Origin of the sequence: Geopseudomonas aromaticivorans (assembly GCF_019097855.1) — a bacterium.
Lineage (GTDB): Bacteria > Pseudomonadota > Gammaproteobacteria > Pseudomonadales > Pseudomonadaceae > Geopseudomonas > Geopseudomonas aromaticivorans.
Genome location: NZ_JAHRGL010000030.1, coordinates 226,261 through 283,931, shown reverse-complemented (window position 1 = coordinate 283,931; position 57,671 = coordinate 226,261). Strand labels below are relative to the sequence as shown.

Genomic DNA, 57,671 nt, shown 5'->3' with positions numbered 1-57,671 from the left:
AGCTCGGCCCGATCGAGCACGGCCGCATCTTCCAGGCCAAGGGCCACAGCTTCAGCGTGCTGGAGCTGCTCGGCGGCGACGCCGAGATGGCCGCGCCGTTCATGGGCGGCCAGTTCGCCACCGTCTACCTGTCGCCGAAGGACTACCACCGCGTGCACATGCCGCTGGCCGGCACCCTGCGCGAGATGGTCTACGTCCCCGGGCGGCTGTTCTCGGTCAACGGCTTCACCGCCGAGAATGTGCCCGAGCTGTTCGCCCGCAACGAGCGCGTGGTCTGCCTGTTCGACACCGAACGCGGGCCGATGGCAGTGGTGCTGGTCGGCGCGATGATCGTCGCCAGCGTCGAGACGGTGTGGGCCGGCCTCGTCACTCCACCCAAGCGCGCGCTCAGGCACTTCCGCTACGGCGAGGCGACCCGCGCGCCGATCCAGCTGGACAAGGGCGCCGAGCTCGGTCGCTTCAAGCTCGGCTCCACCGCCATCGTGCTGTTCGGCCCCGAGCAGGTGCGCTGGGCCGAAGGCCTGGCCGCCGGTAGCGCCGTGCGCATGGGCCAGCAACTGGCCCTGCCGCAGGCCTGACCGCGTCGGCAACGGCGGGGCGCGCGCGACGGGCAGCGCTGCACGGTCGAGGAATCGCGACAGCACGCGCTGCGCCCGGAGCGCGGCAGCCATTGTGATCCGCCTCCAGCAGGCGGATCGGCATTCAGGTAGAATTTTTGGCGCCGCGGTTCTGCAGGCTGACCACGCCCACGGCGCCCGAGACCAACGCTCCACCTGCCTTCGGACCAGCCATCATGGATCTGCACTCCTCCTACGCCCTGCTGCGTGTCACGCTTCCGGATGTGCCCGTGCTGAGCTTTGCCGACGCGCAGCCGGCTGCCGTCAGCGCCTGGCTGGCCGAGCTGCCCAAGGCCAATCTCGGCGAAACCGCCCGCCGCCTGTACACCGCTCTGCAGGAGCTCAACCGCCTGCAGACCCCGCCGGCCAATCGCCTGCAACTGCTCGAGCTGCTGCAACCGGAAGTGCAATTCGCCTGCACGCAACTGGAACGCCACCTGCGCAACCAGGTGGTGATCCTCGATGCCCGCCGCCAGCAGATCGCCACCCTCTGTCAGACCCTGCAGCAGCAGCTGGCGCGCGCCGCCAAGCTGACCGCCAGCGAGGCCCTGCAGCTGCCCGCCAGCGAAGACCGGCAGTTGGCGGGCCGGGCACTGCTGCTCGCCCTGCGAGGGTTGTACCGCATGCTGTGCCAGTTCTGCCTGCTCTATATTCCGCCCCCTCAGGGCTTCTGGCTGGAGCTCCACCTGCTCTACCGCAGCGCCTGCGAGCAGCAGCTGGAGCGCCTGCCGCTTGCCGTCGGCAACGGCAGCGCGCAGACCATCGAACAATGCTATCTGAGCAGCCTGCTGCTCGGTTGCGCGCGCTGCAACCAGCTGCGCCAGCAGGCCATCCAGCTGCTGGCCGAAGCCCTGCCGGCCTGGAGCAGCCGCGTGCGCCTGCAGGATGCCCGCCGGCGCGACAGCCTGTTCGCCTTCGCCCCGAGCATCGACAGCCCGCCGCGCTACACCAGCCTGCTGCAGGACGAAGACCACGCCCACCTGCGCGGCCTGGTCACCCAGGGCCTGGTCGCCGACCTGCGCGAATACCTGCAGCTCGGCCGCGGCCAGCGCGTCCATGCCAATCTGCCGATGCCCTACGGCATCACCGACGAGCTGCTGCAGCAGCTGTGCACGGCCTGGAGTGCCCCCGCCGAACGGGCCTACAACCGCACACCCGCCAACGGTAGCCTGAGCGCCTGTCTCGGCATCAGCGCCCTGCACTACTTCGTCGCCGGCCGACGCAGCTTCGCCGAGGTGCTGCAGTTGCCGGACGAGGAAGTCAGCGTCGACTTCCAGCGCCGCCAGCGCGAGCAGGACACCTGGGCGCGCGCCTTCGACGCCAGCCACGACGAGGCCCTACTGCACAAGGAACGCGAACGGATCGACTTCACCCCGGTCAGCAAGCAGGCGACAAGCCCAGTCCCCGAACGCGAGGACTACCCGCGCCACCAGTTGCAGATCGTCAACCAGAGCCCCGGCGGCTACTGCCTGGCCTGGGACGACACCACCCCCAGCCAGCTGCAGAGCGGCGATCTGGTCGGCCTGCAACACCCCGGCGAGCGCGGCTGGAACATCGCCCTGATCCGCTGGATCCGCCAGCCGCACGGTGCTGGCCTGCAGCTGGGCATCGAGCTGCTCGCCCCGCGCGCGCACCCCTGCGGCCTGCGCCCGCAACCCCGCAGCGGGCAACCCGGCCAGTACCTGCGCGGCCTGCTGCTCAACGCGATTCCGGCGCTGGGCCGGCCGGCCACGCTGATCGCGCCGCACCTGCCGTTCCAGCAGGGCCAGAAGATCCTGCTCAACCTCGATGGCGAAGTACAGCGCATCCTGCTCACCCACCGGCATGCCCTGAGCGACAGCTTCAACCAGTTCGAATATCGCCGTCTGGACACCCCCGTCGACCTCGAGCGGAAACCGGTCACAGGATTGAGCATCGCCAGCGAGGGGCCGGAGGAAGGCTTTGACTCGCTCTGGGAGTCCTTGTAGATTTTCGCCCAATTCCCTTCCCGTTTTGCGCCTGTTCGGTGCTGCTTTCTGGCGATCAATGTCCAACGAAAAGAAATCCATCCGCTTGCTGATCCTCGAGGACTCGCAGAACGAGGCCGAGCGACTGATCAGCCTGTTTCGCAATGCGGGGCACGCCACCCGTGTGCATCGTCTGACCTCCGCCGACGATCTCGCCGACACGCTGCAACAGAGCTGGGACCTGCTGATCGCCGCCCCGCACAGCGAAAACCTCGATCCCGGCGAAGCGCTGAGTGCCATCCGCCGGCTGGGCAAGGACATCCCCTTCCTGCAACGGGTCGCCGACAACGACGGCGAGGCGATCACCGACGCCATGCTGCTCGGCGCCCAGGACGGCGTGCCACAGGGTGACGACGAGCGCCTGCTGCTGGTCGCCGGACGCGAGCTGAAGAACCTCGAGGAGCGCCGTGCCCGACGTGCCGCCGAAGTGGCGCTGCGCGAGGCGGAAAAGCGCTGCCAGCTGCTGCTCGACAGCTCGGTGGACGCCATCACCTATGTGCACGAAGGCATGCACATCTATGCGAACCGCGCCTATGTCGAGCTGTTCGGCTATCCCGATGCCGACGAGCTGGCCGGCATGCCGATGATCGACCTGATCCACAGCAGCGACCAGGCGGCGTTCAAGGACTTCCTCAAGACCTACCAGAGCAGCGAGGGCCACGCCGACCTGCAATGCACCGGCGTCCGCGACGACGGCAGCCAGTTCCGCGCGCGCATGACCTTCTCGCCGGCCAGCTACGATGGCGAGCCATGCACCCAGGTGGTGATCCGCGCGGAAACCGGCAACGCCGAGCTGGAGGAAAAGCTGCGCGAGATCAGCAGCCAGGATCTGGTCACCGGCCTGTTCAACCGCGTGCACTTCCTCGAACTGCTCGACCAGGCCTGCGAGCGGGCGGTCAAGGATGGCACCGCGGCCACCCTCGCGCTGCTGCGCATCGACCGCTACGCCAGCCTGCTCAGCGAGATCGGTCTGGCCGACGGTGACCTGCTGCTGGCCGACTGCGCCAATCTGCTGCGCCAGCATTTCGGCGATCGCGCCCAGCTGGCGCGCCTCGCCGACGACAGCTTTGCCGCCCTGCTGCCGGCACTCAGCCCGCAGCAGAGCGAAGAAGCCTTGCACGGCCTGCTGAAGAAAATCGAAGCCCATATGTTCGACATCGGCGGGCGCACCACTCAAATCACCCTGAGCATCGGCGTCGCCGGCATCAGCGAGCAGAGCGCCAAGTCCCAGCAGGTGATCGAGCGCGTCCATCGCTGCGTCGAAGAACTGAGCAACGGCAACGCCCTCAAACTCTACGACCCCGCCGAGGAACTGGCCGCCGCCGCCAGCCGCGGCAGCCTGGTGGCCATGGTCCAGCAGGCGCTGGATAACAACAGCTTCCAGCTGCTGTTCCAGCCGATCATCAGCCTGCACGGCGACGAGCGCGAGAACTACGAGGTCCTGCTGCGCCTGAACAACCCGCAGGGCGAGCCGGTGGCACCAGCGGAGTTCCTCGCCGCGGCCCTGCAGGCCGGCCTGGCCGAAAAGGTCGACCGCTGGGTGCTGCTCAACAGCATCCGCCAGCTCGGCGAACAGCGCGCCAAGGGCCACAACACCCGCCTGTTCATCCCCCTCGGCGCCGCCAGCCTGCAGGATCCGGTGCTGCTGCCCTGGCTCAGCGCCGCGCTCAAGGCCGCCCGCCTGCCGGCCGACGCCCTGGTCCTGCAGTTCTGCGAGCCGGATGCGGTGGCCTACCTCAAGCAGGCCAAGGCCCTGAGCCAGGGCCTGGCCGAGCTGCACTGCAAGGTCGCCCTCAGCCAGTTCGGCGGCGCGCTCAACCCGTTCAACACCCTGCGCCACCTGCATGTCGACTTCGCCAAGATCGACGGTTCGCTCATCGACAACCTGGCGGAGGCCGAGCGCCAGGAGCAGCTCAAGAGCCTGATTGGCGGCCTGCATGCGCAGGCCAAGCTGACCATCGTGCCGGGCGTGGACAACCCCAGCGTGCTGACCACCCTGTGGCAGACCGGGGTCAACTACGTGCAGGGCCTGTACCTGCAGGGACCGAGCCCGCGCATGGACTACGAGTTCTCCTCCGGCGAGGAGTGAATTCTCCAACCCCAGGAATGCAAAAACCGCCTTGATGGCGGTTTTTGCATTCCTGGGCAGCGGTCAATCACGCCCCTCGCGGTCGCGATAGCCCAGCAGATAGAGGATGCCGTCGAGGCCGAGGGTGGAAATCGCCTGCTTGGCCGACTGCTTGACCAGAGGCTTGGCGCGGAACGCCACGCCGAGGCCGGCGATGGCCAGCATCGGCAGGTCGTTGGCGCCGTCGCCGACAGCGATGGTCTGCTCCAGGCGCAGCCCTTCCTGCTCGGTCAGCTGGCGCAGCAAATCGGCCTTGCGCTGGGCATCGACAATTGGCTCCACCGCCACCCCGGTGACCTTGCCGTCGACAATTTCCAGCTCGTTGGCGAACACGTAATCGATGCCGAGCTTGTCCTGCAACTGGCGGGCGAAGTAGGTGAAGCCGCCGGAGAGGATGGCAGTCTTGTAGCCTAGGCGCTTGAGCTCGGCGAACAGGAATTCGGCGCCTTCGGTCATGCGCAGGCCGGCCCCGATGTCGGCCAGCACCTCCTCGGACAGCCCCTTGAGCAGCGCCAGGCGCTCCTTGAAGCTGGCGCGAAAATCCAGCTCGCCGCGCATCGCGCGCTCGGTGATCTCGGCGACCTGCTCGCCGACCCCGGCGGCCTTGGCCAGTTCGTCGATCACCTCCGCCTCGATCAGCGTCGAGTCCATGTCGAACACCGCCAGGCGACGGTTGCGGCGGAAAATCGTGTCCTGCTGGAAGGCGATGTCGACGTTGAGCTCCTGGGCCACGCTGAGGAACTCGGCGCGCAGCGCCGCCGGGTCGGCCGGCTCGCCGCGCACGGAAAACTCGATGCAGCCCTTGCCGCGTTCGTCCGGGGTGTCCAGCGGCATGCGCCCGGACAGGCGGTCAATGTGGTCGATGTTCAAGCCGTACTGCGCGGTGATCGAGCTGACCCGCTGCAGCTGCTCGGCCGTGACCTTGCGCGTCAGCAGGGTGACGATGTGCCGTGGCTTGCCCTGGCCGCCGACCCACTGCTGATAGTCGGCCTCGGACACCGGGGTGAAGCGCACCTGCTGATCCAGCTCGTAGCCGGTGAACAGCAGGTCCTTGAGCACCGACGACGCCTTGGCGCTGTGCGGGATCTCGACCAGGATACCGAACGACAGGGTGTTGTGGATCACCGCCTGGCCGATGTCGAGAATATTCACCCCGCCACGCGCGAGGACGCCCGTGATGGCGGCGGTCAAGCCCGGGCGATCTTCCCCGGTAATGTTGATCAGGACGATTTCGCGCACGGCGCACCTCCCCGGAACTGAAAAGTTCGGCATTCTACCCGCAAAGTGCACCATCTGGCAGCGGCGCTTTGCCGGATGCCTGACGCCCCCGCTATACTTCGACTCCCCTATTCCCAGAGCCGAGCCCCACTCGTGAACCGGCCCGCGCCCGTCAAGCCCGACAACTTCTTCGTCCTCCTGCTCAACGCCCTGCGCCGGCGCCGGGTGCCCATTGCCCTGCGCATTGTCAGCCACAGCCTGCTGCTGGTCAGCCTGGTGGTGCTGGTGTGCGCCTGGGTCCTCAACATGCAGCTGCGCCAGGCCACCCAGGAGCAGATCGAAGCCGTCGGCCAGAGCCTCAAGCAGCAGACCGTCGCCTCGGCCACCGAGCTGCTGGTGGCCAAGGACCTGCTCAGCCTCAACGTGATGCTCGACAACCTGGCACAGAACCCTCTGGTCGCCCATGTGGTGATCCACAGCGTCGACAACCGGATCATCGCCGAGGCTGGCGTCCGCCCGAAACAGTCCACCCTGGACCGCAGCGAAGGGGTGTTCAGTGCGCCGATCGCCTTCCAGGAAATCGCCGCTGGCCAGCTGCAACTGACCCTCGACCTCGAGGCATTTCGCAAGCCGCTGACCGTCAGCCAGCAGAACCTCGGTCTGCTCGGACTGATCATCGCTATCGTCACCCTGTTCTCCAGCCTGCGGCTGGGCAGCCAGCTGACCACCCCGCTGCTGCAGCTGCGCCTGTGGCTGCGGGCCCCGGATGATCCGGCGCCGGCCAACGAGCGCCTGGACGAGATCGGCGACCTGGCGCGCCAGCTGCAAAACCGCCTGGTACCGGTAAAGCCCGAGCCTGCGGAAGCTGAACTCGAGGCACGGGAAGAGGACGACGAGGTGCTGTTCGAGGGACTGGACAACCTGCTCGACGAACGCCGCCCCGCCCGCGTCAACCCAGCGGCAGCGGCCGCCGGCGCGCGCCATGCCGAGCCCGACTTTGCGGCGGATCTCGCCGTCGACCTCGACGCGCTCGACGGCGCCGCAGCGCAGCCGCAGCGCAGGTCGCCGACCGCCCCGCTGGACAGCGACGACTTCGAGCTGGATGCCGACGAGCTCGGCCTCGAGATCGACGACCTGGAGTCTGTCGCCCCTCGCCCGACGCCGGCAACGGCACGACCACCGGCCACGCCACGCCTGCCGGCGGTGCATACGGCGGTGCTGGCGATCCAGCTGGGCGGCCAGGAGGAGCTGCAACGCCTACCCCAGCAGCGCCTGCGCGAGCTGCTGCAGCGCTATCGCGACTGCCTGGAGCAGGCCGCGCGCCTGTACCACGGCAACCTGCAGCGCCTCGATGACGGCGGCAGCCTGATCCTGTTCCACAGCAACCAGTCCGGCGAGGACTACCTGACCCGGGCACTGTGCTGCGGCGAGCTGCTGCGCGCCCTCGGCCATGCCCTGCAGATCGAGATCGCCGACCGCGGCCTGACCCTGCGCCTGCAGCTCGGCCTGAGCCAGGGCGAAGGGCTCTACGGCCTGTCGCCAAGCGAGCTGCTGCTGCGCGAATGCAGCCAGAGTGCGCTGCAGCTGAACCGCCACAGCCGCAACCTGCTGCTGCTCGACCAGTCGCTCAGCGCCGACCTCGGCGTACGGGCGCGGGCGCGCATCCGCGCCATCGCCTCGCCGGCCAACGCCAGCTGCGTCGAGCGCCTGCTCGACCCGCTGCCGGCGCGCCTGGAACAGCAACTGGGCCAGATGCTGCAACAGGCCTGAGTTCGCCGCCGACTGCTGCCCCCGCTAGCCCACGCCCCTGACAGCACAACGCCGCCCCGGATTGCCCGGCGCGGCGTTGCGTCAACCCAGCCTGTGCGGCTGCGCTCAGAAGCGATAGACCTCGGCTGCCGGCGATGCTCCGGGGGTGACCACCGGAATCCGCGGGGCTTCGCTCTTGCCCGGCTTGGCGGCCTTCGCGCCACTGCGGCTCGACGGCGCCTCGGGACGTGACTCGTCCGCTGCCGCCCGGGCCATGCCGCTCACCGCGTTCGCCATCTGCCCCGCCAGGGTCTGCAGCAGCGCGCTCTGCGCCCGCACCTGATCGCCCAGCTCGCCGCTATGCTTCTCCTGCAGGCGAACCACGCGGCTGTCGCGCATCGTCCCCTGGCCATCCAGCAGACGCCACTGCGCCTCCAGCACGGCCGGCTGGTAGGGGCCGGAGTCGAGGCGGCTGATGCTCAGCAGCAACTGCGCCTCGGGCTTGAAGCCAACCCGGTCCGGGTACAGCGCCAGACGGCTGCTGTCGAGACGGCCAGCCAACTGACGCAACAGCAGCTGGGCCACGTCGTCCTGCAGGCTGCCCGCCCAGCGGGCCTGCTGGCTGATCACCAGACTGTCATCGGACTGGCGCTGCACCAGGGTTTCGCGCTGCAGGTAGTCGGCCAGCTTCAGCGGGCCGAGCAGCACCGCCACCCCGCTGCCGGTCTTCGGCAGTGCCTGACTGCCCTGCTGCAGCTGGTAGAAGTGTGCCGGCGGCGTGGCGGCGCACCCCGCCAGGGCCAGCAGTCCGGCCAGGCCCATGATTCGAATCAGGCGTGGAACACCCATTAAAAATTCACCGTTGCTTGCCAAAAATAAGCGATTCGGGCCGCTGCTCGAGGCTTTCCGCCGTGCGCTGCAGCGCCTTGCTGGCGCGCCCCAGCTCTTCCAGGGTCTGCAGCAACTGGAACTGCGCCTCGGACTCGGAACCCAAACTGCGCTGGGTATCGCCGGCCAGTCCCTGCACCTGCTGCAGGGCGACGGTTGCGGCCTGCGCTGCCTGCCGGAGATCGCCAATGGCCGTGCGCAACTCGCCGCTGCCCTGGCGGGCATTATCCAGAATTGGCGGTATTTGTCGCTGCAATTGTTGAGTCAGGCCCTCAAGATTGTGCAGGGTCTGCCCCAGGCTGAGCAGGCCGCCCTGCAGTTCGGGCGAGTTGCTCAGCCGCTCCAGCGCCTGCAGGGTGTTGTTGGCCGACACCACCATCTCGCGCAGCGGCATCTCGCGCAGGCTGCCGGCCAGCTCGCGCAGCAGGCTGGCCACCTGGTCGACCCGCGACGGCACGCTGGGAATGGTCGGCAGCTCGATTTCGTGGGGTACGCGGACATAGCCGGCCTGCCCGGGGAACAGGTCCAGCGCGACTATGGCCTTGCCGGTCAGCAGGCTCTGGGTCTGCAGCTGGGCGCGCAGCCCGCGTTCGACCAGACGACCGACCACCCGATCGAAACGTTGCCCCTCGCGGCCGGCATCCGGATCGATGCGCAGCACCACCGGAATCACCACATCCTTCAGTTCGCTGTCGTAGGACAGGCGGATCGCATGCACGGTGCCGACCTTGACCCCGCGGTAGGTGACATCGGCACCGACATCGAGGCCGTCCAGCGCGCCGGTGAAGTACACCACGTAGTCGCTCGGCTGGCTGAACCAGTTGTCGCGGCCGAGCAGCAGCAAGCCGCCGGCCAGCAGGACGATGCCGCTCAGCAAGAAGGCGCCGATCCAGAACGGCTTGCGCGATTCGCTCATCAGGTTTTCTCCAGTGACAGGGGGCTCTCGCCGCGGCGCAGGAAGCGCTGCACCGTCGGCGGGCCCGCGTCCAGCAATTGCTGCAACGGCCCCAGGGCGATCTGGGTATGGGTCTGACTGTCGAGGAACAGGCAGGTGTCGGCCACCCGGTAGATGCTCGGCAACTCATGGGTAACCAGCACGATGCTGGCGCCCAGACTGTCGCGCAACTGCAGGATCAGCTCGTCGAGCGCCATCGAGCTGAGCGGGTCGAGGCCGGCGGAAGGCTCGTCGAAGAACAGCACTTCCGGGTCCAGCGCCAGCGCCCGCGCCAGGCCGGCACGCTTGCGCATGCCGCCGGACAGCTCGGCCGGATACAGCCCGTCGCAGCCGGCCAGACCGACCAGGGCCAGCTTCAGCGCGGCCAGCTCGTCCAGTTCAGCCGGCCCCAGCCCGGGATGGTAGGCCGCCAGCGGCAGGGTGATGTTCTCGCCCAGGGTCATGCCGCTCCACAGCGCGCCACTCTGGTAGAGCACGCCGAAGTGCTGCTGCAGCGCGGCGCGCGCATCCTCGTCGTGGGCCCAGAAGTCCTCGCCGTGCAGCAGCACGCGCCCGGCCAGCGGCGCCTGCAGGCCGATCAGGTGGCGCAGCAGGGTGCTCTTGCCGCAGCCGCTGCCGCCCATCACCACGAACACCTCGCCGCGGCGGATGGCGAAATTGAGGTCGCGCTGGATCACCTTGCGGCCATAGCCGGCGCTGAGGTTCTCCACCGCGAGGACCACGTCGCCCATGCTCAGATCCCCAGCTGGGTGCAGATCAGGGTGATCAGCGCGTCGCTGACCACCAGCGCAACGATGATGCTGACCACCGCCCGGGTGGTCGCCTGGCCCACCGCCTGGGCGTTGCGCCCGCAGGCCAGGCCGTAGTGGCAGCCGATCAGGCCGATCAGCACGGCGAACACCAGGCTCTTGAACACGCCGAGCAGGAAGTCGGTGAGGCCGAGCATCGCCAGGCTCTGGTTGAGGTACAGCGGCGCGGAGATGTCGAACAGCCCGGCGCCGATGACGAAGCCGCCGAGGATGCCCAGCGCGTCGGCGAACACGCAGAGCAGCGGCATGCTCACCAGCAGCGCCAGCAGGCGCGGCAGGACGAGGAACTCCAGCGGCGCGAAGCCGAACGTCTTCAGCGCGTCGATTTCCTCGTTGGCCTGCATGCTGCCCAGCTCCGCGGCGTAGGCCGCGCCGGTGCGCCCGGCCATGATCACCGCGGTCATCAGCGCGCCCATCTCGCGGGTCATGCCGATGGCCACCATGTTGGCGATGTACAGCTGGGCGCCGAAGGCCTGCAGCTGGGCGGCACCGACGAAGGCGAGGATCAGGCCGACCAGGCTGGCGATCAGCGCCACGATCGGCAGCGCGCCGGGGCCGCACTGCTGCAACGCCGCCCAGAAATCGCCGGAGCGCATGCGCGCACGGCCCTGCAGCAGGCGGCCGAGGGCAAGGATGACCTCGCCGCAGAAGCGGCTGGCCTGCCCCAGCGCGCCCTGCACCCGCAGGACCAGCAGGCCCACCCGGGTGACCGGATCGGGGCGCGGCGTCGCTGGCTCGGCCACCTGGCCGGGCGGCGCTGCGGCCATCTGCAGCAGCCGCTCGACACCCTCCGGCAGGCCCCGATACGCCAGCCCCGCGCCCTGCTCGTCGGCGAGGCGCTGCAGGCGGCGCAGCAGCGCCAGCAGGCTGCTGTCCCAGGCGTCCAGCGCCTCGACCTGCAACACCAGCTGCGCCGGCTTGTCCGCCAGGCTGCGCCAGACGGCGAGCAGATCGGGTTTGGCCGCCGCCAGGGTCCAGTGGCCGGACAGGCGCAACAGCGCCGCGCCGCCCTCCTCGCCGGCCCAGGCCAGTTGCGCCTGCACTTGCTCTGCCTTCGCCATTCGCCCTCCCTGATCACCTGCTGCCCTGGTTTGCCACCCTACCCACTCCCCGGCCGCACGCACCACCATTGTCCACCGGTCAGTCCGGCGCACGAGCATCCTCGATGGCGCCCACGCTCTAGCCTAGGAGGCGCCGCCATGGACGCTGCGCGTCCAGCCGCAAAGCGGCTCGGCGCGCGTGCCCACGCCGCAGCGTGGGTACGCTCAGCTTCTGCGCCCCTACTCCACCAGCAACGCATCGACGCGCTGGAAGCCGCGCGGCAGCAGGCTGCCGCGGCGGCCGCGCTCGCCCTTGTAGTGCTCCAGATCGTCGGGGCGCAGCGACAGGGTACGCTTGCCGGCCTGCAGCACCAGCGTGGCGCCCTGCGGCAGCACCGCCAGGTCGCTGAGGTACTCCTCGCGACTGGCGACCCGCTCGCCGGGAATGCCGATGATCTTGTTGCCCTTGCCTTTCGCCAGCTGCGGCAGGTCGGCGACCTTGAACACCAGCAGGCGCCCCTCGGTGGTCACCGCCGCCAGCCAGTCGCTGTCCCGCTCGGCCAGCGGCCGCGGCGCCAGCACCCTGGCCCCCGCCGGCAGGCTCAGCAGGGCCTTGCCGGCCTTGTTCTTGGCCTGCAGATCCTCGCCCTTCACCACGAAACCATAGCCGGCATCCGAGGCCAGCACATACAGCGCGTCGTCGTCCGGCAGCAGCAGGCAGTCGAAGCTGGCGCCCGGCGGCGGGGTCAGGCGGCCGGTCAGCGGCTCGCCCTGGCCGCGCGCCGACGGCAGCGTATGCGCCGCCAGCGAATAGCTGCGCCCGGTGGAGTCGAGGAACACCGCGAACTGGTTGGAACGCCCCTGTGCGGCGGCCTTGAAGCCATCGCCGGCCTTGTAGGACAGCCCGGCGGCGTCGATGTCGTGGCCCTTGGCACAGCGCACCCAGCCCTTCTCGGAGAGCACCACGGTGACCGGCTCGGTGGGCAGCAGCTCGGTTTCCGACAGCGCCTTGGCCTCGGCGCGGGCGACGATCGGCGAGCGCCGGGCGTCGCCGTACTTCTCGGCATCCTCGAGCAGCTCCTTGCGCACCAGCGCCTTGAGCTGGCGCTCGCTGCCGAGCAGGGCCAGCAGCTTGTTGCGCTCCTTGGCCAGCGCGTCCTGCTCGTTGCGGATCTTCATCTCCTCAAGGCGCGCCAGCTGGCGCAGGCGGGTGTCGAGGATGTAGTCGGCCTGCACGTCGTCGAGGCCGAAGCGCGCCATCAGCTGCGCCTTGGGCTCGTCCTCCTCGCGGATGATGCGAATCACCTCGTCGAGGTTGAGGAAGGCGATCAGCAGGCCTTCCAGCAGGTGCAGGCGACTCTCCACCTTGTCCAGACGGAACTGCAGGCGGCGGCGCACGGTGCCGATGCGGTAGGTCAGCCACTCGCCGAGCAGCACGCGCAGGTTCTTCACCTGCGGCCTGCCGTCCAGGCCAATGACGTTGGTGTTGACCCGGTAGCTCGACTCCAGCTCGGTGGTGGCGAACAGGTGCTGCATCAGCTCAGCGGCATCCACACGATTGGAACGCGGGATGATGACGATGCGGCAGGGGTTCTCGTGGTCCGACTCGTCGCGCAGGTCGGCGACCATCGGCAGCTTCTTGGCTTGCATCTGCGCAGCGATCTGCTCCAGCACCTTGGCCCCGGAGACCTGGTGCGGCAGCGCGGTGACCACGATGTCGCCGTCCTCGACGCGGTACACGGCGCGCGTGCGCACCGAGCCGCGGCCGGTCTCGTAGATTTTCAGCAGGTCGGCGCGCGGAGTGATCACCTCGGCCTCGGTGGGGTAGTCCGGCCCCTGGATGTGCTCGCAGAGCTGCTCGACCGTGGCGTTCGGCTCGTCGAGCAGGCGCACGCAGGCCTCGGCGACTTCGCGCAGGTTGTGCGGCGGCACGTCGGTGGCCATGCCCACGGCGATGCCGGTGGTGCCGTTGAGCAGCAGGTTGGGCAGGCGCGCCGGCAGGGTCGCCGGCTCGTCGAGGGTGCCGTCGAAGTTGGGCACCCAGTCCACCGTGCCCTGGCCCAGCTCGGACAGCAGCACCTCGGAATAGCGCGACAGCCGCGCCTCGGTGTAGCGCATGGCGGCGAACGACTTGGGATCGTCCGGGGCGCCCCAGTTGCCCTGGCCGTCGACCAGGGTGTAGCGGTAGCTGAACGGCTGCGCCATCAGCACCATGGCCTCGTAGCAGGCGCTGTCACCGTGGGGGTGGAACTTGCCGAGCACGTCGCCGACGGTACGCGCCGACTTCTTGTGCTTGGAGTCGGCGTTCAGGCCCAGCTCGCTCATGGCATAGACGATGCGCCGCTGCACGGGCTTCAGGCCGTCGCCGATATGCGGCAGCGCACGGTCCATGATCACGTACATGGAATAGTTGAGATAGGCCTGTTCGGTGAACTCGGCTAGGGAACGGCGTTCGACGCCGTCCAGGCTCAGATCGAGGGATTCGCTCATCTGCGTCCTCAGAAACTCGTTTGCTCAAGGCGCGCCCGCCACGGGCCGGCGCGCCGGATAGGGTTGCCGCGTGCCTCAGCCGCGGCCATTCCAGCCGCCGGCCGGGGCCGCGAGCTGCAGGATCACCGGGCGCCGCTCGCCGGCAGCATTGGCCGCGCCGTTGTTGTCCAGGCCGATCCACGCTGCACCATCGTCCAGCCACAGCGCCTCGGCCATACCATAGGGCGTGTCGTAGCGCCGCTCGGGGGCCAGCGCGGCAGCGGCGAACGACCAGCAGCGCTGCGCCGCGCCGCTGTGCGGATCGCGCCGGCAGATGCGGTGCTGCAGGCGCTCCAGGCTGTACAGCCGCCCGGCGTGCCAGCTCAAGGCGGTGAAGTCGAGCGCCTGCGGCGGACTGCCGGGCGAGTCCAGCGGGCGCTGTGCGCGACCGCCCTGCGCCAGCAGCACGCAGCCATTGCCGGCGCAGCGCCAGCTCTCGCCGCTGCGCTGCACAGCGAGCAGGCCGCGGCTCTCGCGCTCGGCGGCCAGCCACAGCCGCTGGCCGTCCGACTGCACCGCCAGGCCTTCGAGCAGGGCGTTGAAGTGCAGCAGCAGGCCGCGGGCGCGCGCCTGGCGCAGCAGTTGCGGCGGCAGCGCGAGCCAGTGCGGCGGCGCAGCCGCCGGCAACGCCAGCACCGCCACCTCGCTCTCGCTGAGCAGGTAGCGGTTGCCGAGCGCATCGCAGCTCAGCCCCTCGAAATCCAGCGCACCGCCGCGCAGCGGCGCCAGCAGGCGCTTGCCCACGCGCAGCCCCCAAGGCAGGGCGCTGGGTGGCGGCGGCGGGGCGACGAACGCCTGTGCCTCGGCCTGCCACTGCTGCGCCGCGGGTTGCAGGCGGTAGAGACGGTCATCCTCGCGGTCCGAAACCGCCCAGAAAGCGCCGTCGCCACAGCGCGCCAGTCCGGAGAGATTGCCGGTCGCCATGCCGTCGACCGGCAGGGCGGCCTGCAACGCCAGTTCCTCCAGCGGCTCGGCGCGCGCCAGCGCGCTGCCGACCAGCAGCAGCGCGGCAAGCAGCCGGGCGAGTGGGTGCCAGCGCTGCCTCAAAGCAGCACCTCGGCCAGGTTGCCCTTGCTCTCCAGCCAGTTCTTGCGGTCGCCAGCGCGCTTCTTCGCCAGCAGCATGTCCATGACCTCCAGGGTGCCCTGGGTGTCCTCCAGGGTCAGCTGCACCAGACGGCGGGTGTTGGGGTCCATGGTGGTTTCGCGCAGCTGCGGCGGATTCATCTCGCCGAGGCCCTTGAAGCGGGTGACCTGCGGCTTGCCGCGGCGCTTCTCGGCGAGCAGGCGCTCAAGGATGCCGTCGCGCTCGGCCTCGTCGAGCGCGTACCAGACCTCCTTGCCCAGGTCGATGCGGTACAGCGGCGGCATGGCGACGTAGACATGGCCGGCTTCCACCAGCGGGCGGAAGTGCTGGACGAACAGCGCGCACAGCAGGGTGGCGATGTGCAGGCCGTCGGAGTCGGCGTCGGCGAGGATGCAGATCTTGCCGTAGCGCAGCTGGGACAGATCGCTGGAGCCCGGATCGAGGCCGACGGCCACGGCGATGTTGTGCACCTCCTGGCTGGCCAGCACCTCGCCGCCGTCCACCTCCCAGGTGTTGAGGATCTTGCCGCGCAGCGGCAGGATCGCCTGGAACTCCTTGTCGCGCGCCTGCTTGGCGCTGCCACCGGCCGAGTCGCCCTCGACCAGGAACAGCTCGGCGCGCAGCGGGTCCTGGCCGGCGCAGTCGGCCAGCTTACCGGGCAGCGCCGGCCCCTGGGTGATCCTCTTGCGCTCGACCTTCTTGCTGGCCTTGAGGCGCCGTCCGGCGTTGCTGATCGCCAGCTCGGCCAGTGCCAGGCCCAGCTCGGGATGCTCGTTGAGCCACAGGCTGAAGGCGTCCTTGACCACCCCGGAGACGAACGCCGCCGCCTCGCGGGAGGACAGGCGCTCCTTGGTCTGCCCGGAGAACTGCGGCTCCTGCATCTTCATCGACAGCACGAAGGCGATGCGCTCCCAGACGTCCTCCGGCGCGAGCTTGACCCCGCGCGGCAGCAGGCTGCGGAACTCGCAGAACTCGCGCATGGCGTCGAGCAGGCCCTGGCGCAGGCCGTTGACGTGGGTGCCGCCCTGGGCGGTGGGAATCAGGTTGACGTAGCTTTCCTGCACGCTCTCGCCGCCTTCCGGCAGCCACAGCAGCGCCCAGTCCACCGCCTCCTTGCTGCCGGACAGCGAGCCGCAGAACGGCTCCTCGGGCAGGCGGGCGAATTCGCTCACCGCATCGCTGAGGTAGGAGCGCAGACCGTCCTCGTAGCACCACTCGACCTTCTCGCCGCTGGCCTTGTCCTCGAAACTCACCGTCAGCCCCGGACAGAGCACCGCCTTGGCCTTGAGCACATGCTTGAGGCGGCTGATGGAGAACTTCGGCGAATCGAAGTACTTGGCGTCCGGCCAGAACTGCACGCTGGTGCCGCTGTTGCGCTTGCCCACCGTGCCCAGCACCTCCAGCTCACTGGCCTTGTAGCCGTCGGCGAAGGTCATGCCGTACTCGCTGCCGTCGCGCCGCACGCGCACCTCGACGCGGTTCGACAGGGCGTTGACCACCGAGATGCCGACGCCGTGCAGGCCGCCGGAGAAGGCATAGTTCTTGTTGGAGAACTTGCCGCCGGCGTGCAGCTTGGTGAGGATCAGCTCGACCCCGCTGACGCCCTCCTCCGGGTGGATGTCCACGGGCATGCCGCGGCCGTCGTCGATCACCTGCAGCGAATTGTCGGCGTGCAGGATCACCTGCACCGACTTGGCGTGACCGGCCAGCGCTTCGTCGACGCTGTTGTCGATGACTTCCTGGGCCAGGTGATTGGGCCGGCTGGTGTCGGTGTACATACCCGGGCGCTTGCGCACCGGATCGAGACCGGAGAGGACTTCGATGGCTTCGGCGGTATAGGAGGTATTGGCCATGGGTGGACTTCTGTCTGGCAAAAAGGGGGCAGCTGAACGGGCGGCAGCGCTCAGGCATGCGGACGGGCGTGAGGCTCGGAGTCACGCCACAGCCCCGCAGGAAAGCCGGCAAAGGCCAGCAGCTCCGGCAGGCGTTCGGCGAACCCTTGGTAACCGTGATCGCCGCCTGCGCGGATATCCAGCGTGCAGTACCGGTAGTAGTCGGCCGCATCACGGTAGTCGAGGGTCTCGTCGCCGGTCTGCAGCCACACGGTAAAGCGTGCCGCATCCTGCGGCGGCGGCACTTCCAGCGCCGCCAGCGCATCGACATGTTCGCGGGTCAGCTCCCAGCGTTCGCCGCTGTGGAAGTTCTGCTGCGGACCGAGGTAGTCGGCAAAGTAACGCCGCACGCGCACCGCCGGGTTGATCAGCAGGGCCTTGAGGCCATGCCGTTCGGCTAGAAAGGTCGCATAGTAGCCGCCGAGGGAACTGCCGACCAGCACCGGGCGCTCGGCCCCGGCAATCTCGGCCTCGAGCTGGGCAATGGCCTGGCGCGGATCATGGTGCAAGGCCGGCAGGCGCAACTGCGCCGCCAGGCCCAGGCGTTCGAAGGCCGCGACCAGCTGGCGCGCCTTCAGCGATTGCGGCGAGCTGTTGAAGCCGTGGAGATAGATGAGGGTCGGCAACGAAGACATCTGCGGCGCCTTGCAACTGGATAGATATACAAGGAAAACATTATCCAGCCGCCGCATTCAAGTCGAATGACACTCGAGTCTTAGGGTGCGCGCGGCGCACCCTACGCGGCGCCCCCACCGCCACGCAGATCGGAGCAGGCCGCATTCACCTCGGACTCAGTAGCCCTTGATGCTGTAGTCGATGACGAAGTCGATCCCGCTGACCCGCGACACGCCGGTATCCAGCGTGCCATCGGCATGCAGGCGCAGCCAGCGGTAGCCGGGGGCCTCGCTGCTGACCTGGAACTCCTCGCTGCCGGGGGCGAACTGCACGCAGGTAGACGGCGAGGCCAGCAGACGCACACCGTTGCGCTGCTGGTCGATTTCCTGATGGACATGACCCCAGAGCATACAGCGCAGGTTCGGGTAGCGGTCGATCACCGCGAACAGTGAGTCGGCATTGCGCAGACCGATGGGGTCCAGCCAGTTGCAACCCACCGATACCGGGTGATGATGGAAGCTCAGCAGCACATGGCGTTCGCCGGCGCTGTCCAGCGCGGCCTCGAGCAGCGCCAGTTGCCCGGCATCGAGCTGGCCGGGGACGGCACCGGGGATGCTCGAGTCGAGGGCGATCAGCCGCCAGTTGCCGAGATCGGTGACCATCTGCAGCCGCTCGGTGCCGGCACAGGCCTCGCGCAGCATCTGCATCTCGTCGTGGTTGCCGGCGAACCAGCGCGCCGGCGCCTCGAGGGGCGCGGTGAGGGCGGCAAAGCGCTGGTAGGACTCGAAGGAGCCGTCCTGCGACAGGTCGCCGCTGGCGAGGATCAGGTCGACCCGCGGCTGCTCCGCGCGCACCAGATCGACCACCCGGCTCAGACTGTCTGCGGTATCCATACCCAGCAGACGGCCGTCCGCTTCGGCGAACAGGTGGCTATCGGTGAGCTGCACCAGCATCAGCGGTGCGGCTGTTGAGGGGGACTTGGCGCTGGGCAAAGGCCGTCTCCTGTCGGCGATTGGACCGCAAATGCGGAAGGATGATGTTGGCATGTGCGGCCAGCGAGGACCGCTATACGGTTCACACTACCGGCGAACGACCGAGTGATCCACTGGGTTTTCCGCCAGATGGCCGCAGTTCAGGTAATGCGCCAACCATTCGCCCAGGAACAGGTTGAGCTGGCTCTTCTCGTCCGGCTGGTGCATGGCCGCATTCGGGTAGCCATAGCGCGGCTGCAGGCGCCGACAGTGTTCGGCGCCGGTGACCTCGGCCATGCGCGCATCGTGATAGACACGCACCTCCAGACTAGGCGCCGGCAGCCAGCTCAGCCCCGGCTCCTCACGCACTTCCACGGTGCTGGTGTAGGGGCCGGCTTCGGTGACCTTGAGCGCCAGCACCGCCAGAGTGGCGTCACCCGCACTCAGCGCCAGGCGGCGCAGCGCCGGCCGCTCGCGCATCCCCGGCAGCAAGCGCATCAGCCGCGCGTAGTTGGCCTCGCAGGTGGCCTGCAACCCGGCCAGATCGACCCGGTAGCGCTCGGCCAGCAGGCTCAGCGCCATGTCTGCCGCACCCGCTCGCGGTTCAGCGCCAGCCACTGCAGGGCGATGATGCTCGCCGCATTGTCGAGACGCCCGGCCGCCAGCGCCGCCAGCGCCTCGTCGAGGCTCATTACCAGCACGCGGATGTCCTCGCCCTCCTCGACCAGGCCGTGGATGCCGCCGGCACCGCGACTGTCGCAACGACCGACGAACAGGTGCACACGCTCGTCGCTGCCGCCCGGCGAAGGGTAGTAGGCGGTCACCGGCCACAGCTCGCCGAGGGTCAGCCCCGCCTCTTCCATCGCCTCACGACGCGCCACCTCCTCCGGCACCTCGTCCTTGTCGATCAGACCGGCCACCAGCTCCAGCAGCCAGGGGTGCGCGCTCTTGTCCAGCGCGCCGACGCGGAACTGCTCGATCAGCACCACGGCATCGTGCAGCGGATCATAGGGCAGCACGCAGACCGCATCGTGGCGCACGAACAGCTCGCGACTGATCACCGGCCCCATGCCGCCGCCGAACAGCTCGTGGCGCAGGTGCACGCGATCCAGCGCATAGAAGCCACGAAAACAGGCCTCGCGCTCAACGATTTCCACTTTCAGATCGGCCGTTTTCGACGACTCGCTCATATACTTCCCCCGCGTAACTGCAGCGCGGTCAAGCCGCCATGCCAATGAATACCTCGAACCTCGGAGGCGAGCGCCGCGCCAGAATAGTCCTGCGCGGACGAACGAACCCGCTGCCAGCACCGAGGTCGAATACTGTCGATGCGCCACCCTACCCAGACGCGCCGATCCACTCAAGGAGCCTCATGCGTTTTTACACCCTTTTCGCCCTGGCCTGCCTGCCACTGCTCGGCGCCTGCCAGTTCCTCGGCGGACAATCCGACCAACTGCGGCCGCAGCGCATCACCTGGGAACAGCGCGCCGACGCCTGCCAGGGCGAACGCTGCAGCCTGGTCAACGTCGACACCCTGCAGTTCGCCGAGTTGGCGCCGCTCAACGAGTTGATCGAGCGTGCCCTGCTGGCGATGACCGTGGAACAGACCGAAGCCCCCCTGCCCGCCTCGCTGCAGGCATACAGCGTCGAGCAACTGCAACGCGCGCCGCAGGGCCAGGAAACCTGGCTGCAGGCCAAGCTGATCGACCAGCATGACGACCTCGTGGTGATCGAGCTGTCCAGCTACCTGTACCGCGGCGGCGCCCATGGCATGCCGGGGCGCGCCTTCATCAACTACTCGACCAGCCGCCAGCGGGCGTTGCAGGCGAGCGACCTGCTGATCCCCGGCGGCGACGAAATGTTCTGGCAGGCCGCCAGCGAAGCCCACCAGCGCTGGCTGCGCGAGCAGAAGCTCGAGCAGGACGCCGACTTCCGCGGCAACTGGCCGTTCCAGCCGACCGCCAACATTGCCCTGCTCAGGGACAAGGTGCTGCTCAAGTACGACGTCTACACCATCGCGCCCTACACCATGGGCCATCCGACGCTGAGCATTCCCTACAGCCGCCTGCGCAATGTGCTCAGGCCGGAGTTTCTGCCGGCGCAGAAATGACAAACGGGCCCGCGGGCCCGTTTGTCGTTCAGCGTGACCGCATCACACCTTGTGGTATAGCTGCGAGCCCTGGGCCTTGAACTCTTCGGCCTTGGCCTGCATCGCCTCTTCCACATCGACGTCCACCGCGTCGATGCGCTCCAGGTTGGCGGCGTAGTCGCGCACTTCCTGGGTGATCTTCATCGAGCAGAACTTCGGCCCGCACATCGAGCAGAAATGCGCGACCTTGGCCGAATCCTTGGGCAGGGTCTCGTCGTGATAGCTGCGCGCGGTGTCCGGATCGAGGCCGAGGTTGAACTGGTCTTCCCAGCGGAACTCGAAGCGCGCCTTGGACAGCGCGTTGTCGCGGATCTGCGCGCCCGGATGGCCCTTGGCCAGGTCGGCGGCGTGCGCGGCGATCTTGTAGGTGATGATGCCGGTCTTCACGTCGTCCTTGTTCGGCAGGCCGAGGTGCTCCTTGGGCGTCACGTAGCAGAGCATCGCGCAGCCGAACCAGCCGATCATCGCCGCACCGATGCCGGAGGTGATGTGGTCGTAGCCCGGCGCGATGTCGGTGGTCAGCGGGCCGAGGGTGTAGAACGGCGCCTCGTCGCAGCACTCCAGCTGCTTGTCCATATTCTCCTTGATCATCTGCATCGGCACGTGACCGGGGCCTTCGATCATCACCTGCACGTCGTGTTTCCAGGCGATCTTGGTCAGCTCACCGAGGGTTTCCAGCTCACCGAACTGTGCCTCGTCGTTGGCGTCGGCGATCGAGCCCGGACGCAGGCCGTCGCCCAGCGAGAAGCTGACGTCGTAGGCCTTCATGATTTCGCAGATTTCCTCGAAGTGGGTGTAGAGGAAATTCTCCTGGTGATGCGCCAGGCACCACTTGGCCATGATCGAGCCGCCGCGACTGACGATGCCGGTGACCCGCTTGGCGGTCAGCGGCACATAGCGCAGCAGCACGCCGGCGTGGATGGTGAAGTAGTCCACGCCCTGCTCGGCCTGCTCGATCAGGGTGTCGCGGAACAGCTCCCAGGTCAGATCCTCGGCGACGCCGTTGACCTTCTCCAGCGCCTGGTAGATCGGCACGGTGCCGATCGGTACCGGCGAGTTGCGAATGATCCACTCACGGGTTTCGTGGATGTGCTTGCCGGTGGACAGGTCCATCACGGTGTCCGAGCCCCAGCGGATACCCCAGGTCAGCTTGGCCACTTCTTCCTCGATCGAGGAGCCGAGCGCCGAGTTGCCGATGTTGCCATTGATCTTCACCAGGAAGTTGCGGCCGATGATCATCGGCTCCAGCTCCACGTGGTTGATGTTGGCCGGGATGATGGCGCGGCCGCGGGCGATTTCCTCGCGGACGAACTCGGCAGTGATTTCCTTGGGAATGTTGGCACCGAAGCTGTGGCCCGGATGCTGCGCAGCGAGCAGACCGGCAGCGCGGGCTTCCTGCAGCTTCATGTTCTCGCGGATGGCGACGTATTCCATCTCGGGGGTGATGATGCCCTGCTTGGCATAGTGCATCTGGCTGACGTTGCGGCCCGGCTTGGCGCGGCGCGGGTTGCGCACGTGGGCGAAACGCATGGCGGTCAGTTCAGGATTGGCCAGGCGCTGCTGGCCGAAGTTCGAGCTGAGGCCGGCGAGCAGTTCGGTATCGTCGCGGTCGGCGATCCACTGCGAGCGCACATCGGCCAGACCCTGGCGCACGTCGATGGTGACGTTCGGATCGGTGTAGGGGCCGGAAGTGTCGTAAACCAGCACCGGCGCATTCGGCTCGCCGCCGAAGTCGGTGGGAGTGTCGGCCAGGGAGATCTCGCGCATCGGCACGCGGATGTCCGGGCGCGAACCCTGCACGTAGATCTTACGCGAATTGGGCAATGGCTGGACGGATTGCTGGTCGACCTGGGCGCTTTCGCTCAGGTTCTTGTGTTCGGTGGCGCTCATCGACGGGACTCTCCACGGCACGCGGCAGGAAATGTCGGAGCGAACCTGAAGCAGGAGAGCCCCCACCGCACAGCGAGGACATCTTGTTCCCTACGCGGGTACTAACCCGATCAGGTTCAACGGGATTCGGCACGCTCCGATCTCAGCCTGCGACTCCAGGCACCCCGACAAGAAACCCGACTAGTCTAATCGGCCTCTGCGGGTGGGGCCAGTGGTTCGGGACGGACGCACTGCCAGCGTAGAAGCCACAGCACGCGCTCGCGGCTACCCTCACGGGCTCGCGCTCAGGCCACCCGTCACTTCAATACTGCCGGGGGCGCCTCGGCCAACTGTCGCTGCTGGTGGATCCAGTCGACGATCTCGCCCTCGGGTACATAGCCATCCACCGTGGAGCGCAGAATCTGGCGCACGCGCTGGAACTCGTCACGCTTGACCGCTGCCACCAGTTCCGCCAGTACCTGACGGAACGGCTCCCAAGGTAGGTGCTCCTCGTTGGCCCGCATGATCATCGGATGCTCGGTAGGCGTCACGTTGTCGCCGATCAGCAGTTCCTCGTAAAGCTTCTCCCCTGGGCGCAGGCCGCTGAACTCGATGGCGATATCACCCCGCGGATTCCTCTCGCTGCGTATCGACAGCCCCGACAGGTGCACCATCTTCTCCGCCAGCTCGGCGATGCGCACCGGCTCGCCCATGTCGAGCACGAACACGTCGCCGCCCTGCCCCATGGAACCGGCCTGGATCACCAGCTGGGCCGCCTCGGGGATGGTCATGAAATAGCGGGTGATGTTCGGATGGGTCACGGTCACCGGACCGCCGCGGCGGATCTGCTCGCGGAACAGCGGAATCACCGAGCCCGACGAACCCAGCACATTGCCGAAACGCACCATGGTGAAGCGGGTCTTGTTGACCTGGCGCACACCGCTGGCATCGTCGTAGAGCAAGGGAGCCGGCTCGCCACTGAGCGCCTGCAGCACCATCTCGGCCAGACGCTTGGTGCTGCCCATCACGTTGGTTGGACGCACAGCCTTGTCGGTGGAGATCAGCACGAAATGCTGCACCCCAGCCTGGATCGCCGCCTGCGCGGTGTTGAGCGTGCCGAGCACATTGTTCAGCACACCCTCGGCCACGTTGTGCTCGACCATCGGCACATGCTTGTAGGCGGCCGCGTGGTAGACCGTATTCACGCGCCAGGTACGCAGCACATCCAGCAGACGCCCAGGATTACGGATCGAACCGAGGATAGGCACCAGTTGCAAATTCAGCGCCTCGCGACGGACCAGCCGCTCCAGCTCCTGGTGAATGCTGTAAAGGTTGTACTCGCTGTGCTCGAACAGGATCAGCGTAGTCGGCGACTGGGTCACGATCTGTCGGCACAGCTCGGAGCCTATCGAGCCCCCCGCCCCGGTCACCATCACCACATTGCCGCTGATGCAGCGCTGGAAGAGTTCTGGTCGCGGGGCCACCGCATCGCGGCCGAGCAGGTCGGCGATATCCACTTCCTGCAGGTCTTCCACCTTCACTCGCCCGCTGGCCAGGTCCATGAAGCCCGGCACCGACCGCACATGCAGCGGATGCGCCTCCAAGTCTGCAAGGATTTCACGGCGGCGCGCACGACTGGCCGATGGAATCGCCAGCAGCACCTCGCTGGCGCCGGTTTCCTCGATCAACTCCGGGATGTGCTTGGGTTTGTAGACCTTCAGGCCGGCGATCACCCGGTTGGCGATGGAGTCATCGTCGTCGATGAACGCCACGGGGCGTATTGATCGCCCCATGCGCAGTGCGGAAAGCAGCTGATTTCCTGCCGCCCCGGCACCGTAAATGACCACCTTGGGCAGACCATCGTCATGGTTGAAGCGCATGGTGAACTCGGAAGAAAACCATCCTCCCAAGAAGAACTGACGCATCAGCAGACGCAGTCCGCCAACCAGAAACAGGCTCAACCACCAGTAGTTGAACACCATCGAGCGCGGCACGAAGGCCGGCACGTCGCGGCGCCAGTAGATTGCCAGCGCCATCAACAACGCGGAAAAGGAAATCGCCTTGAAGATCGCCACCAGGGCATCATTGCCCAAATAGCGCATGACCGCGCGGTACATGCCGATGCGGATGTAAAGTGGAATGGCAATGATCGGCGCCAGGATGAACAACCAGGCATGACCACCGAAGGGGTGTATGTCATCCACCCCCCCCAAGCGCACTGCGAATGCCAGCCATAGCGCCAGCCAGACGAGCAGGATATCGGCGACCACCTGCAGCAGACGCTTGTAACCCCTGGGCAGGGCAACCATCTGCTCACGGAGCTTGTTGGCAATCCTCAACATCCACCAGACTCCCGACCAGCGTTACAGGCAACCTGCAGTGCAATCAACGTCCCAACTCCGCTGCTCCCGCCTGAAACTTGATCGCCACCCCCACCAGAGGAACATAGGCAATCAGTACCCCCAGCATGCCATCCACACCGCCCCAACTCACCCAGAGCGCCATCGGCAACAACCAGCACAGGTTGATCGCCGCCACAACCAAGGTCACCGGCAAATGCCCACCGAGCTGCCTGGCCGCGTGTTGATATGCATGACTGCGGTGAGCCTCATAAACCTTTTCACCTCTCAGCATACGGTGCAGCAGGGTATAGGTGGCATCGACGATAAACACACCAAGCAAAATCACCCAGCTCCACAACAATTGCGGTGCAGTCCAGGCAGCCTGTAGGGACAGAATGCCTAGGGTGATTCCGAGAAAGCCACTACCGGCATCCCCCATGAAAATCTGGGCAGGAGGAAAGTTCCAGAACAGAAAGCCGCAGACCGCTCCGGCTAGCAGCAGCAATACCCACGTTGCGTGCCCAGTCCCCTCCAGTCCTGGCAAGACCAGCAGTAGTGCACCGCCCAGACAAACGCAGACGGCCTCGATACTGGCAATACCGTCGATGCCATCCATGAAGTTGTATAGGTTGAGTACCCAGACCAAGTACACCGCCGCCAGCACATGCCCCAACCAACCGAGGTCGAGCAGGTGGCCGAATAGCTGCAAGGAGGGCAGGCCACCCAACCAGAACAGCGCCCAAACCGCACCGCCAAAATGCCCCAGCAGACGCCAGCGGGCGGCGATGTGCCGGTGATCGTCGAGAAAGCCGATTACAGCAATACCCGCTCCCGCCCCCAGCAATGCCCAGACCAAACTCCAGTCCGCCAGACCCGCGGCTGCCAGCAACGGCAAGGCCAGCAAAAAACTCAGCACAATCGCCACACCGCCACCACGCGGAGTGGGTACGCTGTGCGAGCTGCGCGCATTGGGGATATCCATAAGACTGCGCGCCAGGGCATAGTGGCGCAGACCACCAGTCAGTAACAGTGAAAGACCGGCCACGACTGGCAAAAGGACCCAGGCTGTCATTCAGCGATGCTCCAGAAAGTCGCGGGCAGTCTTGCGCAGAGCTTCGTCGACCGTGACTGGCGGCGTCCAACCGAGCACACGACGGGTCTGTCCGATATCCACCTGCAACGAACCACAGAGCCTCTGTGCAATCGCCTCCTGGCCGAACAGCCGCGCGGTTCCGCAGAGCCAGGCAGCCGGTACTGGAAACAGGCATGCAGGCTTATTCAGAGCAGCCCCCATCCGACGCAGCAGCTCCGTGGTGGACAAATCCTCACCATCGCTGACGAGGAACACCCGATTGGCCGCAGCCGGGTGCTCGAGACAGGTCACGATCAGATCGACCAGATTGTCCACAGCGACCAAACTGCGCTTGTTGTGAATGGCGCCCAGCGGTAACGGAATCCGCTTGCTCAGCCAATCCATCATGCTGCGGAAATTAGCCTTCACTCCAGGCCCGTAAACCAGCACAGGGCGGATGATCACCACCTCCATCCCCGTTTCGGCCGCCAGGGCCAACAGCCCTTGCTCCGCCTCCAGCTTGGAAATGCCATAAGGGTCGACCGGCGCAGGCACATCGCCCACCGAATAAGGCTTGCCCAGGTCGGTACCCTCGCCATTCACCTTGATAGAGCTGATGAACACAAAGCGCCGGACACCAGCCGCTGCTGCCTGTCTGGCCAAGCGCAGGGTACCGTGGACATTCACCCGCCGATACTCCACGAGAGGATCGGCGCTCCGCTCTTGCATGACATGCACGCGCGCAGCGGCATGGATTACCGCCTCGATCCCCTCCAGGGCCGGCAGCCAGTGGCTATCGGCGCCCATATCGGCAATTTGGAAGCACTGCTCCGCGCCCTCCAGATGGGATATTGCACGGCGCGTCGTTGCAATCGCCACATGGCCCCTGCGCGGCAACTCTTTGAGCAGCCCCCGGCCGACAAATCCTGTGGCACCGGTCACCAACACACGCACGGCTCAACTCCCGAAGTCATAACAGACTCCGATAAAGGGTGGCATAGGAGGAAACCATCGTCTCGGCGGTAAATTGCTGCTCAAAGCGCAAGAGCGCGCGACGCCCCATCTCCGCAGCCATTGCCGGCTGGTCCCAGAGAGTACGCATCGCCTGCCCGAGCGCCATTGGATCGGCAGGCGGCACGACCAGCCCGGTTTCACCGGCGATGTTGATATAGGTGGTGCCGGTGCCGATCTCGCAGGAAATCATCGGCTTGCCATACATGGCCCCTTCCAGCAGGGAAATGCCGAAGGCTTCGGAGCGCAAGTGAGAAGGAAACACCAGGCCATAGCAAAGCGACAGCAGGGCCACCTTGTCTTCGTCCGGCAGGCTGCCAAGGAAATGCACGTTGCTCAGCCCATAAGCCATCGCCTGCGCCTTGAGCTCTGCCTCCAGTGGCCCGCTGCCGACAATCAGCACTGGCAACGGCGCACTGCGCAGGGCCTCGAGCAGGAAAGCCAGTCCCTTGTAGTAACGCAGGGCGCCGACAAAGAGGAAAAAGCGCTGACCAAAGCGACCCTGCCAATATGCCAACTTTTCGGGAGTGGGCTGTGGGTAAGTTGCCCGATCCAGACCGATAGGGATGACCTCGACTTTATCCCGGAGGTGCTGCAGGACCGGGCTGCTCGCCACATAATTCGGCGAGGTCGCCACGATCCGATCGACACTCGACAGGAACCGATGCATCAACGGCTGGTAGAACTTGAGCAGGGTCTTCTGCTTGACGATATCCGAGTGATACGTGACCACCGTTGGCTTGCGCAGGCGGGTAGCGAAATGCACCAAGTCCATGTAAGGCCAGGGAAAATGGTAGTGGATCAGATCCGCCTGTTTCGCCAACTCGGCGAAATCCCTGAACGCTGACAGCGAAAACCCGGTGGAAGCCAACTCCAGATCCAACCGCGAACGATGCGCCAGATGATTGGCGACTGGCTCCCCTCGCGCGCTGCCGCCACGGCTCAGATAAAGTACTTCGGCCTGGATGCCGTGAGGGATGCCCCCTTCCGCCAGCTGAAAGATGACCTGCTCGATCCCCCCCATGGTTTGCGGGTAGTAGGTCTTGAAGAAGTGCAGCACCCTGGACATCAGCTGCCCACCACCTTCTTGTACACCTCGATGGTCTGCCGGGCGCAGCGCTCCCACGAAAAGGTGGCGGCGTGTCGCAGGCCCGACGCAATCGCCAGCGTACGCCAGGCATCATCCTCAAGCCCGCGCTGCAGATTGGCCGTAAGCGTCTCGACATCCAGAGGCTCGCTCATCAATGCCGCCTCTCCCGCCACCTCGGGCAGCGATGAACTGTTCGAGCAAACGACCGGCACTCCCGAACTCAGCGCCTCCAGCACCGGCAAGCCAAAGCCTTCGTAAAGGGAGGGAAAGGCGAACAGACGGGCTCCGGCAAACAGCAGGGGCAAGTCCTCACCGGGCACAAAGCCCAGGTAGCGTGCCCAGCCCGCGCGCTGTGCGTCTTCGATGCGCCCATGGATCGCCTCGCTCCGCCAGCCCTTGTAACCCGTGAGGATCAGGGGCCAGCGTCGACGCAACGCCAGCGGCAGTCGCTCGTAGGCGTCGAGCAGCGTCTCGATGTTTTTCCGTGGCTCGATGGTACCGACATACAGGCTGTAGCCGCCGGACTGCAAGCCATGACGGCGCAGGAACTCGCTCAGTTCGCTGGCAACACGGGGGCGAAAATCACTCGAACAGGCCAAAGACACCGCGTGGATGCGATCGAGGGGCCAAGCGAAGTATTCCGCGACTTCACGCCGCGTGTATTCAGAGTCGGTGATCAGTCCGCTCGCCCTGGTCAGGCTCTTGTGCATCTCCTTTTGCATGAAGCGCACCCGTTCGCCGGGATGAGAGTCTGCCCAGGTAAACGGTGAGAGATCGTGAAACGTGGCGACGCTGCGCCCAGGAAAGGGAGGGATAAAAAAGTTGGGGCCGTGATACAGATAGTCGCCACAGCCTTTTAACGCATGCCTTTTCAGCAGCGGCATAAGCAGTCGGTAAGCCTCTGTGGCCAGATGACTTTTCTGTATCGCGCGCTTCAGGCCGTAGCCCCCGCCTGCCGAACTGGAAGGCGTGGGGATGGCGTCGAGAAAACGCCTGCCGGCAAAGAGGCGCAGCTCGGAAATATCCGGGCTCTTCGCCAGGCTACGCCCCAGCTCCTGGGTGTAACGGCCAATGCCGGTCAGCGGAAAGCGAACCGGCTCAACGGACAGGATGACTTTCACTGCTCGCCCGCCAACATCCAGCGCAGTGTGTCCACAAGTGGTGGCGTTTGCCAGTCACCCAATACGGAACGCAGCCGGGAGGCATCCCCGCACAGCGTCTTCACCTCGCTGGCCCGCACGAAGGCGGGATTGACCTCGATCTGCAGCTGATGGCCAGTGATTTCCGTGCACATCTCCAGCACCTCACGCAGCGAATGGGTACGCCCGGAACAGACATTGAACGTCTGCCCGCATGGACGCGCCTCGATCAGGCCACGATAGGCGCGCACCACCGCCCGGACATCGCTGAAGTCGCGCCAGACATCCAGATTACCCAGTTCGATCCTTGCCGCCTTGCGCCGGAAATGCGAAACGATCTTGGGCAACAGGAAATTTTCTGTTTGACCGACACCGGTGTAGTTGAAGGGACGGGCGATCACCAGCGGCAGGCGCTCGAACCACAAGCTGGCCATGTACTCCATGGCCAGCTTGCTTACCGCATAGTCGTTGGCCGGGGCCGGAATGGTCGACTCGCTCAGCACACCAGCCGATGCATTGCCATAGACGTTGGCGCTGCTGGCCAGCAGCACGCAGTCAGGCACCTTGCCGGAGGCGGCGACCGCCTCCAGCAGGTTGCGCGTACCGATCAGGTTGACCTGATAGAACGCATTGGCATCGCCATGGCCGACAAAAGCCAGCGCCGCCAGGTGAATGACCACCTCGGGCTGGATTTCGGCAACCGTACGGCGTACAGCTTCCGCATCGAGCAAATCCACCTGGCGGTAATTGACCGTCGCAGAAGGCTGACTGCCGAGGCCGAACACCTCGTAGCCATGCGCGGTCAGCTCTGCCGCCATGTACTGCCCGGTAAAGCCCTGGATACCGGTAACCAGTACGCGCTTGCCCATCAGAAGGAGAATCCCTGCTCGTTCCGACGCAGGTCCGCCTCGACCATCATGCGGCACAGTTCTTCGAGTGAAGTCTTCGGCTCCCAGCCGAGCTTTTCCCTGGCCTTGGCCGGACTGCCAATCAGCAGCTCCACCTCGGCAGGCCGGTAGAACTTCGGATTGATCCGCACCAGAGTCTTGCCGCTGGCAGCGTCTATACCGACCTCCTGCTCCGCCGTGCCCTCGAAGCGCACCTCGATGCCCGCCGCCTTGAATGCCATGGACACGAAGTCGCGCACTGTTTCGGTACGGTTGGTGGCCAGCACAAAGGTATCCGGCTCATCCACCTGCAGCATGCGCCACATGCCCTCGACGTACTCCTTGGCAAAGCCCCAGTCGCGCTTGGCATCCAGGTTGCCCAGTTCCAGCACATCGAGCTTGCCCTGCTTGATCTTGGCCACGCTGTCGGTGATCTTGCGGGTGACGAACTCGCGGCCGCGCAGCGGCGACTCGTGGTTGAACAGGATGCCACTGCAAGCAAAGATCCCATAGGACTCGCGGTAGTTGATGGTCATCCAGTGCGCATAGAGTTTGGCCACGCCATAGGGGCTGCGCGGATAGAACGGGGTGTCCTCAGTCTGTGGAATGGCCTGCACCTTGCCGAACATTTCGGAAGTGGATGCCTGGTAGAAGCGAATCTTCGGATTGACGATGCGGATGGCCTCGAGCAGGTTCACCGCGCCCAGACCAGTGATTTCGGCTGTAGTGAGCGGTTGCTCGAAGGACACCCCCACAAAGCTCTGCGCCGCCAGGTTGTACACCTCGGTGGCCTCGGTGCTCTGCAGCAGGCGGATACTGGCGGACAGATCGGTCAGGTCGTACTCGACCAGATGCAGGTTCGGGCTCTGGGCAATACCCAGCTCCTCAATACGCCAGAAATTCACCGAACTGGTGCGGCGGTAGGTGCCGTAAACGGTGTATCCCTTCTCCAGAAGCAGTTGCGCCAAGTAGGCACCGTCTTGGCCAGTAACACCAGTAACAATTGCTTTTTTCATTTATCAATCCCACCAATATCAATTCAAACTTTTCGTAAAGGACAGGGACAATTCACTGAGCAAAACTATCCACACCCCAGACCAAATCCGACAAAACACTCAGCCATCAAACATCGCGCCAATTAAAACCTATAAACTCCCCTTGCAAAACCACCACTAAACATCGACTAGCGAAACGTGATAGACCTCAACAAAAGTGCCAATTTTCGCGATTCATCATTCAGCCCGATATCCTTTGGACACTTGGCATCCGGAAATGAAAACCCAGCCGCAGATACCGCCAACCTTGAATCGCTCGACAACCGACGTAGGGATCTGCACGTCCAGCGAGTGCTTTCCATCAGTCTGGAGATCAGCCACAGAGCCAGCCCGCCATTACACGGGTACTACTTGTTAACAAGCCGCAGCTCCTAACAGCAGCGGCGATGCTCAATCAGAAAAGCCCTTGCATCGCCACTGGAATCAATACTCTAGCATCTTCTCCTTCTGACGCTGGGGTAGACCAGCCTCCAGAAAAATAATTCACCTCAAAAGATCCGCCCCCTTCAAATACAAGCCGCTCATCAACCTCTACCGACCTAAACAAATCCGCCGCCAATCAACAAGGTGATTCAAGATAGCCAGCAGATCATTGATCAAGCAACAGTTGATGCCGCTCGCGTTTCTGCTCACAGCCTGCGCGGGGCAACTGCCCCTTGCCAGTCGCCTCGCGGCCAGTGAAGCCAGCGGCAGTTCCTGCACTGCCGCCGCCAGCAAGGCAGCTGCCCGCTCCTCGGCTGTCCTTGCCGACGTGCTCAACCTCGCTGATCAGCGAGCGGGCGACCTGGTTGAAGTTGCAGACCAAGTCCGAGCCAGAGGAATGACGTGCGGGCAGGCCTATTACGGTTTATCAGGGCACGGCACGCAAGGTGAGCGTCTGCACTCCAAGGCCGAGCACCCGAGTATCCGCTGATTGCCCTATCTGTGCTGGCGAAACGGCACCTGGCGCCTTCAGTGTGATTCGCAACGAGCCATTCTGAATTAAATCCTTGGGGATTTCTGCCGCTCGCGTGCCGGTTGGCGCAGTCAGATCAAATGTCCACGTCGCGATCTCGGCGCCGTTCACTTCTACGACAATGGTCTGAGTCGGGTGCTGTTGGCTCACATAGGCCATGCCATTAATAACTAGCTGGTACGCGTTGGGCGGCACAGTTAAGAGGACCGATCCGCCGACATTACCGAGTGACCATGCACCCCATTCCTCCGCAAGGCTCCACCCGTTTGATGCATATTGCCACCCGCCCCCCCCCGGAGCAAAGCTGAGCGTTTCGCCCGGAAAATATTGGTTCACGCACGAAGGATTAACAACAACATAGACTTCCCTTTCCAAATATCTTTCATCGCATATTTTTTCGATATGCGGAGTACGCCGAATCATTGCATACTCCGCCCCTTCCGTGATCGACGCCCCGCCTTGCCACGCTATTGCACGGGCATCAAAAGAGTGTTGAAACGCTGCCAGTGAAATCATCACATTAGCCTGCAGCGGTAGCGCGCTGTCATAAAACACCGTATTACCAGGGGTGAAATCAGCCAACTGATATTCAAAAGCATGGTTCGCATATGCCAATGCATTGACGATCGGTGCGGCCGGAGTAGTGTACCCCTTAAGCACAAAGACCGAAGCAAGTCCCGCGAGAACAGGCGCGACCAAACCAGGGTTTAGGTTTTTTTTGCTTACCGATAAATACGATGCTATTACACGGATGGCATTCATCATGCCGAGTGTCAAGACGATGAACATGTGTTTCTTGATAGCGTAGGGAGAGCCATCACCATGCAGTTTCAGTAAGGCAAATTGAAGAACTACCAGTCCAACTGCCACTACGACGGCTGAACCCAAGATCGCGTCGACGTATTCAGCCTTGCCGCGCCAGTATCGACGCAAGTTCCAAGCACCTACTGCCCCGCATATGAGCGCAACCAGCAAAACCCAGCTGTACCCAAAAACCAGGTGGCCATCGATGGCCGAAATCGATCGCATCACTTTGAATGCTGGATTGGTAAAAACGATCACCGCAGAGCCGACGACTAGCGCCACGAGATTGGCAGCATGCCTCATACGCGGAAACGCTTTTTCGTTCCAGCGATTCCACAACTGGAATGCCGTCAAGGCGCAGCCTGCGGCGAGAAGATGAGTCGCAACTAGCGGTTGAATCCACATTGCGACTTGGCCGACCAGTAGGAATGCGATAGTTTGTTGCCAATTCTCTCGATTCTTTGAGACCCATAGGAGAGTGCCAAAATACACCACATCAGCGACGATTTGAGGATAGAAGAAGTTGCCAACCACTTCCCAGCCTATTAGGGAGTGAGTGGGCATCAGCAGTAGGAAAGCGAGCGCTAACAGCAAAGCACGCACCGGCGAACTGGCCCCAACGAGACAAATGATAAGCACGTAGCAGAGGTAGACTGACACGATAGTGACAATCGTGATCCCCACAAGCTCCGATCCACCGATCCACCCGATAATTGTCGCCATCCAATGAGCTACTGGCGGATAGACCGCCATTGGGCCGATACGTTCTAAGGTCTCAGCTCGAACGCCAGCGTGCTTCGTCAATTCATCAACTAGCAAAAAGTGCTGGACGAGATCGAAGCTGGCGGCCTGAATGTATCGAGCGAACCAAAAAGTCAAAAAAGAAAGAATGAATGCGCCAAGCAGAAAATGGCTCGCCTTGAGCTCTAGATTATTTTTCATTATCCAATCCTACGAAATCAGTCGGCGTGAGCCGATTGTGTGCAATGCACCACCGATGCGAGCCACCTTTGCCATGGCTTTTTAAATATTGCACTATTTAACTTATCGACCACTAACAGTCCACGAATTCAATCAAAATTTACACGTTCCAACTCAACCACCAAAGGCATGTTGCGCATCTGGGTATGCACCGACCCCAGGTATTCCCCCAGCATGCCCAAAAACAATATCTGTATCGAACTGAAGAAGAACAGCGAAATCAGCAAGGGCGCGATGCCCATCTGGAACGAGTTCCAGAACAGAAGCTTGGCCACAAGGAACCCGAACGCGATCAACAGGCTGAGTCCCGCCAGCAGCCCGCCACCCATGACCATGAGGCGCAATGGCACCTTCGAGTGATTGGTGATGCCAAGCATGGCGATGTCGTACAGCGTGTAGAAGTTGTTCTTGGTGATTCCGCGCTGGCGCCGTGGTTGCTTGAACGGCACCGTGGCGATGGGAAAGCCAATTTCGCAGAGTAGGCCCCTGAAGTACGGGTAGGGGTCATCGATTTTCTTCAGGATGTCCAGCACGACTCGATCGAACAGGCCGGCGCCGGTGGCGTTCTGGACCAGCGGAACCTCCGAGATTCGAGTGATGAAGCGGTAGTAGGCGCGGCGCAGCAGGAACATCATGCGAGACTCTTCACTTTCCGGCTTCACGGCCAATACCGTCTTGAAGCCCTGCTCCCACTTCTGCACGAACTCTTCGATCATTTCCGGCGGGTCTTGCAGGTCGGAGGCAATGAGCACGCACGCATCGCCCCTGGCCTGGAGCAGGGCGTGGTAAGGCGAGCGGATATGCCCGAAGTTGCGGGCGTTCAGAATAAGTTTTACCCGTTTATCCTGTGCCGCGAGCTCACGCAACTTGGCGATGCTGCCATCGGTCGAGCAGTTGTCGATAAAAATATGCTCGTAATCATAGTCAAGCCGTGACATGACTCCAACGATGCGCTGATAGAGCTCATCAATATTGGCTTCTTCGTTGTAGCAGGGAGTCACAATGCTGATCAGCTTACGCATAATTGAAAACGAACCTGTTATTAATGAAAAATGAGAGTAAGGCCATGGGCAGGATCAGGGCAATACCGGCTAGGTACGGGTCCAGGCCAAACAGCTTGAGCCCTGCGATACCTGCGACATTGGCGCAATAGACAATGCCATAGCCGGCGACAAACTTGAGAATCAGCTTGTTGTTTCTGGAACCAAACACCAGGGCGCCGGTGCTTTTGAAGTTGAAGGCAATACCCAGCACCGTGGCCAGCAACAGCGCAGCGCTGTAGTGCAGACCAAGGTAGAGGAACGCGGCAAAACAGCCATAGCCGAACGCCGCATTCATCAAACCCACCAGCAGAAATCTGAAAAATTTTACCTTGAAAAAACCGCGGAGCATCGGGGGCGCCTTTTATTGTCTGGCATTCAGGTGCTGCCGGATCTCGCTCAGCAGGCCGCTCAACGAGGAATCGCCGGGAACATAGCCGAACAGGTGTTCCGCTTTGCGATTGCGTGAGTAGTAATTGGCCTTGGGGCCTGTGGCGTTGATCTTTGCCTGATCACCCACGACTGTGTATTGCAGGCCGAACTGCTCTCCCAGAGCCGCCAGCAAGTCGAACTTGCCGATGGGCGCCAAGGTGTAGCAGTCGACTACATCGTTGCAAGACGATGACTGCAGGATCCTGTCGATCAGTTGCAGGAAATCGGCAGGCACCAGGTAGTCTCTGACCATGTCGTCCGGGGCTACTTCAAGCACCGCGCCGGATTGCAAGGCGCGCAAGATGTCGCTCAGGAAAAAACGGGCATCGAGCGCTTGGCGATGGCTGAAATAGCTGAACACCCTGACATCCACGATAGCGAATGCGGGTAGCGCCCGATGGCGGCACTCCGCCTGAAATTTGGCAGTGCCGTACCAGTCTTGGGGTTGCAGTGCGTTGACTGCAAAGACCGCCTTCGAGGTTTCGGTCACAGGCGCTTCGAAGTTGGTGCCATACGCGGCGCCGCTGCTCAGGTAGATGTACCTGCACTGAGGGTGACGTTGCAGATAGGACAGGGCGAGGTTGTCGTACTGTTCGGTGACGGTGAAGATGTCCTTACCCATCTGAATGGCACGAGCTGGATCGCCAACACCTACGAAATTGATGATCGCATCGTAAAGGCGGGAGTCATCGAAACTGGCATAGTCGAGTAACGCAAACGACCTCTGCTCGGAAATGGCTCGAATCTCGGGAGCAAACTGGGCCGGCGCCCGCATAAACAGGTCACACTGATATGTTGTCTGTCTGGCGATGCTGGCAATGAGGTCTTTGGCGATATGGCTGGTTGCCCCAAGTATTGCGATCTTCATTCGTCAAGGTCCAGAAGCGGCGATTGCTCATGGATCGGACGGCCAAACTCCAGCCGAGGCCGGCACTCGCGGGCATCAGGCATCAGCACTTCGATGAGCATTGGTTTGCTGCTATTGAGAAACTCGGTCACTGCCGCCTTGAATTGACTAAGGTCGACAACACTTTGCGAGCGGATGCCATAGGCTGTGCCAATGGCCTGGAACTGCGAGGTGTATCCATTCCAGTAGGTTGAGGAGTTACGGCCCTCGAAGTACATCTCCTGGAAGCCGCGAACCATCCCGAGAGAGTGGTTGTTCATCACAATCGTCAGGATCGGCAGCTGATCCCGCGCAATTATGTCCAGCTCCTGAATGTTGAGCTGCGCGCCACCGTCCCCGGTGATAACGATGACCGGCTTTTCGCCGGCGTAGCATGCTCCGACGGCAGCGGGAATGGCGAAGCCCATGGTCCCCAGGCCCCCGGAGTGGTGCATGGATTGGCCGGCGCCCAAGCGTAGAGTATGCGCCGCCCACATCTGGTTGTTGCCAACATCGGCCACGTAGTCGAGCGCGCGGTTTGCGGTAAGCTCGTTCAGCGTCTGCAACAATTCGAATGGGCTGATGCTCCATGCCGAATATTCGTCGACGAACGACTGCTCGAAGGCCTGCAGCAGGCGTGTACGCCAGGCCGCAGGGGCCGGCTTGAGCTTGTGCGCATGCTCGATGAAATCGCAAAACACCGTGTCCAGCCCGATATTGAACGACTGCTGAGCCTTGACCCGGTTGTCCAACTGAGCCGGATCCAGATCGAACTGTACGATTTGTGCATTCGGGGCGAAAGTTTCCGGTTTGGCGCCGGTTTGCCGTACGTCCATGCGGCTGCCGAATACCACCAGCAGGTCGCAATGCTGTACGGCGTAATTTGCCGCTCGTGTGCCATAGGCACCCAGCATGCCCAGGTAGTTCTTGCCCGCGGTCAGCTTTTCCGCACCTTTCAGGCTGGCGACGTGCGGGATGCCCAGTTGATCGACCAGGCTGAGCCAGTGCTTAAATTCAGGGATATTGACGGCACCACCGCCAACCAGGAATACCGGCCGCTGGGCCTTTTCCAGCAACGTCCAGACGTGGCTGAAGGCATCGCTTTTCTCGGAGGTCGACACCGAGTTACAGGCCCAAGTGTGCAACAGCGCGTCCAGGACCGCGTCATCGATCTCGGCGCGCTGGATGTCCATGGGGATGTCCAGCAACACGGGCCCAGGACGCCCTTCGCGGGCGATGGTGATCGCCTTGAGAAGCGACGGAATCAGATCGTCAACATGGGTGACCAGATGAGCGTACTTGGTGATGCTGCTCACCAGGGCAACGCTGTCGAGCTCCTGGAAGCCCTGTTGCCGTATGGGCCTGTCGCCCTTGAGTTCGTGGGTATTGACCTGGCCGGTCAGGAACAGGCACGGGTGACTGTCCAGCCAGCAGTCTGCAATTCCGGTGATCAGGTTGGTGGCACCTGGTCCACTTGTACCCAGTGCCACGCCCATAATCTTGTGATGGGTCGCACGTGCGACAGCAGATGCAGCAAAGGCAGCGCCTTGCTCATGGTGCATGGATACCAACTTGGTCTTGCCGAGCAAATTAATGCTGTCCACCAGATGGGTAATCATTCCACCGATGAGTTCAAAACCATACAGGACGTTATTGTCTGCAAGTACTTTTGCTACTGCATCTGAAGCCTTCATATGTCAGAAACCGATCCCGAAGAACTCTTCCAGTTTTTCACCGACGTAATCGAAATGTTCTTGGCCCAAGGAAGGCTGGACGCCCAGCCAGAAGGTCTGGTTCATGGTCCGGTCGGTGTTGGTCAGTTCACCCACGACGCGGTACTCGACGTTATGGAAGTACGGCTGACGGGTCAGGTTACCGGCAAACAGCAGGCGGGTACCGATCTTGTTCTGATCCAGGAACTTGAGCAGGTCGACACGCTTGACCCCGGCGCTTTCCTTAAGGGTGACCGGGAAGCCAAACCAGGATGGGTCGCTATTGGGGGTGGGTTCGGCGATTTCAAGGAAATCGCTCAAGCTTGCCAGGCGCTCCTTGAGCAGCTTGAAGTTGCGCTTGCGAGTTTCGATGAACTCGGGTGCGCGGTCGAGCTGTGCCAGCCCACAAGCCGCTTGCATGTCGGTGATCTTCAGGTTGTAGCCTAAGTGGGCATACACGTACTTGTGATCGTAACCTTGTGGCAGGCTGCCGAATTGCTGGCCGAAACGGTTGCCGCAGGTATCATCGCAACCGGGTGCGCAGTAGCAGTCGCGCCCCCAGTCACGGAACGATTCGGCAATCAACTTGAGCTGAGCGTTATTGGTGAACACCGCGCCACCTTCACCCATGGTGATGTGGTGGGCCGGGTAGAAACTCAGGGTCGCGATGTCGCCAAAGGTGCCAACCAGTTTGCCGTCATAGGTCGCACCGAGTGCATCGCAGCAATCCTCGACCAGCCAGAGGTTGTACTTTTCGCACAGGGCTTTGACTTTGCCCAGGTTGAAAGGATTACCAAGGGTGTGGGCGAGCATGATCGCCTTGGTCTTGGGGGTGATGGCCGCTTCGATCAGCTCGGGGTCAATGTTGTGGGTCGCCATGTCGACATCGACGAAGACAGGTATCGCCCCGAACTGGACGATGGGGTTGACGGTGGTGGGGAAGCCTGCGGCCACGCCAATGACTTCGTCACCTTTCTTGATAGCACGGTCCCCCAGCTTGGGGGAGGTCAATGTGCTGAAAGCAACCAGGTTGGCCGAGGAGCCCGAGTTGACGGTAATAAGGTATTTGACGCCGAGAAACTCGGCCAGTTTTTTTTCGAATTCAGCATTGAAGCGACCGGTAGTCAGCCAGCCATCAAGGGATGCTTCGACCATCAGTTGCAGTTCGCGCGCGCCAATCACCTTGCCGGAGGGAGGAATGACGGTTTCACCCCCAACAAAAGGTTTGGCAGCCAAGGCAGTCTGGGCGTAGCGCTCAACGAGCTGACTGATTTCCTGACGGAGCATATCGGGGGTCATAGTATTTCCTGCTTAATACTTTTGATTGATTAGGCACCAGCGGACATGGCTGCCATATAACTGTTGATTTCGTCCACGCAATGGGCATGCATATCCTCGCCTCGCAACCAGGCGCGATGCCAGGTGACGATGCGAGTTAGTGTGGTTTCCAGACTCCAGGTAGGCTGCCACTTCAAGTGGGTTCGGGCTTTGGAAATATCCAACTTCAAGTAGCGCGCCTCATGGGGCTGAGGATCGTTGTCAAGTTGCCAACTCGCGCCGGCACCCCATGCCCCCACCATGTGGTCGAGTATCCACTCGACGGGACGTGCATCTTCATCTCGGGGGCCGAAGTTCCAGCCTTGCGCGAATGCATGGCCATGCTCCCATAGGTGCTGGGCCAGGACAAGGTAACCACTGAGCGGTTCGAGCGCGTGTTGCCACGGACGCGTCGCTTTCGGGTTGCGAACGATCACCGGCTGGCCTTTTTCAACCGCGCGCAGAATGTCGGGAATGAGGCGATCTTCTGCCCAGTCACCGCCACCGATCACGTTGCCGGCACGTGCCGAGGCCAAGGCTGGCGCGTCATCAGCGTTAAAGAATGAATTGCGGTAGGCGGAGGTGAGCAGCTCTACGCAGCCTTTGCTGTTGCTGTAAGGGTCGTGGCCGCCCATGGGTTCGTTCTCACGATAGCCCCACTCCCATTCCTTGTTTTCATAGCACTTGTCAGTCGTGACATTGACGATTGCGCGAAGGCTCGGGCATTTGCGTGCTGCCTCCAGCACATGAAGAGTGCCCATGACATTGGTGGCATAGGTCTCGACCGGCTCTCGGTAGGACAACCTGACCAGGGGTTGGGCGGCCATGTGGATCAGAATATCTGGATCAAAAGCCGTCATGCTTTCTGTAATGGCTTGCAGGTCGCGAATATCGCCAATCTGCGATACCGCCATGCCTTGCTCAACACGCGCCTGTTCAAAGAGCGACGGAGTTGTAGGCGGTGCCAGCGCGAAACCTTTGACTTGCGCACCCATGCCTTGTAGCCACAGGGACAACCAGCTGCCCTTGAATCCGGTATGACCTGTGAGGAATACCTTCTTTCCCTTCCAGAAGGCAGCTGTGACGGTAGCTTTCATATTATTTCCAGGTTTTCCAAGGTGCCTTGCCATGCTGCCACAATTTTTCCAGCAGATTTTTATCGTGCAGGGTATCCATTGGCTGCCAGAACCCCTCGTGCTCATACGCCATCAACTGGCCAGCGGCTGCTAGCTCCATCAAAGGCTCTTGCTCCCAGACAGTGCTGTCGTCGGTCAAGTATTCAAGAACTCGAGGAGACAATACAAAAAAACCGCCATTGATCATGGCGCCGTCGCCTTTGGGCTTTTCCTTGAAGTTGAGAACCTGGCCTTGCTTGATGTCCAGCGCACCAAAACGACCAGGGGGATAGGTGGCGGTGAGTGTCGCTGCCTTGCCATGCTGCTTGTGGAAGGCAATGGTGGCGCTGATATTCATATCGCCGACACCATCGCCGTAGGTGAAGCAGAACGCTTCTTCATTTCGAACGTAATCTGCCACGCGACGCAAGCGGCCGCCAGTCATCGAGGAATCACCAGTGTCGACCAATGTGACATTCCAGTCCTCGGCGCGTTTGTCGTGTACTTCCATGGTGTTTTCACGCATGTTGAAAGTTACATCCGACGAGTGCAGGAAGTAATTGGCGAAGTACTCTTTAATCAGATAGCCTTTGTATCCACAGCAGATAATAAAATCATTGATACCGTGCGCGGAATACATCTTCATGATGTGCCAGAGGATTGGTTTCCCACCAATTTCAACCATAGGCTTTGGCCGTACACTGGTTTCCTCACTCAGGCGCGTACCCAAACCGCCTGCCAGAATGACCGCTTTCATGATTGCTCCTTATCAGTTTGAGCTTACAAATGCATCTGAATAAAAATTTTTGACAGGCAGTCCCAAAGCAGTCAATTCATCCCGTGCGGAATGGATCATGTCTTCCGAGCCGCAGGCATAGACGACCGATTGTGTAAGTTCGATGGCATCATTGATTAGCGCCGATTGCACATAGCCAGTCCGTCCTGTCCACTGAGCGTCTGCTCGCGAAAGTACCGGAATGAAGGTGGCGTCCAGCCCCTGAAGTTGCGGGCTCCAATAGATATCGCTGGGCGTACGACCTCCCCAGTAGATGAAAACCTTCTTCCCGTCGGCCATAGAGGGATTACCAAGCAATTGCTCAAGCATGGCTTTGACGGGAGCAATACCAGTACCGGTAGCCAGGAAAACGATGTTTCTAACGGCCTTTTCCCGTAGACTGAAGGTGCCTAGCGGGCCTTCCAGTCGCAAGAGATCGTTGGTCTTTGCACGGGCGAACCAGTACTGCGACATCATCCCTTGCTCGACCTCCCGGATCTGTAACTCCAGTTTTCCGTCAGCACGCTGGGCATTGGCAATGGAATAGCTGCGACGCAGTCCAGCTTCTCCGATGATATCGATGTACTGCCCTGGCAAATAAGTGAATTTGCTGTTGGGCGGCACTCTAAGGATGACTTCCACGACATTGTCGGCCAGCTTGCTGATCGTGTCGATTCTGCACGGGAGTGTCTTCACGATAATGTCGCCGAGTGCGCTCATGTCTTCGGCATCGATCTCCACATCTGTGAGAGCGCTGCGACAGCACGTCAAGATCCATCCTGCTGCTCTCTCATCGGGTGTCAGAGACGTCTCGTCCTTGAAAGCTTCAGTTTCACCGGAGAGCACTTTGGTCTTGCAAACACCACAGCGTCCAGTCCTGCAACTGTATTCGAGGGTGATGCCTTCAGTCCTGGCACTGTCGAGCATTGACGTACCTGCCTCGGAGCTGAATGTTTTCCCGTTATGAAGTTTTACTGAAGCCATATTGGTTACCGGATTTGAAAATTCTGTACGAGGTGGCATCAGGTAGCCACTAGTGCGCTCGACTGGGGTGCCTACCGCCGAGGCGTTGACCTTGCCCTTGATCAGACTATCTCTGCGCCAATGGCCTCCCCCCGGAGGCTGGCCCAGACGCCTGTGAACCCTGTATGACCGGGAACGAAAATCTCTTTGCCGGCCAAGGCTTTTTCAAAGGCTATTTTCTGTGTCATTCCAAGTCCGTCCTGTTTGGAGCCATGCTGCGGCCTCGCCGCCGCAACACTCAGATTCGTTAACCTACTGCAGCAAGACTGATTTGATCTGCGCGGCGCTTTGTTGCCAGGTCAGCCAGTGGATACCGCTGGGTTTCGGGTGGCTATCTGTGTTCCGCAGGGTTAGCCAGCGCTTTATGGACTGGCTCAAATCTTCAGGGCTCTGGCCGCTGAAGTAAAAGGCGCCCTCTCCAGCGACCTCGCGAAACACCGGAATATCCCGCGCAATAACTGGGAGCCCATGCTGAGCCGCTTCGATGAGTGGCAGGCCGAAGCCCTCACCCCACGATGCGGCCAGAAGGCACGACGACTTGCCGTAGACTTTCAGCAGGAACTCATCGCTGATGCCTTCCAGCCAGATAAGGCGCTTACCAAGTTCTGGATGCTGGCGGAAGCGGCTGGCCAAAGCATCGACCATCCAGCCTTCCTTGCCAACCACCACGAGATTGATCTCACAGCCCTCAGCCCAAAGTTGTTCCAACGCGTCCAGTGCCTGTCCATGCCCCTTGCGCGGTTCGACTGTGCCCACCATGAGCAGACTCGGTGCTTGGGCGATCTGCTGCAGCACCTGCGTGGCGTTCTCTGGCAAGCCGGTGGAGGGTGAGGAAGTGCCAAGATCCGCGCCTAGGTGGAACCAGCGAATATCGAGTGCAGGCACATGCACGGGTGCATGCTCGGTCAACCACGCGGAGAGGTCGTCAGCCACTGCCTTGGAAATGCAGATGGCCGAGTCGGCTTTGGCAACCACTTTCAACCAGTCTGCGTGCCCTTCCTTGAAACCTGGCGGGTAGATGTTGTCGAACTGAACCGGGATCAGGTCATACACGACGAAAGATACTTTTATTCCACGGTTCTGCAGGTCACGGTAGACCCCTTGGCGATCTGCCTGGACGACGTAGCCCCCAGCCAAGTCGAGGCCCAGCAGGATGTCGCCCGGCAGGGCCTCCATGCGCTCGGCGGCGAGCCGCCCGTGGGGCGAGTCGAGCAACCCCAGGGTGTAGTCGCGAGCATACCGATAGTTCCAGTCACCCTGCTCCTCAACCAAGCAGACCGGCTCGATGCGGTACCCCTCGGGTGGAGCGTCGATCAGGGCGAGGGTCAATGCGCGGACTACCCGCTGGATACCGGTCTTGAAATCGTCCCGAGCCACGACTGACACGTCGATGAACAGAGTGCGAGCGGGGCGTGTGACCGGGAAGCCTAGTGCCAGAGCTCGGCTGATTTCTTTGAGCTGTTGTACACCAGCCTCCTGCCCCAGTATGTCAGCCAGCGGGTTGATCAGTTTGTGCAGGCCAAAGGCTTTGGCCCGGTAGGTAGCCTCGATGCTCAGCGCGTAACCTTCGGCGCAATGCTCCGGATTGTGAATGGCGTGGAGGTACTGCTGCGCGCGCTGGGCCAGTGCGTTGCGCTCGCCTTCGTCGGCTATCAGGGACTCTAGTTGGGCGATCAACTGCTCGTCAGTGAACTCGTCCGGAATCATGCGCACGACATCGGTCGGGATGTCCGCCATCGAGCCATTGGCGTTGATCACGGTCGCGACCCCGTAGTTCAGGCAGTCGAGTACCGCTGCGGAGGTTTCGCCACGGGAAAGGGTGCGCAGTTGAACGGCTGCGTCTGCAGCGGCGAGATAGAGACGATAAGTTCGGCTATCGGTCCAGCCGCTGATCTTCACCGCGCCGGATCGGCTGTATTTGCGTGTGCGAGCGACAAGCTCACGAGCGTAAGTCGAGTCGTCGGTGTCGCCGACGTATACCAGTTTGCAGCGGCGGTCCCCACTGAGCAGGCTGGAGGCCTCCCAAGCATCCAGGAGTCGATGGTTTTGCTTGGTCTTGCCGACGAAGCCGAAGCTGCACACCAGAAAGTCATCATCTGCGATGCCTAGTTCGTGCCGTGCTTGTTGCCGGTCCAGTCTTTCCGCTGGATGTCGCAGAAGCGGGATCACGCTCAGTCCCTCTTCGATGCCATACCACTGTTTGGCCAGGCGTACAGAGTTCTCCGAGTGGACGATTACACCGAGGGCCTTCTGCATGACGCTGAAGTTACAGGGGTAGCGAAAAACCACCGGCTCATCATGTTCCCGAGTGCGCTCCTGTAGCGCTTTGTAGCCGTGGGCAAGATAAAGCTCGTTCCAGAGAGCGTTATTTGCAAATCCGTACGTCTCGCGGTACCACTGCACTCCGCTAAGGAAAAAGTCATGCAGTACGACAATGCCAGGGAAGCGTTCGAGCAAGTCGAACATCTTCACGTGCATCGGATTGTTTCCAAAATGGTACAGGATCCGTTGAAAATCCTGGACCTGTAGGATGAACTGTTCCATCGACAGGATGCGGCAGTGCGTCTGGATCCAGTCATTGACTACCTCCGCCTGATCTACCACGACATCGATGTCGTAGTAGCGTGCCAGGAATGGGAGCAACTCGGCACTGTAGTCGGCGATGCCCGAACGCTCCGGCGGGAGCGGAGAGACATAGGCCAGCCGCGGTTTGCCCTGACCCAGCCCAGCCAGGTCAATAACTGGCAGAGCGGATTCGGCGAGTGCGGCAAGAGAGGCTTGTGCATTCTGCCCCGGAAGCAGTTGGAGCAGGCTGGCGGAGGGCAGTTCATGTGCCAGCCGTTGCTGGGTCGTGATGAACAGGTCGACTTGCGTGGTCAGCGTCAAGGCTGCACGTTGATCTTCTGCAGAGAGATGATCAATAACCAGGCCGACCTTGAATGCCCTGCTACCATTCTCGAGCCTTCCCAGTGTCGAAGCATTTACCGAGAGATCGGTCAGTAAAAGCAAGTCAGGCTGTAGGTTAGCCAGAAATGCTTCGCGAATTAGGCGACTGCATTCTTTGCTCGCTGATTCAGCGGAGCCCGGAGCGAACCATAGATGAATGTTCTCAGGCTTTATCTGCCGGGCTAGAGCCCTTCTGATCGACAGGATGCTTGTTTCGAGGCTGCCATTGAGTGCTATATGAAGATCATGCCCGTTCATGGTCTCAGACAGGACGCTGACGAGATCCAGCAGCAGTCTGGGATTCGCGCAGAACTCTACCTGTAGGCTCTGGAGATCAAGTACGACTCGCATCATTGGCGCTCTAGTGCTCGCTGCTGGATTGCAGCGTGAAGTTTATGGAAGTTGCGCTGTGCTTGGGCTGTCAGGTCTGATAAATCTGTATCGCCAAGCTCAGTGCTAGCCCCGAACAAGGCTACCGCTACCCCACTGCCCTCGCTCATTGCTACGGGCGGCATAGGGTGTCTGTTGTTACGCATGAGCCAGTTACGGGCGAAGAGGCGAAGATGCTGATCCAGCAGCGGGAAGCTCCTTAGCAGTGAGACCACGCGTGCGCGCGCGGCTGGCCTGCTCAGCAGCAGGTGCATTACTGGCGTAAGACAGGGGCGGAGCAGTGCCTTCGCCAAGCGGGCAGAGCGTCGAACTATCCTTCTAGTGGTCTCGGAAAGCATACGCAGGGGCTTGGTGATCTTCCAGGAGGTGCTTTCGAAGACAGCCTGAACTTGCGCCAAACACTGCGTTGATGCAGCTTCAGCTTGCTGGGCTGTAGCCTTAGCTGCGCTTACGCCAATTTTGGCTTGCTCGGCCTTTATCTCGGCAACCGTTGCACGCGCTTCGGCCTGCTCCGCCTGCGACTCGGCCGCAACGGCTCGCGCATTGGCCTGCCTCGCCTGAGCCTCGGCCACAACGGCTCGCGCATTGGCCTGCCCCGCCTGAGCCTCGGCCGCAACGGCTCGCGCTTCGCCCTGCTCCGCCTGAGCCTCGGCCGCAACGGCTCGCGCTTCGACCTGCTCCGCCTGAGCCTCGGCCGCAACGGCTCGCGCTTCGGCCTGCTCCGCCTGAGCCTCGGCCGCAACGGCTCGCGCTTCGGCCTGCTGCGCCCGAGCCTCGGCCGCAACGGCTCGCGCTTCGGCTACCGTATAAAGCTCGTGCTGTGCCGCCAACTGCTCTTCATACTTGATGCGCTGCTCTATGCCCTGGCTATTAAAGCGACGAGCCAACGCACGAGCGCGCTCCGCATCGCGGATCAGCTGAGGAGTGCTGGCCGTGGCACCTTCGTCGCGCCACACTAGCGGCTCGTAGGCTCGACGCAAGGCGATAAGCTCATCAATAGAGCGCTGCGAAAGTCCAGAAATAAGCAGCAAGCCGTGAACCTTATCCTCAATACGTACAAAGAACTCTCGATCTCCCATTCCGTAGCAGGCTTGCGGCACCGAACAAGCAGAAAAATCAAGACCAAAAACCCCGACTTCCTTCAGCGCAGCAAGAGTATCTCGACGATACTCATGACTATCACTCAGGCTATCGATATTTATCAGAAGGTCTGCACAGCGCATCCCCTCCAGAAGCCCAATACACCATAAAAGGTAGAAAACCAGATAGCTATCTTCAGAGGACAGGCGCCGACTCTTGAACCAGCCAAACTGCTCAGCCAAATTATCAGAAAAGAAACCTTCAAACTTAATCTCTTGCCGCAACCGACCAACAGCCTCGGGAAAACTTCGGGAATTTATAAAAAGCTGACAAGCCGCATCAAAGTACTCATTAACATTACAGGACCACCATTGATCCCATGGATTTCGCCATAGATACAGATGCAGCCCACCGAGCTTTTTCTTGATAGTTCCAATTCGAGACGACGTCCTGCACTCTTGAATCACCGGACGCCCTTTAGCTTCACCAATCAAAGCCTCGAAGTAATCCTCACCAATACCTTCTTCACCCCCACCAAAATAGGAGTCATAAATATATTCTTTCTTAAGAAGCGGCAAGCATTTATCAGCCACCTCATATAACTCATAAAAATAGGGCCTCCCAAGTTCCGGATGACGAAGCTCCTTCGCAACATCAACATGCGGATCGAGCAACCCCTCTTTATTTCCCGCACAAAGGAGAGGCCATTCATGCAATGGCTCCTGATAACACCAATACCCTTCCGGGGACTCGCGAAAAATGTTAAAAAAATACGTACTCCCCGAGCGGAACAGGGAGTGAATAAATATAGGATCCAACCCGGAGCCACCCGCCCCTTTCATGCCACTCATACACACTCCATTGAAAATTCGACAGGAGCATTAATCAAACCAGACTTGACAGAGGTTCCCCTATCCGCGCACACCCGAAACAAAGCAGCATCTACTCGCCGATGCAAAAACACCGAAACATCATCACCATCATCACGCACGCCACAGTTTATATAATAATTACCCGGAGCAAAGGCATTACCAAGCTCAAACCGAATCAAGACCTTTTCGCCAGCGGCGAAAATTCTGCCTTCCACCTCCGGCATATGGGCGGTATCCATTCCAAACAGGGCCACACCATCCCGCGTTTTGATCATGAAGGCAAAAGCGACACCAGTCGTTTCCACATTGAAGCGGACGCGGTATTTGAGAATCAGACTGTCACTGCTACCAAACACATTGGCCAGATGCCCTTCCTGACTTTCCAACCAAATGGACTCGATCAACGCCCGCCCATCTCCATAGGCAACCTCGCAATCGCTCATCAGGCTAGGGTCCACCAACGGCTCAAACTCAGGATCAGTATCCACTGTTGCCTTACCTGCTGACTTACTGCCGCCAAACAGGGCCTTCTCGTAGGCATCGCAAACGCTCTTGGCTGGACCATAGGCAGCCACCCCCCCTTGGCGCAAAAAGAGCGCCTTGTCGCAAATTTTCTTGACCGTTTCTATATCGTGGGTGACCAACAGTAGGGTCGTACCCTTCTCCTGAAACTCCTCGATGCGACGGAAGCATTTACGCTGGAAAGCAGCATCCCCCACAGCCAAGGCCTCGTCCACGATGAGGATATCGGGACGTACAGCAGTCGCCACCGCAAAAGCGAGCCGCACCTGCATCCCGCTGGAATAGGTGCGCACCGGCTCTTCGATGTATTCACCGATATCTGCGAAGGCTTCGATTTCCGGCATCGCCTGCTCAATCTGTTCAGCACTGAACCCCATCAGGCCCGCTGCATGGTAAGCATTCTGCCGGCCAGTCAGTTCGGTGCTGAACCCCATGCCTAGCTCCAGGATTGCGGCGATGCGGCCATTCACCTGCACGTTACCTTCAGTGGGCTGCAGCGTGCCGGTGATCATTTTGAGCAGTGTGGATTTGCCAGCGCCATTCTGGCCAACGATGCCGATTGCTTCGCCAGGCTCAATAGCGAAGCTGATGTTCTTAAGCACCCAATGCTCTTCACTCGGCCTCACCGGCAGGTAAAACCAGCGGGCAATGCGCTGCCATTCCGAATGGTAGCCGCGGTAAGCCTTGCCCAGGTTGTCGACGATTAGCAGGCTCATAGTGCGTCCACCATTTCCGGCGCGGCTCGACGGAACATGAACAACCCGAGCAGCATCAAGGCAAGCGCTACGCCTGTCGTCACGGCAATCTCCTGCAGATCGGGGGATCTACCGTATACGAGAATGTCGTGGTAGGCGCTGACGATGGAGTACATGGGGTTAGCGCCCACGGTATCTTTGAGGTATTCGGGAATGATGCTCACCGGGTAAACGACTGGCGTGAACCAGAACCACACCTGCAGGATGATGGGCACGACCTGACCGATATCGCGCACGAATACGTTGAGCACCCCGAGTACCAGACCAATGCCGACCGCCAGAGCCATCACCGCCAAGGTGAGCGGAACCAGCCAGAATAACTGCAGGCTGGGCTCCTGCCCAAGCAGGGCAAAGACCACCAGCAGTGCAAGGAACAACAGCAGGTAGTTGAGCAGGCTGGAGCCGACCACGATCACCGGTAGGGTGATACGCGGGAAGCGCATTTTTTTCATCAGGTTGCCCTGCTCGATAAAGAGCGTCAGGCACCGGTTGATAATTTCTGCGAACAGGCTCCAGGCGAGCACCCCGGCCATCAGGTAGAGGGCATAGGCGTATTTGTTGTCTATGCCCGGCAGCTTGGCCGCCAGCACATTGGAAAGGATCAGCGCATAGATCGCAACCTGCGCCAATGGATGGATGATCATCCATAGCCCGCCCAGGCGGCTACGAGCAAAGCGGGCCACGAATTCATTACGGATGGATGACAGGACAAAGCCTCTGTATTCCCAGAGGCTGCGTAACATTGCGAACATGCTTACTCCAGAATGAGCTGTTCCAGCTTGCTTACCCCTTGTTGGTCACCGCGGGTTTCCACATTCAAGCGCAGCAGCGGCTCGATATTGGAGTCTCGCAGGTTACCTGTGTCGCATAGACCGATATCGATGACATCGGCCCCTGCCTCAGTCAGGCCTTTGATCAAGGCATTGGCCAGCATGCGACTTTCCACCCGCATGTCATGTCCAATGACGAAGGTTCTGCTGCCTCGTAGTTCAGCAAGCATGGCTCGCCCGATGCCACAGTCGATCTCGCCACTCAACTCTTCAGGTACTTGGCCTCTGATGTCATGGGCCTTGAAGCGGTTCAGTGATGGTATGAGGCTCGGAAGCTGACTGTAGTTTGAAAGCAGAAAAGGGTTGGCCACTTGAGCGCGGCCAACCCTTTGCCTCGGAACGTTCGATACGGCAGCAGTAAACTCAGCCGTTGGCACGCCCGTAGATATCCTGAAAACGTACGATGTCATCTTCACAGAGATAATCGCCGCTCTGTACTTCAATCAGGACCAGATCAATAACGCCGGGATTTTCCAAGCGATGCTTGTGTCCGGCACGGATAAAGGTGGACTCGTTGGTATCGAGCAGCATCTCGCGCTCGTCATTCACCACACGAGCCATGCCGCTGACCACGATCCAGTGCTCGCTGCGATGATGATGCATCTGCAGAGAAAGTGAGGCTCCCGGCTTCACCACGATACGCTTAATCTTGAAGCGCTCTCCCTCTTCCAAGGTGGTGTATGTACCCCAGGGACGGTTTACCGTACGGTGCAGCAGATGAGCGTCATGCCCATTCCTCTTCAACTGGCTGACGATATGTTTGACGTCTTGGGCACGATCCTTGTGGGCAACCAGCACGGCATCGGGGGTATCCACAACGATGAGATTTTCCACACCGACCAATGCGGTCAGGCGCCCGTGGCTCTGCACATAGTTGTTGCTGGCCTGGTGCACCAGCACCTCACCGTCAAAACGGTTGCCATTGGCATCGGCCTCCGTCAGTTCGCTCATCGCATTCCAGGAGCCGATATCGCTCCAACCGATGTCACAGGGGACCGTTGCCACGCGCTGTGAGCGCTCCATCAAGGCATAGTCGACGGAGATGTCCGGGACCTCACCGAATGCTTCAGCATCCAGAGTAATAGCGCGGTGCCTGTGTCCTTCGCTCAGGCGCGAGCGTGACAGGGTTTCGCGTACAGCTCCCAGCACATCGGAGGCATAAGCCTCGAACTGCTCGACCAGGGTACCGACACGGAAGCAGAACATCCCCGAGTTCCAAAGGTAGTTGCCAGCAGCGAGGTACTGCTTGGCAGTTTCCAGATCCGGTTTCTCGACAAAGCGGTTGACCTTGAACCCCCCCGCGAGCGGCGTATCCTGATCAGCCTCGATATAACCAAAGCCGGTTTCCGGGTACTCGGGACGAATACCGAAGGTGACCAGCCAGCCTTCGGCTGCCAGTTGCCGGGCCTTGACCACTGCATTGGCAAAGGCGCTCTCGTCCTTGATCAAATGATCCGCTGCCAGTATCAGCATCTGAGCATCGGCACCATACACCTCCTGAAGCTGCAGGGCTGCCACCGCCACCGCAGCAGCTGTGTTGCGACCGAAGGGTTCGAGAATGAAGCTCTGCGCGACTGCGCCACCACCGGCCAAGCGATACTCGTCTTCGGTCTTGAAGAACAGTTCGCGATTGGTAACAGTCATGACCTCGGCCACACCCTCAAGGGCCGCGGCACGACGGAAAGTCTTCTGAATCAAGTTCTGGCCATCGGGTAGCAGCATGAAAGGCTTGGGATGAGCCTCACGCGACACGGGCCACAAACGACTCCCAACACCACCAGACATGATTACCGGGATAAGCTTCATTCGATTTTCCTTACCTTGATTACAAGTCCCGAGCGGAGGAGTGCCGACACCGGCCACGCTACCGCCCCAGGATTTTCCGTGCATTTCCTGAGAACGCGCGGGCAACGCCTCCAAATGGGCGCTCCCCTTGCTCTAGACCCACAAACAAGCTGAGAATTGGAGCTATGAGGCACAACTCGACTGGTGAGATCCGCACTGCGATAAGGGACTGGCATTTTGCCCACGCCCACCCTGCATTGCAAAATTTGCCAGCCTGAACCACTACTTTGCCAACAAGCGCTCTACCCCCCCAAGCAACCGCGCCAACGCACCCTGATTTGCACGCAGGACGACTAATCCTGCACTGCCCATGCGCTGCAGCTCTTCTGTCTCATTCAGGATCTGCCGCAACTGCCGAGCCAGGGCTTCGCAGTCAGCCACGACAACCAAGGCTCCCGCCCCACGCAACTGCGCAGCAATCTCAAGGAAATTGAACAAGTGAGGCCCACTTAGCACCGGGACACCTAACGCCGCCGGTTCCAGCAGATTGTGGCCACCAGCGGGCACCAGGCTGCCGCCGACGAAGGCGACGTCTGCCAGGGCATAGAGAAACAGCAACTCGCCCATGGTATCGCCCAGCAGCACCTGGATGCCCTCCCCCACGGCGGAGCCGGATGAGCGGCGGACAGTGGCGAAGCCTTCGCGCTGGCATAAGACATGAACCGCTTCGAAACGTTCCGGGTGCCGTGGCACCAGGACCAGCAGGCTGTCGGAGTGTTCGGCCAACAGCTGACGGTGGGCGGCAAGGATGATTTCGTCTTCGCCGGCATGGGTGCTGGCAGCGATCCAGACAGGACGTTTCTCTGCCCCCCAACTGGAGCGCAGTGCTTGCGCTCGGGGCTTCAGCTCGGGATCAATGGTCAGATCGAATTTGATCGAGCCGGTGACGCTGACGCACTCGGGCCGTGCGCCGAGCTGGCGGAAGCGTTCGGCCTCGGCTTCGGTCTGCGCGGCGATCCAGCTCATTTCGGCAAGCATCGGCCGGGTCAGGCCTTTGAACCGCGCATAGCCGCGGGCGGATTTCTCCGACAGGCGGGCATTGGCCAGCACCGTGGGGATGCCGCGCCTGGCGCACTGGTGGATGTGATTGGGCCACAGCTCGGTTTCCATGATCACCGCGAGCTTCGGCTGCAGCCGGTCAAGGAAGCGCGCCGCCGCCCAGGGCAGATCGTAGGGTAGATAGCAGTGCTGCACCTGGTCGCCGAACAGCGCACGGATGCGCTCGGAGCCAGTCGGCGTCATGCAGGTGACGGTGATCGGCAGCTCCGGATGGCGTTCGCGCAGGGCGCGGATCATCGGCGCGGCGGCAATGCTCTCGCCCACCGAGACGGCATGCACCCAGAAACCGCCTCGCTTGAGTGGTGGCAGCTGGAAGGCGAAGCGCTCGGCGATGCGCTGGCGGTAGGCTGGCGCCTGGCGCCCGCGCAGGTACAGGCGCAGGGCAATCAACGGCAGGGCCAGGTGCAGCAGGAGCGTGTAGAGGGCGCGATTCATGGGCACGAAGGATATCAGTTGGCCGCAGGGTTATGGGGTATGCCCGTCACACCCAAGAGCGCGCAAGGTAGGCGCATGGGGGCGGTCATCAATATATAAGTGCTCAGGTATACTCAACCCCCTGTTTTTCAAAGGCGTCCTCCCATGCCCCAAGCCCTGAGCACCGATATCCTGATCGTCGGCGGCGGCATCGCCGGCCTCTGGCTCAACGCCCGCCTGCGCAGGCTCGGCTACGCCACCCTGCTGGTGGAGAAAGAGCGGCTAGGCGGCGGACAGAGCGTGAGGTCGCAGGGCATCATCCATGGCGGCACCAAGTACGCGCTGAGCGGCGCGTTGACCGGCTCCTCGGAGGCGATTGCCGACATGCCGCGACGCTGGCGCGAGGCGCTGGCCGGTAGTGGCGAGCTGGACCTGCGCGGCGTGCGGCGGCTCTCCGACGCGCACTATCTGTGGTCGCCGGGCACCCTGGCCGGCAACCTGACCGGCTTCTTCGCCAGCAAGGCCATGCGCGGGCGGGTCGATCAGGTCAAGGGTTCGGAGCTGCCACCGGCACTGCAGGATGCCAAATTCAAGGGCAAGGTCTATCGCCTGGCCGAACTGGTGCTCGACGTGCCGAGCCTGATCGCCCGACTGGCCGAGCTGAGTGGCGACGGCCTGCTGGCCGGCGAACGCATCGAGCCACTGCGCGAGAATGGCGAGCTGGTCGGCCTGGCGGTCGACGGCCGCGAGATTCGCGCCCGCCGCGTCGTGCTCAGCGCTGGCCAGGGCAATGCCGGACTGCTGGATGCATTGGGTATCGAGCAGCCGAAACAGCAGTTGCGGCCACTGCACATGGTGCTGGTCAAGGCACCGACGCTCAAGCCGCTGTATGCCCACTGCCTGGGCGGCGGCACCAAGCCGCGCATCACCGTCACCACCCACCCAGCGGCCGATGGCCAGTGGGTGTGGTATCTGGGCGGTGATCTGGCCGAGGCCGACGGCGTGGCCCGCGACGAGGCGGCGCAGATCGCCTTCGCCCGCCGCGAGCTGGCTGAACTGCTGCCGTGGGTCGACCTCTCGGCGGCCGAGTGGCGCACGCTGCGAGTGGACCGTGCCGAGCCGGCGCAGTCCGGCCTGGTGCGCCCGGACAATGCCTTCCTCAGCGAGCAGGGCAACCTGCTGGTGGGCTGGCCGACCAAGCTGGCGCTGGCACCGGACTTCGCCGAGCGGGTGATTGCCGCCCTTGAGCGCGCGGCCATCCATCCAGGCAGCCACGCGGACATGCCCGCACTGCCGCGACCTGCGGTGGCAGCGGCGCCGTGGCAGGAGCTATTCGCATGAGCAGTTTGCACGATCTGTGGCGCCCGCTGGGCAGCACCGGCCTGATCGTTTCGCCGCTCGGTCTGGGCACGGTCAAGCTGGGCCGCGACCAGGGGGTGAAGTATCCCAACGGCTTCACCATTCCCGACGACCGCGCCGCCAGCGAGCTGCTGGCTCAGGCCCACGCGCTCGGCATCAACCTGCTGGACACGGCGCCGGCCTATGGCGTCAGCGAGCAGCGCCTCGGCCCGCTGCTGCGCGGCCAACGCCAGAGCTGGGTGATCTGCAGCAAGGTCGGCGAGGAGTTCGAGGACGGCGCCTCGCGTTTCGACTTCAGCGCGGCACACACCCGTTTTTCCGTGGAGCGCAGCCTCAGACGCCTGGAAACCGATTACCTGGACCTGCTGCTGGTGCACTCCGATGGCAACGATCTAGCGGTCCTGGAGCAGACCGAGGTGTACGCCACCCTCGCCCAACTCAAGCAGGAGGGCTTGATCCGCGCCTTCGGCTTCTCCGGCAAGACCGTCGCCGGCGGCCTGAAGGCCCTGGCGCAAGGCGACTGCGCCATGGTCACCTACAACCTTGCCGAGCAGGGCGAGAAGCCGGTGCTCGACTATGCCGCCGCCCACGGCAAGGGCATCCTGATCAAGAAGGCGCTGGCCAGCGGCCACGCCTGCCTGGCCGGCGCAGACCCGGTACGCGCCAGCTTCGAGCTGATCTTCGCCCATCCGGCAGTGAGCAGCGCGATCGTCGGCACCATCACCCCGGCGCATCTGGTGCACAACGTGGTCACTGCCGCGGCGGTGCTTGGCGGGCGGAGCTGACACCCGTCGGGGCGCGACAATCCGTCTGACCGCCGCCCACAGACAGCTCCGTCTGGCTCGGCTAACCTGTCCAAGCCCGACTCCCGAGCCTTACCCCGGCAGGGAGTCCAGGACTGATCAGATCATGCCAATGCCCCCCCGTCAGCCCCGAAGGAGTCGCCATGCCCAGCATCCTCGCCCGCAAGGATCCGCACACCTTCAAGACCCAACCGCTACACGTCGAGGCCGACGCGCAGAGCCTGGTCTATCAGCCGGTCGGCGCGCCCCTCAACTTCGGTCAGATGCTCGAGCGTCGGCGCCCGCTGGAGATCGATAACCCGCAGCGCTTCACGGTCGAACTGGCCAACCTGGGCGTTTCGGTGCGTCTGACCCTGGAGTGGCAGGGGCGTGACTACTGGTTGCTGGTGCGCCAGCAACGCGCGGATCGCGGCGACTCGGTTCTCAAACTGATTTCCGGCTACGTGCCGAGCCACGAACTGCACCTGCCGCTGCATACCGCGCTGCAGGAGGTGGCCGAGGAATGCCTGGTGGAAACGCCACGCGGCTGGCTCGGCGGACGCTTCGGCGAGCACTGGCTGGTGCAGCCGTACCGCGACGTCCTTGCCTACCACGAGGCCGCGCACTTCAAGGTCAGTCCGCTGTCGGGTGCCGCCCGACCGATCCGCGCCGGCCGCCTGCCCCTCCTGGAGCGGCCGCAGGCCTACGTTCATCTGCCCACTGCCTCGCTGCAACTGGTCTACGAGTTGCGCCTGGAGCTGCCGACGCACCCGGCGCCCAGCCTGTTCCACGTCGATGAACGGCTGGAGGAGCAGCAGCTGATCGCCCGCCTCGAGCGGCACAGCCCGGATCTCTATCTGCTGCCCGTGGACAACCCCGCCGGCGAGCTGTTCACCCTGCAGAACGGCGCGCTGCGCCCCGCCTGCACGGACAACCTGTGGTTGTCGGAGGGCTTTGCCGGCCAGGATGGCTGGCTGGTGCGCGAGGAGCGGATCAGCTGGGACGACTGGCTGACCCGGAAGCGCTGCGCCTAGGCGGGCCGAGGTGGGGTACGGCGCTGCGACCTAACCCACCCTCTCCCAATGAGACAGAAGAACGGTCAACGACGGAACAGGACGGCCGAACCCCACGACAGGCCGACGCCGAAGCCACTCATCACCAGATTTTTCCACTGGGAGTTGTCGAACGCGTAGCGCTCGAGCAGCATGGGAATGGTCGAGGACACGGTGTTGCCGGCACCGAACATGTCCTTAACGACTCTGTCACCGTTGTCGCCTAGTCTCTTGGCAATGGCATCGACAATCGCCCCACTGCCCTGATGCAGACAGAAGGCATCCACCGTATCCAGCGACAGCCCGGCCAGCTCGAGCACTTCCTGCATGTGCGGGATGATCTTCAGGCTGGCGAAGTTGAACACCTGGCGACCGTTCATGTGGAAGATGCGATCCTTGACGTACAGGTGGTCGGCACCGCTGCCGTCGGTGCCGTAACGTACCGGCCCCAGTTCCCATACCGGATCGGCGCCCAGCCAGGTGGCGGTGGCGGCATCGCCGAACAGCAGGGTGGTCATGCGGTCGCTGCGATCCATGATCTTCGAGTAGGGATCGCAGGTGACCAGGATGCCGTTCTTCAGGCCGGCGGCTTCCATGAAGCCCTTGAGGACGTAGAGGCCGTAGACATAGCCGGAGCAGCCCAGCGACACATCGAAGCACGCCACGTGGGTCGGCAGCCCGGCCTTCTTCTGGACGATCGCCGAGGTGTGCGGCAGGCCTTCGCCATCGCCGTTCTGGGTGACCACCACCAGAGCGTCGACATCTTCGAGACGAAACCCGGGATTCTTGGCCAGCAGGTTCTGCACGGCGGTCGCGCACAGATCGGAGGTTTCCTCGGCAGTGTCTTTCACCGACAGGGTGGTGGTGCCGATCTTGCTCGCGACAAAGGCCTCGTCGCGATCGAAGGACGCCGCCTGGGCGATGTTGTCGATCCGGCCCTCCGGAATGTAGCTGGCGATACTTTTAATTCCGATCATCTGTGCTTCCCACAATTAAACTGATCACACCAGCCCGTTTTGCGGCAGGGATGGCTAGCTAGGGCTCAACGACCAAGGCCGGGATTTTACATGGCAGGCCGGACGTTGGCACGAGCGCCGATGCACCGCCACGGCCGTGTCACTGGTTTTCTGACGCACGATCCCCCGGACAGGTAACACATCAGCGGACCGGCGGCTCGATCAGCCAGGCATTGGCCTGGCGCACATCGTCGGCGGCCAGGGTGCCGCTCCAGCGGCGCAGCACCGTGACGCTCATGATGAAGTCGTATTGCGACTTCAGCAGATCGCGCCGCGCAGCGTACTCCTCCTTGACCGTATCCAGCACGTCTACCGCGTTCATCACGCCAAGGCCGAAAGCCCGCTCGGCCGCCGTACGCGACTTTTCGGCCGACACCAGCGCCTTGCGCAACGCCGAGATCTTGCTCAGGCCGGCCTCCATGTCATTGAAGGCCGAACGGGTTTCCCGACTGACCTGGCGACGGGCCGCCTCGAGTTCATGCTCGGCCGTCATCAGGTCCTCGTACATGGAGGAAACCCGTGCACTGGTCGATCCACCACTGTAGATCGGGATCTGCACCCCGAGATTGGCCACATAGGTGTCGGTGCGCGG

47 protein-coding genes and 1 riboswitch (2 of these 48 only partly in view) are annotated in these 57,671 nt (G+C 62.5%); of the genes, 9 read left to right on the top strand and 38 right to left on the bottom strand.

The window, feature by feature from the left end:
* The 3 genes from asd to KRX52_RS12670 all read left to right on the top strand — a co-directional run.
* Window positions 1-578, top strand: the 3' portion of a protein-coding gene (gene asd, locus KRX52_RS12680) for an archaetidylserine decarboxylase (RefSeq protein WP_217682090.1). 289 nt of this gene lie to the left of the window's left edge; only the last 578 of its 867 coding nucleotides appear in the window; its start codon lies off the left edge, out of view; its stop codon occupies window positions 576-578.
* A gap of 215 nt (window positions 579-793) precedes the next feature.
* The gene (locus KRX52_RS12675) at window positions 794-2,584 is read left to right on the top strand and encodes a cyclic-di-GMP receptor FimW-related protein (RefSeq protein ID WP_217682089.1); all 1,791 of its coding nucleotides are present in this window, start codon (window positions 794-796) and stop codon (window positions 2,582-2,584) included.
* Window positions 2,585-2,642: 58 nt separating this feature from the next.
* The gene (locus KRX52_RS12670; RefSeq protein WP_217682088.1) at window positions 2,643-4,712 is read left to right on the top strand and encodes an EAL domain-containing response regulator; all 2,070 of its coding nucleotides are present in this window, start codon (window positions 2,643-2,645) and stop codon (window positions 4,710-4,712) included.
* A gap of 63 nt (window positions 4,713-4,775) precedes the next feature.
* Here KRX52_RS12670 and serB read toward each other — a convergent pair whose 3' ends face one another.
* Complete coding sequence (gene serB, locus KRX52_RS12665; RefSeq protein WP_217682087.1) at window positions 4,776-5,990, bottom strand: phosphoserine phosphatase SerB; 1,215 nt, start codon at window positions 5,988-5,990, stop codon at window positions 4,776-4,778.
* Window positions 5,991-6,122: 132 nt separating this feature from the next.
* On the opposite strand from serB, the gene KRX52_RS12660 reads away from it, so the two are divergent.
* Window positions 6,123-7,739: a histidine kinase gene (locus KRX52_RS12660; protein WP_217682086.1), complete on the top strand. Its 1,617-nt coding sequence runs from the start codon at window positions 6,123-6,125 to the stop codon at window positions 7,737-7,739.
* Window positions 7,740-7,844: 105 nt separating this feature from the next.
* Here KRX52_RS12660 and KRX52_RS12655 read toward each other — a convergent pair whose 3' ends face one another.
* The 11 genes from KRX52_RS12655 to KRX52_RS12605 form a co-directional block, all read right to left on the bottom strand.
* Window positions 7,845-8,567 carry a PqiC family protein gene (locus KRX52_RS12655; RefSeq protein ID WP_217682085.1) on the bottom strand — a complete coding sequence of 241 codons (723 nt, stop codon included), beginning with the start codon at window positions 8,565-8,567 and terminating at the stop codon, window positions 7,845-7,847.
* 7 nt (window positions 8,568-8,574) lie between these two features.
* Window positions 8,575-9,522, bottom strand: coding sequence for an MlaD family protein (locus KRX52_RS12650; protein ID WP_217682084.1), 948 nt, complete (start codon window positions 9,520-9,522; stop codon window positions 8,575-8,577).
* Window positions 9,522-10,292: an ABC transporter ATP-binding protein gene (locus KRX52_RS12645; protein ID WP_217682083.1), complete on the bottom strand. Its 771-nt coding sequence runs from the start codon at window positions 10,290-10,292 to the stop codon at window positions 9,522-9,524. The genes KRX52_RS12650 and KRX52_RS12645 overlap by 1 nt, the downstream gene beginning before the upstream one ends.
* Window positions 10,293-10,294: 2 nt before the next feature.
* Window positions 10,295-11,431, bottom strand: a complete 1,137-nt coding sequence (locus KRX52_RS12640) for an MlaE family ABC transporter permease (RefSeq protein WP_217682082.1) — start codon at window positions 11,429-11,431, stop codon at window positions 10,295-10,297.
* 219 nt (window positions 11,432-11,650) lie between these two features.
* Window positions 11,651-13,900 carry a DNA topoisomerase IV subunit A gene (gene parC, locus KRX52_RS12635; RefSeq protein ID WP_217682081.1) on the bottom strand — a complete coding sequence of 750 codons (2,250 nt, stop codon included), beginning with the start codon at window positions 13,898-13,900 and terminating at the stop codon, window positions 11,651-11,653.
* Between the two features lie 75 nt (window positions 13,901-13,975).
* Entirely contained in the window at window positions 13,976-14,986 is a 1,011-nt protein-coding gene (locus tag KRX52_RS12630; RefSeq protein ID WP_217682080.1) for an esterase-like activity of phytase family protein, read from the bottom strand.
* Window positions 14,983-16,878 carry a DNA topoisomerase IV subunit B gene (parE, locus tag KRX52_RS12625; RefSeq protein WP_217682079.1) on the bottom strand — a complete coding sequence of 632 codons (1,896 nt, stop codon included), beginning with the start codon at window positions 16,876-16,878 and terminating at the stop codon, window positions 14,983-14,985. Before parE ends, KRX52_RS12630 begins: the two co-directional genes overlap by 4 nt.
* 50 nt (window positions 16,879-16,928) lie before the next feature.
* Entirely contained in the window at window positions 16,929-17,552 is a 624-nt protein-coding gene (locus KRX52_RS12620; protein WP_217682078.1) for a YqiA/YcfP family alpha/beta fold hydrolase, read from the bottom strand.
* A 156-nt stretch (window positions 17,553-17,708) separates the two neighbouring features.
* Entirely contained in the window at window positions 17,709-18,524 is an 816-nt protein-coding gene (cpdA, locus tag KRX52_RS12615) for a 3',5'-cyclic-AMP phosphodiesterase (protein ID WP_254797552.1), read from the bottom strand.
* An 87-nt stretch (window positions 18,525-18,611) separates the two neighbouring features.
* Complete coding sequence (locus KRX52_RS12610) at window positions 18,612-19,085, bottom strand: DUF1249 domain-containing protein (RefSeq protein ID WP_217682076.1); 474 nt, start codon at window positions 19,083-19,085, stop codon at window positions 18,612-18,614.
* On the bottom strand, window positions 19,076-19,693 hold the full coding sequence (locus KRX52_RS12605; RefSeq protein ID WP_217682075.1) for an NUDIX domain-containing protein: 618 nt from the start codon (window positions 19,691-19,693) through the stop codon (window positions 19,076-19,078). Before KRX52_RS12605 ends, KRX52_RS12610 begins: the two co-directional genes overlap by 10 nt.
* 182 nt (window positions 19,694-19,875) lie before the next feature.
* Between KRX52_RS12605 and KRX52_RS12600 the strand changes: the two genes are divergently transcribed.
* Window positions 19,876-20,613: an RsiV family protein gene (locus KRX52_RS12600; RefSeq protein ID WP_217682074.1), complete on the top strand. Its 738-nt coding sequence runs from the start codon at window positions 19,876-19,878 to the stop codon at window positions 20,611-20,613.
* Window positions 20,614-20,655: 42 nt separating this feature from the next.
* Here KRX52_RS12600 and thiC read toward each other — a convergent pair whose 3' ends face one another.
* The 8 genes from thiC to gmd form a co-directional block, all read right to left on the bottom strand.
* Window positions 20,656-22,542, bottom strand: coding sequence for a phosphomethylpyrimidine synthase ThiC (thiC, locus tag KRX52_RS12595; RefSeq protein ID WP_217682073.1), 1,887 nt, complete (start codon window positions 22,540-22,542; stop codon window positions 20,656-20,658).
* Window positions 22,543-22,612: 70 nt separating this feature from the next.
* Window positions 22,613-22,719: riboswitch (TPP riboswitch) on the bottom strand.
* A 119-nt stretch (window positions 22,720-22,838) separates the two neighbouring features.
* On the bottom strand, window positions 22,839-24,830 hold the full coding sequence (locus tag KRX52_RS12590) for a polysaccharide biosynthesis protein (protein WP_437439703.1): 1,992 nt from the start codon (window positions 24,828-24,830) through the stop codon (window positions 22,839-22,841).
* A 76-nt stretch (window positions 24,831-24,906) separates the two neighbouring features.
* Complete coding sequence (locus KRX52_RS12585; RefSeq protein WP_217682072.1) at window positions 24,907-25,935, bottom strand: MraY family glycosyltransferase; 1,029 nt, start codon at window positions 25,933-25,935, stop codon at window positions 24,907-24,909.
* Window positions 25,936-26,889, bottom strand: coding sequence for a UDP-glucose 4-epimerase family protein (locus KRX52_RS12580; RefSeq protein WP_217682071.1), 954 nt, complete (start codon window positions 26,887-26,889; stop codon window positions 25,936-25,938).
* Between the two features lie 16 nt (window positions 26,890-26,905).
* A complete protein-coding gene (locus tag KRX52_RS12575; protein ID WP_217682070.1) occupies window positions 26,906-28,015 on the bottom strand; it encodes a glycosyltransferase family 4 protein in 1,110 nt (369 codons plus the stop codon).
* Window positions 28,015-29,157 (bottom strand): glycosyltransferase family 4 protein, encoded by a 1,143-nt coding sequence (locus tag KRX52_RS12570; protein WP_217682069.1) that lies wholly within the window; start codon window positions 29,155-29,157, stop codon window positions 28,015-28,017. Before KRX52_RS12570 ends, KRX52_RS12575 begins: the two co-directional genes overlap by 1 nt.
* On the bottom strand, window positions 29,154-30,044 hold the full coding sequence (locus KRX52_RS12565; RefSeq protein WP_217682068.1) for a GDP-mannose 4,6-dehydratase: 891 nt from the start codon (window positions 30,042-30,044) through the stop codon (window positions 29,154-29,156). Before KRX52_RS12565 ends, KRX52_RS12570 begins: the two co-directional genes overlap by 4 nt.
* The gene (gene gmd / locus KRX52_RS12560; RefSeq protein WP_217682067.1) at window positions 30,044-31,078 is read right to left on the bottom strand and encodes a GDP-mannose 4,6-dehydratase; all 1,035 of its coding nucleotides are present in this window, start codon (window positions 31,076-31,078) and stop codon (window positions 30,044-30,046) included. Before gmd ends, KRX52_RS12565 begins: the two co-directional genes overlap by 1 nt.
* Before the next feature lie 649 nt (window positions 31,079-31,727).
* On the opposite strand from gmd, the gene KRX52_RS12555 reads away from it, so the two are divergent.
* Window positions 31,728-32,030, top strand: a complete 303-nt coding sequence (locus tag KRX52_RS12555) for a DUF2514 family protein (protein WP_254797576.1) — start codon at window positions 31,728-31,730, stop codon at window positions 32,028-32,030.
* On the opposite strand, the gene KRX52_RS12550 is transcribed toward KRX52_RS12555, so the two are convergent.
* The 16 genes from KRX52_RS12550 to waaA all read right to left on the bottom strand — a co-directional run bounded on the left by KRX52_RS12550 (window position 31,968) and on the right by waaA (window position 52,891).
* Window positions 31,968-33,818: a DUF7024 domain-containing protein gene (locus KRX52_RS12550; RefSeq protein WP_217682066.1), complete on the bottom strand. Its 1,851-nt coding sequence runs from the start codon at window positions 33,816-33,818 to the stop codon at window positions 31,968-31,970. The genes KRX52_RS12555 and KRX52_RS12550 overlap by 63 nt on opposite strands.
* 128 nt (window positions 33,819-33,946) lie before the next feature.
* Window positions 33,947-34,879, bottom strand: coding sequence for a glycosyltransferase family 2 protein (locus KRX52_RS12545; RefSeq protein WP_217682065.1), 933 nt, complete (start codon window positions 34,877-34,879; stop codon window positions 33,947-33,949).
* Complete coding sequence (locus KRX52_RS12540; protein WP_217682064.1) at window positions 34,872-35,249, bottom strand: GtrA family protein; 378 nt, start codon at window positions 35,247-35,249, stop codon at window positions 34,872-34,874. The genes KRX52_RS12545 and KRX52_RS12540 overlap by 8 nt, the downstream gene beginning before the upstream one ends.
* 12 nt (window positions 35,250-35,261) lie before the next feature.
* On the bottom strand, window positions 35,262-36,197 hold the full coding sequence (locus KRX52_RS12535; RefSeq protein ID WP_217682063.1) for an NAD-dependent epimerase/dehydratase family protein: 936 nt from the start codon (window positions 36,195-36,197) through the stop codon (window positions 35,262-35,264).
* On the bottom strand, window positions 36,194-37,909 hold the full coding sequence (locus KRX52_RS12530; protein ID WP_217682062.1) for a thiamine pyrophosphate-binding protein: 1,716 nt from the start codon (window positions 37,907-37,909) through the stop codon (window positions 36,194-36,196). Before KRX52_RS12530 ends, KRX52_RS12535 begins: the two co-directional genes overlap by 4 nt.
* A gap of 3 nt (window positions 37,910-37,912) precedes the next feature.
* The gene (rfbH, locus tag KRX52_RS12525) at window positions 37,913-39,226 is read right to left on the bottom strand and encodes a lipopolysaccharide biosynthesis protein RfbH (RefSeq protein WP_217682061.1); all 1,314 of its coding nucleotides are present in this window, start codon (window positions 39,224-39,226) and stop codon (window positions 37,913-37,915) included.
* Window positions 39,227-39,255: 29 nt separating this feature from the next.
* Window positions 39,256-40,341, bottom strand: a complete 1,086-nt coding sequence (gene rfbG, locus KRX52_RS12520) for a CDP-glucose 4,6-dehydratase (protein WP_217682060.1) — start codon at window positions 40,339-40,341, stop codon at window positions 39,256-39,258.
* 1 nt (window position 40,342) lies between these two features.
* Window positions 40,343-41,116, bottom strand: coding sequence for a glucose-1-phosphate cytidylyltransferase (rfbF, locus tag KRX52_RS12515; protein ID WP_217682059.1), 774 nt, complete (start codon window positions 41,114-41,116; stop codon window positions 40,343-40,345).
* 12 nt (window positions 41,117-41,128) lie between these two features.
* Complete coding sequence (locus KRX52_RS12510) at window positions 41,129-42,118, bottom strand: 2Fe-2S iron-sulfur cluster-binding protein (protein WP_217682145.1); 990 nt, start codon at window positions 42,116-42,118, stop codon at window positions 41,129-41,131.
* Between the two features lie 291 nt (window positions 42,119-42,409).
* Window positions 42,410-45,457: a glycosyltransferase gene (locus tag KRX52_RS12505; RefSeq protein WP_217682058.1), complete on the bottom strand. Its 3,048-nt coding sequence runs from the start codon at window positions 45,455-45,457 to the stop codon at window positions 42,410-42,412.
* Window positions 45,454-47,424 carry a hypothetical protein gene (locus tag KRX52_RS12500; protein ID WP_217682057.1) on the bottom strand — a complete coding sequence of 657 codons (1,971 nt, stop codon included), beginning with the start codon at window positions 47,422-47,424 and terminating at the stop codon, window positions 45,454-45,456. Before KRX52_RS12500 ends, KRX52_RS12505 begins: the two co-directional genes overlap by 4 nt.
* Window positions 47,421-48,683, bottom strand: coding sequence for an ABC transporter ATP-binding protein (locus KRX52_RS12495; RefSeq protein WP_217682056.1), 1,263 nt, complete (start codon window positions 48,681-48,683; stop codon window positions 47,421-47,423). The genes KRX52_RS12500 and KRX52_RS12495 overlap by 4 nt, the downstream gene beginning before the upstream one ends.
* A complete protein-coding gene (locus KRX52_RS12490; RefSeq protein WP_217682055.1) occupies window positions 48,680-49,474 on the bottom strand; it encodes an ABC transporter permease in 795 nt (264 codons plus the stop codon). Before KRX52_RS12490 ends, KRX52_RS12495 begins: the two co-directional genes overlap by 4 nt.
* Before the next feature lie 2 nt (window positions 49,475-49,476).
* Window positions 49,477-49,929 (bottom strand): hypothetical protein, encoded by a 453-nt coding sequence (locus KRX52_RS21145; protein ID WP_437439701.1) that lies wholly within the window; start codon window positions 49,927-49,929, stop codon window positions 49,477-49,479.
* On the bottom strand, window positions 49,916-51,358 hold the full coding sequence (locus KRX52_RS12480; protein WP_217682054.1) for a mannose-1-phosphate guanylyltransferase/mannose-6-phosphate isomerase: 1,443 nt from the start codon (window positions 51,356-51,358) through the stop codon (window positions 49,916-49,918). Before KRX52_RS12480 ends, KRX52_RS21145 begins: the two co-directional genes overlap by 14 nt.
* A gap of 261 nt (window positions 51,359-51,619) precedes the next feature.
* The gene (waaA, locus tag KRX52_RS12475) at window positions 51,620-52,891 is read right to left on the bottom strand and encodes a lipid IV(A) 3-deoxy-D-manno-octulosonic acid transferase (RefSeq protein WP_217682053.1); all 1,272 of its coding nucleotides are present in this window, start codon (window positions 52,889-52,891) and stop codon (window positions 51,620-51,622) included.
* A 144-nt stretch (window positions 52,892-53,035) separates the two neighbouring features.
* Here waaA and KRX52_RS12470 point away from each other — a divergent pair, with 144 nt between their 5' ends.
* The 3 genes from KRX52_RS12470 (at window position 53,036) to KRX52_RS12460 (ending at window position 56,045) form a co-directional block, all read left to right on the top strand.
* Window positions 53,036-54,211, top strand: a complete 1,176-nt coding sequence (locus KRX52_RS12470; RefSeq protein WP_217682052.1) for an NAD(P)/FAD-dependent oxidoreductase — start codon at window positions 53,036-53,038, stop codon at window positions 54,209-54,211.
* The gene (locus KRX52_RS12465) at window positions 54,208-55,014 is read left to right on the top strand and encodes an aldo/keto reductase (protein WP_254797550.1); all 807 of its coding nucleotides are present in this window, start codon (window positions 54,208-54,210) and stop codon (window positions 55,012-55,014) included. The genes KRX52_RS12470 and KRX52_RS12465 overlap by 4 nt, the downstream gene beginning before the upstream one ends.
* Before the next feature lie 161 nt (window positions 55,015-55,175).
* Window positions 55,176-56,045 carry a metal ABC transporter ATPase gene (locus KRX52_RS12460; protein WP_217682051.1) on the top strand — a complete coding sequence of 290 codons (870 nt, stop codon included), beginning with the start codon at window positions 55,176-55,178 and terminating at the stop codon, window positions 56,043-56,045.
* Between the two features lie 65 nt (window positions 56,046-56,110).
* Here the strand turns inward: KRX52_RS12460 and KRX52_RS12455 are convergent, their stop codons facing one another.
* A complete protein-coding gene (locus KRX52_RS12455; RefSeq protein WP_217682050.1) occupies window positions 56,111-57,040 on the bottom strand; it encodes a ketoacyl-ACP synthase III in 930 nt (309 codons plus the stop codon).
* Between the two features lie 181 nt (window positions 57,041-57,221).
* Window positions 57,222-57,671: the final stretch of a TolC family outer membrane protein gene (locus KRX52_RS12450; protein WP_367890543.1), read on the bottom strand. The gene runs 936 nt beyond the window's last position; only the last 450 of its 1,386 coding nucleotides appear in the window; the start codon falls outside the window, past its right edge; the stop codon is at window positions 57,222-57,224.

Bases quoted from the DNA above. Each gene is read 5' to 3' on its own strand.
- KRX52_RS12675 (WP_217682089.1), top strand. From the start codon at position 794: ATGGATCTGCACTCCTCCTACGCCCTGCTGCGTGTCACGCTTCCGGAT.
- KRX52_RS12670 (WP_217682088.1), top strand. From the start codon at position 2,643: ATGTCCAACGAAAAGAAATCCATCCGCTTGCTGATCCTCGAGGACTCG.
- KRX52_RS12655 (WP_217682085.1), bottom strand. From the start codon at position 8,567: ATGGGTGTTCCACGCCTGATTCGAATCATGGGCCTGGCCGGACTGCTG.
- KRX52_RS12650 (WP_217682084.1), bottom strand. From the start codon at position 9,522: ATGAGCGAATCGCGCAAGCCGTTCTGGATCGGCGCCTTCTTGCTGAGC.
- KRX52_RS12645 (WP_217682083.1), bottom strand. From the start codon at position 10,292: ATGGGCGACGTGGTCCTCGCGGTGGAGAACCTCAGCGCCGGCTATGGC.
- KRX52_RS12640 (WP_217682082.1), bottom strand. From the start codon at position 11,431: ATGGCGAAGGCAGAGCAAGTGCAGGCGCAACTGGCCTGGGCCGGCGAG.
- parC (WP_217682081.1), bottom strand. From the start codon at position 13,900: ATGAGCGAATCCCTCGATCTGAGCCTGGACGGCGTCGAACGCCGTTCC.
- parE (WP_217682079.1), bottom strand. From the start codon at position 16,878: ATGGCCAATACCTCCTATACCGCCGAAGCCATCGAAGTCCTCTCCGGT.
- KRX52_RS12620 (WP_217682078.1), bottom strand. From the start codon at position 17,552: ATGTCTTCGTTGCCGACCCTCATCTATCTCCACGGCTTCAACAGCTCG.
- KRX52_RS12610 (WP_217682076.1), bottom strand. From the start codon at position 19,085: ATGGCGCTGAGCCTGCTGGCCGAGCGCTACCGGGTCGATCTGGCCGGG.
- KRX52_RS12605 (WP_217682075.1), bottom strand. From the start codon at position 19,693: ATGAGCGAGTCGTCGAAAACGGCCGATCTGAAAGTGGAAATCGTTGAG.
- KRX52_RS12600 (WP_217682074.1), top strand. From the start codon at position 19,876: ATGCGTTTTTACACCCTTTTCGCCCTGGCCTGCCTGCCACTGCTCGGC.
- thiC (WP_217682073.1), bottom strand. From the start codon at position 22,542: ATGAGCGCCACCGAACACAAGAACCTGAGCGAAAGCGCCCAGGTCGAC.
- KRX52_RS12590 (WP_437439703.1), bottom strand. From the start codon at position 24,830: ATGGTTGCCCTGCCCAGGGGTTACAAGCGTCTGCTGCAGGTGGTCGCC.
- KRX52_RS12585 (WP_217682072.1), bottom strand. From the start codon at position 25,935: ATGACAGCCTGGGTCCTTTTGCCAGTCGTGGCCGGTCTTTCACTGTTA.
- KRX52_RS12575 (WP_217682070.1), bottom strand. From the start codon at position 28,015: ATGTCCAGGGTGCTGCACTTCTTCAAGACCTACTACCCGCAAACCATG.
- KRX52_RS12565 (WP_217682068.1), bottom strand. From the start codon at position 30,044: ATGGGCAAGCGCGTACTGGTTACCGGTATCCAGGGCTTTACCGGGCAG.
- gmd (WP_217682067.1), bottom strand. From the start codon at position 31,078: ATGAAAAAAGCAATTGTTACTGGTGTTACTGGCCAAGACGGTGCCTAC.
- KRX52_RS12555 (WP_254797576.1), top strand. From the start codon at position 31,728: ATGCCGCTCGCGTTTCTGCTCACAGCCTGCGCGGGGCAACTGCCCCTT.
- KRX52_RS12550 (WP_217682066.1), bottom strand. From the start codon at position 33,818: ATGAAAAATAATCTAGAGCTCAAGGCGAGCCATTTTCTGCTTGGCGCA.
- KRX52_RS12545 (WP_217682065.1), bottom strand. From the start codon at position 34,879: ATGCGTAAGCTGATCAGCATTGTGACTCCCTGCTACAACGAAGAAGCC.
- KRX52_RS12540 (WP_217682064.1), bottom strand. From the start codon at position 35,249: ATGCTCCGCGGTTTTTTCAAGGTAAAATTTTTCAGATTTCTGCTGGTG.
- KRX52_RS12535 (WP_217682063.1), bottom strand. From the start codon at position 36,197: ATGAAGATCGCAATACTTGGGGCAACCAGCCATATCGCCAAAGACCTC.
- KRX52_RS12530 (WP_217682062.1), bottom strand. From the start codon at position 37,909: ATGAAGGCTTCAGATGCAGTAGCAAAAGTACTTGCAGACAATAACGTC.
- rfbH (WP_217682061.1), bottom strand. From the start codon at position 39,226: ATGACCCCCGATATGCTCCGTCAGGAAATCAGTCAGCTCGTTGAGCGC.
- rfbG (WP_217682060.1), bottom strand. From the start codon at position 40,341: ATGAAAGCTACCGTCACAGCTGCCTTCTGGAAGGGAAAGAAGGTATTC.
- rfbF (WP_217682059.1), bottom strand. From the start codon at position 41,116: ATGAAAGCGGTCATTCTGGCAGGCGGTTTGGGTACGCGCCTGAGTGAG.
- KRX52_RS12510 (WP_217682145.1), bottom strand. From the start codon at position 42,118: ATGGCTTCAGTAAAACTTCATAACGGGAAAACATTCAGCTCCGAGGCA.
- KRX52_RS12505 (WP_217682058.1), bottom strand. From the start codon at position 45,457: ATGATGCGAGTCGTACTTGATCTCCAGAGCCTACAGGTAGAGTTCTGC.
- KRX52_RS12500 (WP_217682057.1), bottom strand. From the start codon at position 47,424: ATGAGTGGCATGAAAGGGGCGGGTGGCTCCGGGTTGGATCCTATATTT.
- KRX52_RS12495 (WP_217682056.1), bottom strand. From the start codon at position 48,683: ATGAGCCTGCTAATCGTCGACAACCTGGGCAAGGCTTACCGCGGCTAC.
- KRX52_RS12490 (WP_217682055.1), bottom strand. From the start codon at position 49,474: ATGTTCGCAATGTTACGCAGCCTCTGGGAATACAGAGGCTTTGTCCTG.
- KRX52_RS12480 (WP_217682054.1), bottom strand. From the start codon at position 51,358: ATGAAGCTTATCCCGGTAATCATGTCTGGTGGTGTTGGGAGTCGTTTG.
- waaA (WP_217682053.1), bottom strand. From the start codon at position 52,891: ATGAATCGCGCCCTCTACACGCTCCTGCTGCACCTGGCCCTGCCGTTG.
- KRX52_RS12470 (WP_217682052.1), top strand. From the start codon at position 53,036: ATGCCCCAAGCCCTGAGCACCGATATCCTGATCGTCGGCGGCGGCATC.
- KRX52_RS12465 (WP_254797550.1), top strand. From the start codon at position 54,208: ATGAGCAGTTTGCACGATCTGTGGCGCCCGCTGGGCAGCACCGGCCTG.
- KRX52_RS12460 (WP_217682051.1), top strand. From the start codon at position 55,176: ATGCCCAGCATCCTCGCCCGCAAGGATCCGCACACCTTCAAGACCCAA.
- KRX52_RS12455 (WP_217682050.1), bottom strand. From the start codon at position 57,040: ATGATCGGAATTAAAAGTATCGCCAGCTACATTCCGGAGGGCCGGATC.